This is a genomic window from Zeaxanthinibacter sp. PT1 (assembly GCF_028464225.1).
GTDB lineage: Bacteria > Bacteroidota > Bacteroidia > Flavobacteriales > Flavobacteriaceae > Zeaxanthinibacter.
The window spans coordinates 403700-461370 of record NZ_JAQPCN010000002.1 but is presented as its reverse complement, the minus strand read 5'-3'; the positions used below and the strand labels follow the sequence as shown (position 1 = coordinate 461370).

Annotated in this window: 52 protein-coding genes, 1 other RNA gene and 1 pseudogene (1 of these 54 cut by a window edge); 29 read left to right on the top strand and 25 right to left on the bottom strand. The window is 44.9% G+C overall.

The annotated features are described in order from the left end of the window. Positions 1-665 carry the 3' portion of a serine hydroxymethyltransferase gene (glyA, locus tag PP178_RS09115; protein WP_272594101.1) on the top strand. It extends 610 nt beyond the left edge of the window, so only the last 665 of its 1275 coding nucleotides appear in the window; its start codon lies beyond the left edge, outside the window; it ends in the stop codon at positions 663-665. 58 nt (positions 666-723) lie between these two features. Here the strand turns inward: glyA and PP178_RS09110 are convergent, their stop codons facing one another. From PP178_RS09110 to PP178_RS09080, 7 genes are all read right to left on the bottom strand, one after another. Continuing rightward, positions 724-1407: a hypothetical protein gene (locus PP178_RS09110; RefSeq protein ID WP_272594030.1), complete on the bottom strand. Its 684-nt coding sequence runs from the start codon at positions 1405-1407 to the stop codon at positions 724-726. 129 nt (positions 1408-1536) lie between these two features. After that, positions 1537-2211: a histidine kinase gene (locus PP178_RS09105; protein WP_272594029.1), complete on the bottom strand. Its 675-nt coding sequence runs from the start codon at positions 2209-2211 to the stop codon at positions 1537-1539. 18 nt (positions 2212-2229) lie between these two features. Further along, positions 2230-4305, bottom strand: coding sequence for a tetratricopeptide repeat-containing sensor histidine kinase (locus PP178_RS09100; RefSeq protein WP_272594028.1), 2076 nt, complete (start codon positions 4303-4305; stop codon positions 2230-2232). 120 nt (positions 4306-4425) lie between these two features. After that, positions 4426-4662, bottom strand: coding sequence for a hypothetical protein (locus tag PP178_RS09095; RefSeq protein ID WP_272594027.1), 237 nt, complete (start codon positions 4660-4662; stop codon positions 4426-4428). A gap of 137 nt (positions 4663-4799) precedes the next feature. After that, entirely contained in the window at positions 4800-5561 is a 762-nt protein-coding gene (locus tag PP178_RS09090; RefSeq protein ID WP_336298527.1) for a LytR/AlgR family response regulator transcription factor, read from the bottom strand. Positions 5562-5700: 139 nt separating this feature from the next. Then, positions 5701-6090 carry an acyl-CoA thioesterase gene (locus tag PP178_RS09085; RefSeq protein ID WP_272594026.1) on the bottom strand — a complete coding sequence of 130 codons (390 nt, stop codon included), beginning with the start codon at positions 6088-6090 and terminating at the stop codon, positions 5701-5703. Further along, entirely contained in the window at positions 6090-7133 is a 1044-nt protein-coding gene (locus PP178_RS09080; RefSeq protein WP_272594025.1) for a glutaminyl-peptide cyclotransferase, read from the bottom strand. Before PP178_RS09080 ends, PP178_RS09085 begins: the two co-directional genes overlap by 1 nt. A 145-nt stretch (positions 7134-7278) precedes the next feature. On the opposite strand from PP178_RS09080, the gene ffs reads away from it, so the two are divergent. The 3 genes from ffs to fsa all read left to right on the top strand — a co-directional run bounded on the left by ffs (position 7279) and on the right by fsa (position 9066). Next, positions 7279-7377: signal recognition particle sRNA small type (gene ffs / locus PP178_RS09075), an RNA gene on the top strand. A gap of 170 nt (positions 7378-7547) precedes the next feature. Further along, a complete protein-coding gene (locus PP178_RS09070) occupies positions 7548-8357 on the top strand; it encodes an SDR family oxidoreductase (protein WP_272594024.1) in 810 nt (269 codons plus the stop codon). A gap of 55 nt (positions 8358-8412) precedes the next feature. Further along, positions 8413-9066 (top strand): fructose-6-phosphate aldolase, encoded by a 654-nt coding sequence (fsa, locus tag PP178_RS09065; RefSeq protein ID WP_272594023.1) that lies wholly within the window; start codon positions 8413-8415, stop codon positions 9064-9066. 91 nt (positions 9067-9157) lie between these two features. Here the strand turns inward: fsa and PP178_RS09060 are convergent, their stop codons facing one another. Beyond that, positions 9158-10540, bottom strand: coding sequence for a TlpA family protein disulfide reductase (locus PP178_RS09060; protein WP_272594022.1), 1383 nt, complete (start codon positions 10538-10540; stop codon positions 9158-9160). A gap of 173 nt (positions 10541-10713) precedes the next feature. On the opposite strand from PP178_RS09060, the gene PP178_RS09055 reads away from it, so the two are divergent. Beyond that, on the top strand, positions 10714-12345 hold the full coding sequence (locus PP178_RS09055) for an ABC-F family ATP-binding cassette domain-containing protein (protein WP_272594021.1): 1632 nt from the start codon (positions 10714-10716) through the stop codon (positions 12343-12345). A 78-nt stretch (positions 12346-12423) separates the two neighbouring features. Here the strand turns inward: PP178_RS09055 and PP178_RS09050 are convergent, their stop codons facing one another. Then, positions 12424-13143, bottom strand: coding sequence for a hypothetical protein (locus PP178_RS09050; protein WP_272594020.1), 720 nt, complete (start codon positions 13141-13143; stop codon positions 12424-12426). 192 nt (positions 13144-13335) lie between these two features. Here PP178_RS09050 and PP178_RS09045 point away from each other — a divergent pair, with 192 nt between their 5' ends. After that, positions 13336-13884, top strand: coding sequence for a fasciclin domain-containing protein (locus PP178_RS09045; RefSeq protein ID WP_272594019.1), 549 nt, complete (start codon positions 13336-13338; stop codon positions 13882-13884). Here PP178_RS09045 and pheT read toward each other — a convergent pair. Beyond that, on the bottom strand, positions 13881-16304 hold the full coding sequence (gene pheT / locus PP178_RS09040; protein ID WP_272594018.1) for a phenylalanine--tRNA ligase subunit beta: 2424 nt from the start codon (positions 16302-16304) through the stop codon (positions 13881-13883). The two genes, PP178_RS09045 and pheT, sit on opposite strands and share 4 nt — an antisense overlap. Before the next feature lie 134 nt (positions 16305-16438). Here pheT and PP178_RS09035 point away from each other — a divergent pair, with 134 nt between their 5' ends. Then, the gene (locus tag PP178_RS09035; RefSeq protein WP_272594017.1) at positions 16439-17659 is read left to right on the top strand and encodes a peroxiredoxin family protein; all 1221 of its coding nucleotides are present in this window, start codon (positions 16439-16441) and stop codon (positions 17657-17659) included. A 2-nt stretch (positions 17660-17661) separates the two neighbouring features. Here PP178_RS09035 and leuB read toward each other — a convergent pair whose 3' ends face one another. Both leuB and PP178_RS09025 read right to left on the bottom strand, forming a co-directional pair. Further along, a complete protein-coding gene (gene leuB, locus PP178_RS09030) occupies positions 17662-18780 on the bottom strand; it encodes a 3-isopropylmalate dehydrogenase (protein WP_272594016.1) in 1119 nt (372 codons plus the stop codon). Further along, positions 18781-19953 (bottom strand): 2-isopropylmalate synthase, encoded by a 1173-nt coding sequence (locus PP178_RS09025; protein WP_272594015.1) that lies wholly within the window; start codon positions 19951-19953, stop codon positions 18781-18783. A 140-nt stretch (positions 19954-20093) separates the two neighbouring features. Between PP178_RS09025 and PP178_RS09020 the strand changes: the two genes are divergently transcribed. Next, positions 20094-21638 (top strand): hypothetical protein, encoded by a 1545-nt coding sequence (locus PP178_RS09020; protein WP_272594014.1) that lies wholly within the window; start codon positions 20094-20096, stop codon positions 21636-21638. On the opposite strand, the gene PP178_RS09015 is transcribed toward PP178_RS09020, so the two are convergent. Genes PP178_RS09015 through panB form a run of 3 tightly spaced genes read right to left on the bottom strand, consistent with a single transcriptional unit; the run spans position 21628 to position 23707 of the window. After that, positions 21628-22146: a DUF4252 domain-containing protein gene (locus tag PP178_RS09015; protein ID WP_272594013.1), complete on the bottom strand. Its 519-nt coding sequence runs from the start codon at positions 22144-22146 to the stop codon at positions 21628-21630. The genes PP178_RS09020 and PP178_RS09015 overlap by 11 nt on opposite strands. 41 nt (positions 22147-22187) lie before the next feature. Further along, on the bottom strand, positions 22188-22874 hold the full coding sequence (locus PP178_RS09010; protein WP_272594012.1) for an RluA family pseudouridine synthase: 687 nt from the start codon (positions 22872-22874) through the stop codon (positions 22188-22190). 14 nt (positions 22875-22888) lie between these two features. After that, complete coding sequence (gene panB, locus PP178_RS09005) at positions 22889-23707, bottom strand: 3-methyl-2-oxobutanoate hydroxymethyltransferase (protein WP_272594011.1); 819 nt, start codon at positions 23705-23707, stop codon at positions 22889-22891. 119 nt (positions 23708-23826) lie between these two features. On the opposite strand from panB, the gene PP178_RS09000 reads away from it, so the two are divergent. Beyond that, entirely contained in the window at positions 23827-24282 is a 456-nt protein-coding gene (locus tag PP178_RS09000; RefSeq protein ID WP_272594010.1) for a nuclear transport factor 2 family protein, read from the top strand. A 3-nt stretch (positions 24283-24285) separates the two neighbouring features. Here the strand turns inward: PP178_RS09000 and PP178_RS08995 are convergent, their stop codons facing one another. Beyond that, on the bottom strand, positions 24286-25710 hold the full coding sequence (locus tag PP178_RS08995; protein ID WP_272594009.1) for an L-serine ammonia-lyase: 1425 nt from the start codon (positions 25708-25710) through the stop codon (positions 24286-24288). 285 nt (positions 25711-25995) lie between these two features. On the opposite strand from PP178_RS08995, the gene dnaK reads away from it, so the two are divergent. Next, positions 25996-27906 (top strand): molecular chaperone DnaK, encoded by a 1911-nt coding sequence (dnaK, locus tag PP178_RS08990; protein ID WP_272594008.1) that lies wholly within the window; start codon positions 25996-25998, stop codon positions 27904-27906. Between the two features lie 108 nt (positions 27907-28014). Then, a complete protein-coding gene (locus tag PP178_RS08985) occupies positions 28015-28956 on the top strand; it encodes a hypothetical protein (protein WP_272594007.1) in 942 nt (313 codons plus the stop codon). Between the two features lie 4 nt (positions 28957-28960). Here PP178_RS08985 and PP178_RS08980 read toward each other — a convergent pair whose 3' ends face one another. From PP178_RS08980 to PP178_RS08960, 5 genes are all read right to left on the bottom strand, one after another. Then, positions 28961-29635 carry a hypothetical protein gene (locus PP178_RS08980; RefSeq protein ID WP_272594006.1) on the bottom strand — a complete coding sequence of 225 codons (675 nt, stop codon included), beginning with the start codon at positions 29633-29635 and terminating at the stop codon, positions 28961-28963. Positions 29636-29843: 208 nt separating this feature from the next. Next, the gene (locus PP178_RS08975) at positions 29844-30380 is read right to left on the bottom strand and encodes a hypothetical protein (protein WP_272594005.1); all 537 of its coding nucleotides are present in this window, start codon (positions 30378-30380) and stop codon (positions 29844-29846) included. A gap of 292 nt (positions 30381-30672) precedes the next feature. Continuing rightward, positions 30673-31377 (bottom strand): Crp/Fnr family transcriptional regulator, encoded by a 705-nt coding sequence (locus PP178_RS08970; protein ID WP_272594004.1) that lies wholly within the window; start codon positions 31375-31377, stop codon positions 30673-30675. Positions 31378-31687: 310 nt separating this feature from the next. Continuing rightward, the gene (locus PP178_RS08965; protein ID WP_272594003.1) at positions 31688-32224 is read right to left on the bottom strand and encodes a hypothetical protein; all 537 of its coding nucleotides are present in this window, start codon (positions 32222-32224) and stop codon (positions 31688-31690) included. 497 nt (positions 32225-32721) lie between these two features. Further along, entirely contained in the window at positions 32722-33435 is a 714-nt protein-coding gene (locus PP178_RS08960; RefSeq protein WP_272594002.1) for a Crp/Fnr family transcriptional regulator, read from the bottom strand. A 278-nt stretch (positions 33436-33713) separates the two neighbouring features. Here PP178_RS08960 and PP178_RS08955 point away from each other — a divergent pair, with 278 nt between their 5' ends. The 10 genes and pseudogenes from PP178_RS08955 (at position 33714) to PP178_RS08910 (ending at position 43997) form a co-directional block, all read left to right on the top strand. Next, positions 33714-34139: a PaaI family thioesterase gene (locus PP178_RS08955; RefSeq protein WP_272594001.1), complete on the top strand. Its 426-nt coding sequence runs from the start codon at positions 33714-33716 to the stop codon at positions 34137-34139. After that, on the top strand, positions 34140-35210 hold the full coding sequence (locus tag PP178_RS08950; protein WP_272594000.1) for a chorismate-binding protein: 1071 nt from the start codon (positions 34140-34142) through the stop codon (positions 35208-35210). It begins immediately after the preceding gene. Positions 35211-35250: 40 nt separating this feature from the next. Then, on the top strand, positions 35251-37005 hold the full coding sequence (gene menD / locus PP178_RS08945; protein ID WP_272593999.1) for a 2-succinyl-5-enolpyruvyl-6-hydroxy-3-cyclohexene-1-carboxylate synthase: 1755 nt from the start codon (positions 35251-35253) through the stop codon (positions 37003-37005). Positions 37006-37043: 38 nt separating this feature from the next. Beyond that, positions 37044-37388 carry a DUF2853 family protein gene (locus tag PP178_RS08940; RefSeq protein ID WP_272593998.1) on the top strand — a complete coding sequence of 115 codons (345 nt, stop codon included), beginning with the start codon at positions 37044-37046 and terminating at the stop codon, positions 37386-37388. Positions 37389-37471: 83 nt separating this feature from the next. Further along, positions 37472-38302 (top strand): CvfB family protein, encoded by an 831-nt coding sequence (locus tag PP178_RS08935; RefSeq protein WP_272593997.1) that lies wholly within the window; start codon positions 37472-37474, stop codon positions 38300-38302. Between the two features lie 127 nt (positions 38303-38429). Continuing rightward, positions 38430-39035, top strand: coding sequence for an SPOR domain-containing protein (locus PP178_RS08930; RefSeq protein ID WP_272593996.1), 606 nt, complete (start codon positions 38430-38432; stop codon positions 39033-39035). After that, positions 39032-39946 carry a 1,4-dihydroxy-2-naphthoate octaprenyltransferase gene (gene menA, locus PP178_RS08925; RefSeq protein ID WP_336298525.1) on the top strand — a complete coding sequence of 305 codons (915 nt, stop codon included), beginning with the start codon at positions 39032-39034 and terminating at the stop codon, positions 39944-39946. Before PP178_RS08930 ends, menA begins: the two co-directional genes overlap by 4 nt. 36 nt (positions 39947-39982) lie before the next feature. Next, positions 39983-40689, top strand: a pseudogene (locus PP178_RS08920) (LytR/AlgR family response regulator transcription factor). A gap of 645 nt (positions 40690-41334) precedes the next feature. Further along, on the top strand, positions 41335-43290 hold the full coding sequence (locus PP178_RS08915) for a histidine kinase dimerization/phosphoacceptor domain -containing protein (protein WP_272593995.1): 1956 nt from the start codon (positions 41335-41337) through the stop codon (positions 43288-43290). Between the two features lie 26 nt (positions 43291-43316). After that, the gene (locus tag PP178_RS08910) at positions 43317-43997 is read left to right on the top strand and encodes a metal-dependent hydrolase (RefSeq protein WP_272593994.1); all 681 of its coding nucleotides are present in this window, start codon (positions 43317-43319) and stop codon (positions 43995-43997) included. Here the strand turns inward: PP178_RS08910 and PP178_RS08905 are convergent, their stop codons facing one another. Further along, positions 43998-44792 (bottom strand): SDR family oxidoreductase, encoded by a 795-nt coding sequence (locus PP178_RS08905; RefSeq protein ID WP_272593993.1) that lies wholly within the window; start codon positions 44790-44792, stop codon positions 43998-44000. A 45-nt stretch (positions 44793-44837) separates the two neighbouring features. On the opposite strand from PP178_RS08905, the gene PP178_RS08900 reads away from it, so the two are divergent. From PP178_RS08900 to PP178_RS08885, 4 genes are read left to right on the top strand one after another with little or no spacing between them, the layout of a single operon-like run. Beyond that, the gene (locus PP178_RS08900) at positions 44838-45890 is read left to right on the top strand and encodes an o-succinylbenzoate synthase (protein WP_272593992.1); all 1053 of its coding nucleotides are present in this window, start codon (positions 44838-44840) and stop codon (positions 45888-45890) included. Further along, complete coding sequence (locus tag PP178_RS08895; RefSeq protein ID WP_272593991.1) at positions 45881-46813, top strand: CPBP family intramembrane glutamic endopeptidase; 933 nt, start codon at positions 45881-45883, stop codon at positions 46811-46813. The genes PP178_RS08900 and PP178_RS08895 overlap by 10 nt, the downstream gene beginning before the upstream one ends. Further along, positions 46803-47882, top strand: coding sequence for an AMP-binding protein (locus PP178_RS08890; RefSeq protein ID WP_272593990.1), 1080 nt, complete (start codon positions 46803-46805; stop codon positions 47880-47882). The genes PP178_RS08895 and PP178_RS08890 overlap by 11 nt, the downstream gene beginning before the upstream one ends. A gap of 22 nt (positions 47883-47904) precedes the next feature. After that, positions 47905-49251 (top strand): M24 family metallopeptidase, encoded by a 1347-nt coding sequence (locus PP178_RS08885; RefSeq protein WP_272593989.1) that lies wholly within the window; start codon positions 47905-47907, stop codon positions 49249-49251. 32 nt (positions 49252-49283) lie between these two features. Here the strand turns inward: PP178_RS08885 and PP178_RS08880 are convergent, their stop codons facing one another. Next, on the bottom strand, positions 49284-50912 hold the full coding sequence (locus PP178_RS08880) for an acyl-CoA carboxylase subunit beta (RefSeq protein WP_272593988.1): 1629 nt from the start codon (positions 50910-50912) through the stop codon (positions 49284-49286). 77 nt (positions 50913-50989) lie between these two features. On the opposite strand from PP178_RS08880, the gene PP178_RS08875 reads away from it, so the two are divergent. The 3 genes from PP178_RS08875 (at position 50990) to ettA (ending at position 53991) form a co-directional block, all read left to right on the top strand. Continuing rightward, positions 50990-51973 carry a Gfo/Idh/MocA family protein gene (locus PP178_RS08875; RefSeq protein WP_272593987.1) on the top strand — a complete coding sequence of 328 codons (984 nt, stop codon included), beginning with the start codon at positions 50990-50992 and terminating at the stop codon, positions 51971-51973. 68 nt (positions 51974-52041) lie between these two features. Beyond that, positions 52042-52224 (top strand): CAL67264 family membrane protein, encoded by a 183-nt coding sequence (locus PP178_RS08870; protein WP_166636677.1) that lies wholly within the window; start codon positions 52042-52044, stop codon positions 52222-52224. Between the two features lie 75 nt (positions 52225-52299). Next, positions 52300-53991: an energy-dependent translational throttle protein EttA gene (gene ettA / locus PP178_RS08865; protein ID WP_272593986.1), complete on the top strand. Its 1692-nt coding sequence runs from the start codon at positions 52300-52302 to the stop codon at positions 53989-53991. 65 nt (positions 53992-54056) lie between these two features. On the opposite strand, the gene PP178_RS08860 is transcribed toward ettA, so the two are convergent. After that, the gene (locus tag PP178_RS08860; protein WP_272593985.1) at positions 54057-54857 is read right to left on the bottom strand and encodes an MBL fold metallo-hydrolase; all 801 of its coding nucleotides are present in this window, start codon (positions 54855-54857) and stop codon (positions 54057-54059) included. Positions 54858-55195: 338 nt separating this feature from the next. Between PP178_RS08860 and PP178_RS08855 the strand changes: the two genes are divergently transcribed. Next, positions 55196-56083 (top strand): hypothetical protein, encoded by an 888-nt coding sequence (locus tag PP178_RS08855; protein ID WP_272593984.1) that lies wholly within the window; start codon positions 55196-55198, stop codon positions 56081-56083. A 74-nt stretch (positions 56084-56157) separates the two neighbouring features. On the opposite strand, the gene fumC is transcribed toward PP178_RS08855, so the two are convergent. Then, positions 56158-57573: a class II fumarate hydratase gene (gene fumC, locus PP178_RS08850; RefSeq protein WP_272593983.1), complete on the bottom strand. Its 1416-nt coding sequence runs from the start codon at positions 57571-57573 to the stop codon at positions 56158-56160. Positions 57574-57671 lie beyond the last annotated feature (98 nt).

Genomic DNA, 57671 nt, shown 5'->3' with positions numbered 1-57671 from the left:
GTATCCTCAATGATCCCTTACCCCACTGCCATATAGTGACCACGACCACCCATAAAACCCTGAGGGGTCCAAGGGGAGGATTAATCATGATGGGCAAAGATTTTGAGAATCCTTTCGGGATCAAATTAAAGAACGGGAACCTTCGTAAAATGTCCGCTCTTTTAGACCTGGCTGTTTTCCCTGGGAACCAGGGAGGTCCGTTAGAACATATCATCGCTGCAAAAGCGGTGGCCTTCGGGGAAGCGCTGTCCGATGACTTCCTCCACTATATGATACAGGTAAAAAAGAATGCCGCCGCTATGGCTAAGGCATTTGTTGAAAAGGATTATAAGATCATATCTAACGGAACAGACAACCACATGATGCTGATCGATCTTCGAAACAAGGGAATCACCGGGAAAGACGCAGAACAAGTGTTGGTTAAGGCAGATATAACCGCGAACAAGAACATGGTGCCTTTTGATGATCAATCTCCCTTCGTAACCTCGGGTATCCGTTTTGGAACTGCAGCAATCACTACGAGAGGGCTGGTTGAAAAGGATATGGAGGTGATCGTTCGCCTTATAGATACGGTGTTAAATAACCCGGAAGACGAATCACAAATAGAGGAAGTAAAGAAAGAAGTGAACCAGATGATGCAAGGATTGCCCTTATTTAAAAGCTGATCACTACTTTTCTTAAAATAGAATTAGAATTGGGGCGGGAAGAAATTCCTGCCCTTTTTTATTGATTCAGCATATAGAGGTCACCGGAGATCATGGATCGTCGCTTCAAATCGTAGATAAATGCATCTTCTTCATTTTCGGAATACATGGCCCAGTAACTTAAAAAATCCGGCATGTCATCCGTCGATCTTGGCAGGTAGAGGTCCTGTTCTATCGCTTCTTCAAATACCGGGATGTAGATTTCGTAAGGTACTTCGTTCATCTGGCTGATAATATCCAGGTAGTGATTTCCTAAGGCCTCAAGAATCAGGTCTAAATTAGACACTATACTCTGGGGATAGATACTTTTCACTACAATAGCGGTGTCGTTTAGGAAAATAGAAAATTCTTCCACATCAATAATCTCGGAGTTACAGGCATTTAAATCCTGTAGTGCCTGCCGGAAAGGGGATTGCCTACTGTTCCTGCTACCATCGGGGACTTTAGCGCCCCAGGATTCGAGATCCAGATGATACAATATATCCGCTAAATCCATGTTGCACTGCATCCCGATGACAAGGTTAAAGTCGTCAGCTTGCTGCTGGTAATTACGCACCGAAACATTTGAGAAGTAATCCTTCTCCAATTGTCTCTGGAAACCCTCTATGCCGTTTAAGCGGGGGATTTCTTTAAATCGAAGTCCTGATTTATCTGAGTTATCGTTGCGGTGCATTGGTAAGATTTCCTGATGGTTACGGATCATTCTTACTCAAAATTAATTCTATTAATTAAATGGGTATTATATAAAAACCATAGAATAATTATGGTTTTTATATATTTCGATGAAGTGCACGCAAGGGATAAAAAAGCAACTCGGGAAGCCTGGGAGTTTTCAGATAAAACCCCTTCTCCTGGATTCCGTAATCAGGGCCTGGTCATTCTGTTTGTCAATTCCGAAAAGCGATTTCAGATGCCTTTTCCGGTTTTCGATACTGGGGAGCGAGAGGGATACAAACTGGGTAATATCCTTGGTCTTTGTCCCGATAGAGAGGTAGTAGAGGATTTTACGGTCATTCTCGTCCAGGGAGATATCATTGGCCATTTTTTTACGGATCGCTGCCAATGCCTTCTGGGTGTAGTAGGGGGGATGCTCCAGTACGGTTCTTACCATGGCCTGCAGCGATTTCTGATCGATCTCTGTTTTAACCATATACCCGTCCGGATCTACTGATTGTAAAATGCTGTTGATACGGTAATTATCACTGAATGAAGACATGAACACAATCTTGGTTCCCGGGCATATTTCCCGTGCGTAGATCCCGAGATCTTCCCCGGTGCCGGCATTATCATCCATGGGACCGGACAACTGTATGTCTAATAGGAGTATATCATAAGGCCCGTATTTTACAGATTCCAGGATACGTTGCCTAGCGTCTTTAAAGCTTTTTTCTGTATCCATACGGATGGTGTACTTGTCAAAGTCAGAGTCCTCCAGGATGAACTTATACCCAAGGGTTGTCATCTCATGGTCATCAACAGCAAGTATCCTTATCGTCTTCTTATTCATAGCTATGCGGTCTTTGTATTACCCGTGCTGGGACGTCTCTTTGGCATTGGTCTTATTTTTTATCCCAGCAGTGTCTCTGGGGATATGGAGGTGTACCGTGGTACCCGTGCCCGGGCTGCTCTGTATTTCCCAACTTCCCCTTATTTTGCTCACCCTTGAAGCTATATTCCTGTGACCTATTCCTTTTTTGCCACGACCCGGGCTGAAACCTGTTCCGTTATCGGAGTGTTTTATATGTATTTCGGTAGCACTTCCCTGCAAATCCAGTTTCAGTTCGGATGCTTGTCCATGCTTGATCGCATTCTGTATACATTCCTGTAGGCATCGGTATAAATTGATCTTAATTTCTCCAGACAGGTCGTCCCAATCTACATCTTCATCATAACTGAGTTTGTACCGGATTCCGGCATCTCTGGAATTTTTCTTTAGCAACTCGTCCACGGATAAAATAAAGTTATGAAATTTATGGTAGGAGGCGTCATTCAGTTCGTGGGAGATGGTCCTCACTTCTTCCTGTAGCTCTTGTAGCCGGCTGATGGCCTTGTCCCTCATCTCCATGGAGGCCGCATCCGACTTGTTGTTCAGAGCAAGCAGAACCATGCGGATGCCATTCATTTCCCCAAGGACGGCATCGTGAAGTTCTTCGGATATTCTTTTCTGTTCTGATTGTTTCCCCTCTTCCAATTTCTGGTTCTGGGCAAGCATCAGGTTAAAAATTTCCAGGTTTGCCTCTTGTTGCTGTCTCTCAAATTTTAGTTTTTGATTCTTAACCCGTTGAGAGATAATAATGAATATGGCGAACGCTAGTAGTATAACCCCTGCGGCAATACCTATCCACAACTGTCGTTGCCTTTCCAATAGAATATTCTGAGCCCTGAATTCATCCGTCTCAAATCGTATCCTCGCAAATTTATTACGTATAGCTCTTTCTTCTAAGGCCAGGCTGTCACTAAGTTCAATATATCTCCCGGAATAAGACGAGGCGTTTTCAGGATCTAAGACGGCAAGCATTCGAATGCTTTCTAACAATCGTTTGTTGTTATCACTCTGCATGGCATTCTCTTCTGCCTGTCGAACATGATAGAGCGCTTTCTCCTTATCTCCATTTTCCTGGTAGTACCGGGCGAGGTTATAATGGCTCCTGGATAAGCCGCTCAGATCCGATAAACTGTCCTGGAGTTCTACGGCCCTCTTAAACGTGTTCATTCCCTGGTCTGTTATTCCTGTGCGTAACAGGCTGTAAGCGCGATTGGCCAGGAGGCGGGCATACTCGCTCGTAACTATCCCTGCTTCATAATTTCCCAGGACTTCGTCAAAATATTCCAAGGCTTTCTGGTCTTTACCCTGTTCCTGGTATAAGACCCCAATGTTGTTCAGGATACTTCTTTCCAGGGCTTTATTCTGCGGTAGTTGCCGGTAATATACCATCGCCTGGTTATAGTAGCCTATGGCCTGGTTATATTCTTCCAGTTCCTTGGTGATCGATCCTAAGTTATTGTAGCAGTGTCCCAGGTGTCTTATTTCATCGAGCTGCTTAAGTAGATCAATGGCTTGGAAAGTAGAGAGCTCGCTCCCCGTGTAATCTTTGACGCTGGCTTGTATGACGGCCATATTATAAAGGACCCTGGCCTCATTCCGCTGTTTCCCCATTTCATGGTACAGCTCCTTGGCTTTGTAAAAATGGTAATAGGCACTGTCCGGTACGGATTTCATATTAAAGAAGACGGCGAGATCCCAGTGCGAACCGGCCAGTGAAGCTGAATCTTTGATCTGAGCCGACATCCTCATTGCGGCTGCATTGGTCTTTCTGAACCCGAGTGAGTCATTCAGGTCAAGGAAAGCCAGTGATAGGCGCGACATCGATTGATTACTCATGGAATCAACGCCCAGTGAACTGATGGTCTGAAAGGCCTTATTAAGGACATTTTTCCTGCTGTCTGAGGACAATTCTGTATTCCTGCCTTGATCAATCCAGGTGCTTACACTGTCTTTTGAGGGTGCTGCTTTGACACTACTCTGCTTTTTTTGGTTGCAGCCAGCCTGAATAAAGAGCAATCCAAGCGATATCCAAAATAATATATACCGGCAATTCATCAGGGGTTGTTTGTTCTGCTGTAAATATAGTCCAAAAAAAAAGCCTTAAACAATTCGTCTAAGGCCATTCTATGTTGTCTGATAGGGTATCAGCACTTACTCTGCGGTGTTATGGATGGTTTAATTACCACCGGTAACATCATCATCAGTCCTTCTGTCAATGATCACAATATCACCATCGGTACCCTCTTCATCATCATCCGGGTCGTCTCTTCTGATGATCGGAACAATGTCTCCATCTGTTGCCTGTACGTTCTCGTATAATGCTGAAGTTTCCTCCATATTATTCTCTGCCGTGCAGGAGAAGAATCCCAGTGTTAATAATACCATTGCCAAAATGCTGAATACCTGTTTCATCGTATTTGTTTTTTAAATTGGTTATATGTTCATGCTTCTAAACTACAGAGCACGACCCTAAGTCTGAAAGTTTCTACCTTTCATTTAGTGAAATTGCTCTGTTTGTGAGAATTACTCTGTTTTCTGAGAGAATTCTGCTAATTAAGGGTGGTGATCGAATTTTTGGAGAGGACCTTTTTCAGGCTATCGATATTTTCTCGATAGGTTTTTGAAAAAGGCAATTGCATTTTCCCGGTTTTCAAGGTGCACAGACTTTTGCCGTAATTGATACGTGAGACATAATTCATGTTAAGGATGTAACTCTGGTGTACCCTGATAAAGTTTTTTGGCAATTGGGTTTCAAAAGTTTTAAGGGTTTTAAAAGCACTGATAGTACTGCCGTCTTTCATAAAAAAATCGGTCGAGTTATTATCAGCCTTCAGGTACAGGATCTCATCCGTATCCAGGTATTGGAAATCCTTATAGGATTTAAGGCATAAGGTGGTGCCGGCATGTTCTTTTGGTAATTGTTTCTTAAGACGTAGCAGGGTTTTGCGCATGTCAAATTCATTGAAGGGCAACAGCCAGTAGTCAAAGAAATCGTTTTTGATGGCGTCATAGGCGTGATCTTTACCGCTGGAGATACCTATCAAAACAGGGAACTCTGTCATATACAGGTGTAACTCTTTTACCATTTGGAAATACAAGGACGCCCCGTGATCCAGGTTGAGGAAAACAATATCCGGATGATGTTTCAGGATGGTGTTAAGGCCGTCTTCATGATCAGTGGCCTGGGCGACGCATTGGAAATCCCCATAATCCTCCAGGTAGTGCTGCAATTGCAAACTGGAAGTTGCGTTCTGATCAATTATGGTATAGGTATATTCCATGCCCAAGATAACTAGGTTAAAATTAGTCATGTTATTTCATTGGGGGTTATAGAAAAACCATAGAATTTCTATGGTTTCTATACCTAAAGTACTGATAATGACCTTGATCTCGGAAATTACTCGATGAATGGTGTGTTAAATTTTCTACAGGCGGAGCTATTCAGAGGAATCAGAGGAATAAATTCTGTACATCTATACCAATCCTTGCCGGCTTAAGGCTTGCCGGGTCTAGCATACACCATTTGGTCAGGGATTCCACCAATAATTCGTTCCCCTCTTCCAGGTACATTTCCACAACCCGTTCAGAGAGGGCGCCCCTGGCAGACTTGATGTAGGTTTCCATGCGGATACGATCTCCCAATTTAGCGGCACTTTTATAGGTGATGTTATGATTGACAACCACCCAGATGACTCGGTCCAGTAGGGCAGGAGGCGCTACAGAGAGCCAATGATTCTTAGAAATATCTTGTATCCACTGTACATAACGCACATTATTTACATGCTGTAGATCGTCAAGATCATCTTCAATAACCGTATGGCTTTGTGTAAATCGCTGCATCAATTCTTGGGTTTGATCTTTACCTCGAATATTTTATCCCAATATTTCCCTGTAACAAATAAGGTCTTCCTCCCGGGGTGGTAGGCAACACCGTTCAGTACATCCAGTTGTGGATGTTTACCTACTTTTTCTTTTAACCCGCCAAAATTAATGACCCCTTCAATGGCACCGGAGACCGGGTCTATAATCATCATGCTCTCTTTTTGCCAGACATTGGCATAAATCTTCCCCTCTACGTACTCTAATTCATTGGCTTTGTTAAAAACTGACTTGTTAGTCACGGTCTGTATATAATCCTTTTCGGTCAGTGTGGTGGGGTCCAGGATCCAAATCTTCTCCGTACCGTCACTTTTATAGATCTTCTGCCCATCGTTGCAGAGACCCCAACCTTCTTTGCTCTTTCCGTATTTAAAGCTACCGGTCTTTTCAAACGTATCGAGGTTGTAAGTAAAGCCAAGGCCACTTTGCCAGGTAAGCTGGTAAATAGTATTCCCCATGATAGTGATTCCTTCACCAAAATAATTTTCGTTCAGGTCTATTCGGTCTAATACCTCTCCCGAGCTGTAATCTATCTTCATCAAAGCAGAACTCCCCTTCTTCCCCGTGCCTTCGTACAGGGTATCATTATGAAATTCTAACCCCTGGGTAAACGAACTCTTCTGATGAGGGTAAGTGTTCACTATTTCGTAAGTATAAATCTTGGGAGCGTCTTTAGCCAGGAGTAGTATATTTTTATTTATTTCGGCTTCACCTCCTTCAAAGGTAACCTTAGCTACCAGCTTCCTGTTCCCTAATTTATCTGTATCCAGCCGAATCGTATTATCCGCTGCAGGGAGTACTTTGCCGTCTAAGGAATACTGAACATCCAGAATTTCCTTATCCTTCTTGTTAGCCAGCTCAACGACCACCTCTTCCTGGGTGTGAAATACGCCACGATCTTCTTTTATTTCTATTTCAAATAGGGAAGAAGGGCTATCTGTTCCTCCACAAGCGAGGAATAATAATAAAAAGCTGCTACAGCTGATCAGTTTAAAAAAACTCATGAATTTCTGGTTTAGAGGTAATTGCGGCCAGTGCTATTGAAAGCCCTGCCATCACGGCAATGTTAACATTTTACAAACTGTATGCAAAGATAAAATAAGAGGCGAAATTGATTGCCTCAAATATAAAAGATTGTATCTTTGCACGAGGCAAGTCCTACACGACCAGCTCCTGCAGAATCCCCCAGGGCGGGAACGCAGCAAGGGTATGCGGTCGTAGCGGTGCGATGTAGGTAGCTTGCCTTTTTTTTATGCCCAAAAGTCAGATACGGCGAGCTGTATTTCTCCTTCAATACCCACGGTCTGTTCAATTCACATATACACCTTACAATACTTTACTTTCACAGCATATGCCGGATACTTTTATTTGTGCAGCCCACTTGTGACAGGGGACATTAATTTGTTAATTTGCAGGCTATGAAAAATAAGGTGGTCTTGATCACAGGCGGTAGTTCCGGTATCGGCCTGGCAATTGGCACATTCCTCAGCGGGAAAGGATATACCGTTTATGGTACCAGCCGGAATCCTGAAAAAAATAAAGAATTCTCGGCCTTCAAACTTCTAAAGCTCGATGTGCGTGATCAGGCATCCATCACCGCAGCCACCGCTCAGCTTCTGGAGATGGAGGGGAGGATAGACGTCCTGATCAACAATGCAGGGGTAGGGATAACCGGCCCCATAGAAGAAACTCCGGCTGACGAAATTCGCAAAGCTTTTGACACTAATCTGCACGGTCCTTTATCCATGATAAATGCTGTACTCCCTATCATGCGTGAACAGGGTAACGGGCAGATCATCAATATTACCTCCATTGCCGGTTATATGGGACTACCATATCGCGCGTATTATTCAGCGAGCAAAGGGGCGTTAGAGTTGATGACCGAGGCATTGAGAATGGAGGTAAAGGACTTTAATATTCAATGTACTTCCCTCGCCCCGGGTGATTTTGCTACGAACATCGCAGCAGGACGATACCATGCACCCATATCAGAACGGTCGCCTTACAAAGATGCTTACTCCAATACCTTGAAGCTTATGGACCAGCATGTAGAAGCGGGTCAAAACCCCATCAAAGTGGCAGAAAAGGTATATCAGATTATGCAAACTAAGCGGCCAAAAGTGCATTACCGTGTAGGTAGTCCGTTACAAAAGTTTTCCCTGGTCCTGAAGAAGTTACTCCCTGATCAACTATACGAGAGGTTATTGATCAATCATTATAAATTGTAGCATAGTATCCCTATCTTAGGGGTCTCTTATACATTATAGATCTAAACACACACTTATGAAATTTTTTATAGACACTGCTAACCTCGATCAGATCAAAGAAGCCCAGGAATTAGGGGTTCTTGACGGGGTTACTACCAATCCTTCGCTGATGGCCAAAGAAGGCATCACGGGAAAAGACAATATACTGAAGCACTATGTTACGATCTGCGACATCGTAGACGGGGACGTCTCAGCTGAGGTGATCGCCACAGAGTTTGACCAGATCGTCAAAGAGGGTGAAGAACTGGCAGAACTGCACGATCAGATCGTGGTAAAAGTTCCCATGATCAAAGATGGTGTTAAGGCGCTTAAATATTTTTCGGATAAGGGAATCAGGACCAACTGTACACTGGTGTTTTCTGCCGGGCAGGCCTTATTGGCTGCCAAGGCAGGGGCAACCTATGTTTCTCCCTTCCTGGGCAGATTAGATGATATTTCTACAGACGGTCTTAACCTGATCTCCGAAATTCGTCTTATCTACGATAATTATGGATTTGAGACTGAGATACTGGCCGCATCAATCAGGCATACCATGCATGTGATCGATTGCGCCAAGCTTGGTGCCGATGTGATGACAGGACCACTTTCTTCCATTACAGGCTTGTTAAATCACCCGTTAACGGATATCGGACTTAAGAAATTCCTTGAAGATTATAAGAAAGGAAATTAAATTATATGTAAAAGATCATTATAAAATTAGCCTGGGTATAAAGCCCGGGCTTTTTTTGTGCCGTATGGATTTACCTGTAACTACAGGTGGATTAAAATGATGTATAGAGATTGGCAAAAGCGTCGACGATAAGGCTGTCCTTAGCGATGATCACCTTGTTCATCGGGTAGATCACCAAAGTGTTGGTCAACTCCTCGAAGTTCCTGGAACGGTACTGGTTCTCAGGGTTAAGTCCCTTACTCGCTACTAAATTCTGCCAGGTATCGTCCTCTGTATTGAAGTTAAGACCGATAAAATGATAGTCGGGATATTTTTTTTCAAGTTCCTTTACCCGGGATACCATACTGTCAAAGTGCCCTTTCTGGTTGGCCGACCAAAAATAGAAAACCACATCCTTGCCTCGGGCAATATCTTTTAGCTGAACCATATTCCCTCCTTGGTCTGCTACCATGATAGCAGGTAGCTCATTGTTGGGCTGAATATTCCTGATACCTTCATACAGGTTATTGATCTCCTTAATGTGCTTGTTGTTCCCTGAGAGTTGATGAAACTTCTCTATGAATTCCTGGTTGTTTTCTGCGTTGTCCTGTACTTTGAGCAGGTAATCTATGGCGACGTAACGGAATACATTGTCCCTTAGATCCTTCTGGGTGATCAGGCTATCTATAAGGCCTAGTTTGTGGGTGTTAAAATGCAGGTAACTCTTTACCGCGGGGTTGGCCATGTCACAATTATCCACACACTGCATATAGGTCCTGTTAGATAAATGGTAATTTATAAACTTGTAGTAAGGCCTGAAATAGGTAAGATCCTCGTTATTCAGGTCTATGTTCTCCCGGTACGCATAGAAATCCTCGGGTAGCTCAGGGACCTGGTCCATCCCTTGTCTCTTTTTATGAAAGAAGGGGTATAATTCTTTGTAGATATAGTAATCATAATCAATACTGGCCTGGGCGATCTCCCTGGTCTGATCCGAAAATTCGTGCTCCTGCAACAAACGTTCCAGGTATTCTAACTTGATGTTGCGGAGGGAATCGATCTGCTGACTGAATTCTGACGGTGACAGGGTATACAATGTATTGATGTACTCCTCTTCGTCTTCATGCGAAAGGAACATTTCTATCAGGAAATTATTGACCTTTTCCCCGGATCCTGAGAATACGAGTGATTCGTCAAAGTCTGTCGTATTGAGACGTACGGCAAGGCTATCACCCTCCTCCAGGTAGATGTATTGGTATTCCGGGTTGTGTTTAAAATTGTGAAGACCCTCACTGATCGAGTCTAAACGGAAGCTGAAGCGGTTGTTCTCATCGAGCTTTGCAGAATCTATTTCCACGTCGTTCTTAAATAGATAAACGTACTCACCGGTAGGATTAACTATCTCACCAGTAAATACGACGGAAGGGGAATGATGTTGATCATCCCTGCACGAAAAACTCAATAAAATAAAGAGACAAAATAAAATTTTGTTCATAGATGATTATCTGCCAAACTCAAACAAAGCTAATAAAACCCCTAGGTCAAGGCTGTTAATGCGCCGTTAAAATAAGGCAAAGCTTAACGTTTTGACCCCTAAATGCTCTGCTATATTCTTGCTGAAGCGGGTTTATTTTGACTATTTTTGCAAAAATTTTAAAAGCAGCATATATGTTATCGGTCTCCAATCTTTCTGTTCAATTTGGCAAAAGAGTCCTTTTTGACGAGGTCTCCGTGACTTTCGCCCAGGGTAACTGCTATGGGGTGATAGGCGCCAATGGTGCGGGTAAATCAACTTTTCTCAAGATATTAAGTGGAAAGCAGGATGCTACTTCGGGGCATGTTCACCTGGAGCCGGGAAAACGTATGTCTGTCCTGGAGCAGGATCACAACGCCTACGACGAAAACACAGTCCTGGAAACAGTGGTGATGGGGAACAAGCCCCTGTACAAGATTAAGAACGAGATCGATGCGCTTTACGCCGATTACAGCGACGAAAATGCCGACCGGATTGGGGAATTGCAAGTGGCTTTCGAAGAGATGAACGGGTGGAATGCAGACAGCGATGCGGCAGCATTGTTATCCCATTTGGGAATTCCGGCCGGCATGCATGATACTAAAATGTCTGACCTGGATTCCAAGTTAAAAGTAAGAGTGCTTCTTGCGCAAGCATTATTTGGCAGTCCGGATGTGCTGGTCATGGATGAGCCGACAAACGACCTGGATTACGAAACCATTAGTTGGTTAGAGAATTTCCTCGCCGATTATGAGAACACGGTGATCGTGGTATCGCATGACAGGCACTTCCTGGATGCCGTATGTACCCATATCGCCGATATCGATTTTGGAAAGATCAACCTGTATTCCGGAAACTATTCGTTCTGGTATGAAAGCAGCCAGCTGGCTTCAAGACAGCGCGCTCAACAGAATAAGAAAGCAGAAGAGAAAGCTAAAGAATTGCAGATGTTCATTCAGCGATTCAGCGCTAACGTCGCAAAAAGTAAGCAGGCAACTTCTCGTAAAAAGATGCTTGAAAAACTGAAGGTAGAAGATATTAAACCGTCTAGCAGGAGATACCCGGCCATTATTTTTGACCGCGAACGAGAAGCCGGGGACCAGATATTGAACGTGGAAAAATTGCAGGCCACCAGTGAGGATGGAGATCTGCTTTTCCAGAACGTCAATTTTAACCTGGCCAAGGGTGATAAAGTGGTTATACTGTCCAGGGATTCCAGGGCTAGTACAGCTTTTTACGAAATCGTAAACGGGAAACAAAAAGCTGATAAGGGCGAGTTTCAATGGGGGGTGACCACCAACCAGAGCTACCTGCCTGCAGATAATTCGGCTTACTTCGAGGAAAACATTAACCTGGTAGATTGGTTACGGCAATACGCCAAAACGGAAGAAGAGCGGGAAGAGGTATATTTAAGAGGTTTCCTTGGAAAAATGCTGTTCAGCGGGGAAGAAGCCTTAAAAAAATGTACCGTCCTTTCCGGAGGCGAGAAAGTTCGTTGTATGCTCAGCAGGATGATGTTGATGCGTGCCAATGTGCTGATGCTCGATGAGCCTACCAACCACTTGGACCTGGAAAGTATTACGGCCTTTAATAACTCTTTAAAAACCTTTAAGGGAACCGTGCTGTTGACTACCCATGATCATGAATTTGCCCAGACCGTGGCCAACAGGGTGATCGAATTAACACCGAAAGGAGTTATAGACCGTTACCTGAGCTTTGATGATTATATGTCTGATCCGTCGATCAAGGAGCAGCGAGATAAGATGTACGCCGTGCCCGTGGGATAAAGGAGCAGACGGAGAACACAATAAAAAAGGGATGATATTATATCGTCCCTTTTTTTATTATAGTCACTTAATGTATTTCTAAGCATTAAAGTATTTGCTGTTCCAGATGGCCGGGTTAAAATTCTTTCCCAGGGCAAAGCCGTAGAAGATCACTACTGCCGCGATAGATTTGAACATGAAGAAGAAGATGATCCAGAATTCTGCGGCGGTACTCGATTTTGAGAAAAGTCCCTGGGGCACCATTAAGGTAGCCAGCAGGCTGATTAGTACAACCACTGCAGAAAGATTGATGACATTCTTAAATGGCCATACCAGCATTCTTCTCAAGGGGTGCAGATCATTTCCCCAGGTATGTATCAGGTAATAATACCCATTCCCGATAGGTGCAAAGAGTAAGGGGTCGTCTTTGTCCTCCAGCTTAAAGAGTTTGGAAGGGGCCATCAATTTAAATCCCTTGAGTTCTATCCCGTGGTCTTTTTCTATGGCTTTGATTTTAGCAACGGCCTCCCGGGGTACTTCTCCTTTAAAGTACCTGATATCCAGGAATCGCAGCCTGTAATTGATACAGGTCTCCCTGATCTGGTGCAGGTGGTAAATTTTGGAGGTGTCTATCAATTCAAAATCAAAGGCATTATTCTCCGCAGCGCGATTTCCTTTAAGGTTTTCAGAGATACGCTGTTCATGCGCTTCATCCTTCCTGAGAATTTCATACACTTCTTCCAGTATCCTGGATTCGCCCTCGGATGCCTTTCTGGTATGAGCCAGGCGAGATTCGATATTGGTTTTCTTCAACTTCATTCTTTTCCATTTTTAGCAATTACTTCAAAATTAAGCAAATGGAGGATCGAATCCAATATAAGCCAAAAGAGGCTATTTGTTAATTATTTGTTAAATTATCTGCTAAGCCCCGGTCAGCTTCTTCCATGATCCGATGATAATTGTATATTGTCGATGAAATCGCACCTTTTGTCGATTAAACATCACGCCCCGATGAACACTTTGAAAGCCATACTGGCAGGCCTAAGCCTGCTCTGTACTCTACTGACGACCAACGCCCAATATGACCCGTCTACCTACGGGGAGATCGGCCCGGCTTACTCCATAATAGAAACTGCGGATAAATCTGACGAACATAAAACCTTAATGGCTGCCGTAATGGCGGCGGGTTTGACGGACCGGTTACACAGTCAAGGGCCTTACACGGTTTTTGCGCCCTCAGACCAGGCTTTTGAAACACTCAGTTCTGAGCGGCTGGAAAGGCTGTTACTTCCTGAAAACAAGCAGGAACTGAAGGCCTTGCTCACTTATCATATGATAGCAGGAAAATTTACGGCATCAGATATCCTGAAAGCCCTGTGCAGGGGAGAGGGGAGTGCTTCATTTACCACCTTGGAAGGAAACACATTAAGAGCCACCATGGACGGGATCGATATCGTCTTGACCGATTGCCTGGGCAACACGGCCAGGATCACTACAGCAGATGCTGACCAATGCAACGGTGTTATCCACGTGATAGACCGTGTGATCGCACCTCGCTAACGCAACTCGGCTCCCAGTTCAGTCTCGAACTTTGATTGTAGTTTCTTCATGATCTTATCAATCTGCTTATCGGTCAGGGTCTTTTTCTCATCGAGCAAGGTAAAACTTACCGCATAAGATTTCTTACCCTCCGGCAGGTTCTTACCGGTGTATACATCAAAGAGGTTCACCTGTTTCAGGAGTTTCTTTTCAGTGGCATAGGCCAGATCATAGACTTGCTTAAAGATAACATGTTCATCCAGCAATAGCGCAAAATCTCGTTTCACTTCCGGATATTTAGAGACTTCCTTGTATAACACTTTGTTCCTGGAGGCAAATTTGATGATCGCTTCCCAATCGAGGTCGGCGTAAAGAACTTCGTTCTTGATGTCAAAAGCCTTAGTGATATTCTTAGCTACAACACCCAGTTTAGCAATGCTGCCCTCCTTGGTGTTCAGGGAAAGACCTTCAGAATAGGTATCATCTTCTATAGGTACAGCCTCGTATGTGTTTACCCCAATACGCTGGAGAACGTGTTCTACCACTGCCTTCAGAAAGAAAAAATCAGATTTCTTTTTTTCTGCTACCCAACTGTCTTCGCTTCGGTTTCCGGTAACCCACAAGCATAAGTGTTGTTGCTCGTCATATCCTGATTCTAACTTGTGATAAGTAGAGCCGAATTCGAATAATTTCAGGTTAGGTTTCTGACGGTTGATGTTATGAGAGATAGTTTCCATTCCTGAAAAGATCATGGATCTTCGCAGCGCCGACAACTCCGTACTCAATGGGTTCATGATGGCGACGGTTCCCCTGTCATCTTGCTGTATGAGTTCCTGGTATTTTGGACTGGTAAGACTGTTGGATAGGGTCTCAAAAAATCCTTTAGAGGCCAGCAGGTCCCCTGCGATGTTTTGCAGGCGATAATCCTCAAACTTTCCGCTCGGTGCAATGGAAGCATTCAGTTTAGAATCAAACTGTATGTTATTGTAGCCATATACCCTTAATATCTCTTCGATCACATCAACCTCTCGCTCTACATCGATCCTGTAAAACGGGATCAACAGGCCGAGGCCGGATTCAGTGACGCTCTTCACCTGGATATCCAGGGAAGCCAGTATGGATTTGATAGTATCCTTTGGAATTTCCTGCCCAATCAGGTTGTTGATCTTTTCAAAGGTCAGGAATACCTGCCTGTCCTCTTTTTTCTTAGGGTAGAGGTCTACAATTTCCGAACTGATCTCACCCCCGGCCAGTTCCCTGATCAAAAGGGCTGCCCGCATAAGGCTGTATTCTACGTTGTTGATGTCTATTCCTCGCTCAAACCTGAAAGAAGCATCCGTGTTAAGACCGTGTCTTTTGGCAGTTTTCCTTACTGCGACAGGGTTAAAATATGCACTTTCCAGGAAGATGGCCCTGGTATTTTCTGTCACCCCGGTATTAATCCCGCCAAAAACTCCTGCAATGCACATGGGCTTTTCAGCATCACATATCATCAGGTCCTCTTCATGTAAGGTACGCTCTTCCCCGTCCAGGGTAACGAATTTAGTGCCCGCTTTCAGCGTCTTCACCTTGATCTTTTTCCCATAGATACGATCAGCATCAAAAGCATGTAAAGGTTGACCCAGCTCGTGCAGCACATAGTTGGTCGCATCCACAACATTATTGATGGGTTTTACGCCAATGGCCCTTAACCTGTTCTGTAGCCAGTCTGGTGAAGGCTGAACAATCAGGTTGCTCATACTGACTCCGCAATAGCGAGGCGCCATTTGAGCGTCATCAACCTCAACTTCAAATTTTAAAGATCGATTATCGATATGAAAGTTACTTACACTTGGTGTATTGAGAGGAATGTGAATCTCTTTTTGAAGAAGGCCTGCTTTCAGATCTCTTGCCACTCCGTAATGACTCATGGCATCAGCCCGGTTCGGTGTCAGGCCAATTTCGAAGACCTCATCATTTTCTATACTGAAAATTTCAGAACAGGGGGTACCCGGTTTAAGACTGCTGTCCAGGACCATGATCCCGTCATGACTCTCACCCAATCCAAGCTCATCTTCTGCGCAGATCATTCCTTGGCTTTCTTCGCCACGGATCTTTCCTTTCTTAATGGTCCATGCCTCTCCTTCGGCATCGTAGAGGGTGGTGCCTATAGTTGCCACGGGTACCTTTTGACCTTTGGCCACATTAGGGGCTCCACATACGATTTGCAGTGCGGTATCTCCACCAATATCTACCTTGGTCAGCTGCAACTTATCTGCATTGGGATGCTTCTCACACTCCAGTACATGTCCTACTACTATACCTTCCAGGCCACCTTTGACAGATTCAAATGCCGTGACGCCTTCTACTTCCAACCCGAGATCTGTTAAAAGTTCAGCAGTTTTATGGGATTCCCAGTTAATTTGAAGGAATTGTTTGAGCCAGTTATAGGAAATGTTCATCGTTGAAATTTAAACGCCCAAAGATAAGATAATGCTTGAAACGATTCAAAATGTCGGGGATTCAATTGGTTTATTTTTTATTGTGACAATTCTGACAGATATTTGATGGTTTTAATGTTCATAATTCTGCCCTCATGCGATTAATCATCGGATCAATACTCACGATTTTATTATTTGTTTCCTGTAACGATAAGACCACCCCTGAACTGCGTACAGGGCCTTGGCATGCCACCCTGGAAGTGCAGGATGGGAGAGAGCTGCCATTTTCTTTTGAACTTTTTAAGGCCGGAAAAGGGTACGGCATCAAAGTTTATAATGCCGGCGAAGAGATCGTCGCAGATGAAATTGAGACCATCGGGGATTCTATCACTATAAAAATGCCGGCTTTTGACGGCTATATTGCCGGGAAATATGAGGGTGAGCAGATCAGGGGAAATTTTATAAAAGACGAATTAGACCGGTCCCAGGCATTTATTGCCAAATATGGAGATCAACCACGATTCCGGGTAAATGAAGCCCCTGCATTTGATGTTAACGGCACCTGGGAGGCGAGCTTTGGGAATGATTCTACAGATATATACCCGGCCAAAGGGATTTTCAGCCAGGAGGGCTCTAAGGTTACCGGCACCTTCAGGACCACTACGGGAGACTACAGGTACCTGGAAGGGGTAGTGCGTGGAGACAGTCTTCTACTCTCTACATTTGACGGTGCACACGCATTCCTTTTTGCCGCACAGTTTCGCGATTCTGTGTTAGAAGGCAAGTTCTACTCCGGGAATCATTTCCAGGAACCATTCACCGCCAGGCGGAATGCCCAGTTTGAACTGGAGGACGAGGAAAGTATCACCTATTTAAAGGATGGCTATGACAAAGTAAGCTTTGCCTTCCCGGATAGTTCCGGGGATACAATTTCTTTAGAAGATACTCGATTCAAGGACAAGGTTGTCATTGTGCAATTGATGGGCAGTTGGTGCCCGAACTGCCTGGATGAGACCAAGTTCCTGGTAGATTACCTGGCCAATAACCCCACGGAAGACCTGGAAGTGGTGGCCCTTGCTTTTGAGTACGCAAAGACAGAGGAGAGAGCTTTTAACAGTATTGAAAGGCTGGAGGAAAGAGTGGGCATTACATATCCTGTTTTATTAGCCCAATACGGGACCAGCAGTAAATCTAAAGCACAGGAGAAATTACCCATGCTCAACCATGTCTGGTCTTACCCTACGACTATTTTTATCGACAAAAAGGGAGAGGTGAGAAAGATCCACACCGGTTTTAACGGCCCAGCTACCGGCGAGAAGTATACAGAATTCAAAACAGAATTTGATTCGCTTGTTCGCGAATTACAGGCAGAATAAAATCAGATAATGGTCGATTTCCCCAAACCTATGTTTTCTTTGTTCATGGTGAGGTGATCATCGGCATCTACTATATTATTAGCGATATATTCCCCCACGTGATCCGTACCGTATTTCCCCTTTGCATTCAGGTCCGGGGTTACAATATTCTGTTTCATCGATTTATAGACCGCGTTGACAATAGCCTGTGTTTCTTCCCGGAGCCCAAAATGCTCCATCATCATCGCTGCTGATAGGATAGAGGCGATAGGGTTGGCGATATTTTTTCCCTTGGCTTGTGGGTAGGACCCGTGAATGGGTTCAAACATGGCATGCTGTTCTCCTACGGATGAAGAGGGGAGTAAGCCTATAGAACCCCCGATAGCACTTCCCGCATCAGATAGAATGTCCCCGAAAAGGTTCTCGGTCAGGATCACATCAAACATACCGGGATTCAGGATCAGTTGCATGGCTGCGTTATCGATATACATGAAGTCCAGCTCAATTTCAGGATAACTTTCTCCAATCCTTTTTACCACCCGGCGCCACAACCTGGAAGTTTCCAGGACATTGGCTTTATCGACCATGGTGACCTTGTTGCGCCTCAATTTAGCTGCCTTGAAAGCCAGGTGGGCTATCCTGCTGATCTCCTTTTCAGAATATTCACAAAGATCCGAGGCGACCGTGCCGGATTCATTCAGTTTCTTTTCACCAAAATAGATACCCCCCGTCAGCTCACGATAGATCACGAAATCTGCCGTTTTTATGATGTGCTTCTTCAGTGGTGATTTTTCCAGGATAGTAGGGAAAGCTTTAACCGGCCTGATATTTCCAAACAGGCCTAAAGCTTGTCGCAATTGCAACAGGCCTTGCTCTGGCCTCACCTTGGCATCCGGGTCATTATCGTATTTAGGATCCCCTATGGCTCCAAACAGGATTGCATCAGATTCTTTGCAGATTTTAAGCGTTTCCTCCGGTAAAGGATTACCTCCCTTCTCCATGGCAATAGCACCCACGGGTGCCTTGGTATAGCTAAAACTATGACCAAATGCTTCCTCTATTGCCTGCAGGCATTTTACGGCCTGTGCTGTTACCTCGGGTCCAATCCCGTCTCCAGGTAACAATGCTATATTCAACTTCATCTACGCTAAGCTTTCTAATTTAACCTTGCAGCTGTCTATGATCTCGTGGATATCTTCGTCCAGGATTTCTTTTTTACGATCGGCATATTGCAGAAACTCCTGGTAGACCTCATCCAATTGTATTTTGGTCAATTCGTAGCCTACCTTTTTAGCCCTCCATGCCAAAGCCGCCCTTCCGCTTCGGGCGGTAAGCACTATAGAGGATTCAGTGACCCCTACTTCCGCCGGATCGATAATTTCATATGTTTCTCGTTTTTTGATCACCCCGTCCTGGTGGATTCCGGAACTGTGAGCAAAGGCGTTAGAGCCTACGATTGCCTTATTGGGCTGTACCGGCATCCCCATTTTAGCGGATACCATCTGGCTGGTCTCAAATAGCATCTCACTTTTGATTCCGGTATCCAGGTTCAGGTAAGGGTGTTGTCTCAAGATCATAACCACTTCCTCTAAGGAGGTATTTCCTGCTCTTTCACCAATACCGTTAATGGTACATTCTATCTGCCGTGCGCCGTTGATGACACCTGCAATAGAATTTGCGGTCGCCAGCCCAAGGTCGTTATGGCAATGGCAGGACAATATGGCCTTCTCTATACCTTTAACGTTTTCTTTCAGGTACTTCATCTTTGCCCCGTATTCTTCGGGAAGACAATAACCTGTGGTATCCGGGATATTAAGAACGGTAGCCCCCGCCTTAATGGCTGCTTCACAGATCCGGGCCAGGAATTCATTATCTGTACGCCCTGCATCTTCAGCATAGAATTCTACATCCTCCACAAATGTTTTTGCATAGGCTACGGCCTCGTAAGCCCGTTCCAGGATCTTATCTTGAGTAGAATTGAACTTATATTTAATATGGGATTCCGATGTTCCGATACCCGTATGAATCCTGGGTCTTACCGCGCCCCGTAACGCTTCTGCCGCAACCTCGATGTCTTTCCTGACCGCCCGGGTCAGTCCACAAACCGTGGCATGTTTTACCAACTTCGCGATCTCGTTTACCGATTGGAAATCACCCGGGCTGGAGACTGGGAAACCTGCCTCGATGACATCTACGCCCAGTTGGTCCAGCTGCCTGGCTATCACCAGTTTTTGTTTGGTGTCTAACTTGCATCCCGGCACCTGTTCACCATCCCTTAACGTAGTATCAAAAATTTGTACCTTATCTTTACTCATGATAATTCCCTAATTTTAAAGACGAAGTTATAATTAGCTTAAAGAAACAGGGGGTCGGGGAATTGTCATTTACAATGCTTAGATACTTTGAGGTTTATATAAGTTACTGGTAATCAATTAATTAAATAGTATATTTTACGATGACAAATGCCCCAAAAGATGCATTGTTCATACTGGTCAAATCCCTTTCTAAATCCGAAAAAAGACAATTTAAACTCTACGTAGGCAGACTGGGGGTAAATACTGATGCCAAGTTCCTGGCGCTTTTTAATCTCCTGGATAAGATGAAGTCTTATGATGAACAAGCTATCCTGGAGAGTGGAATTGTAAAGAAATCACAACTTTCTAACCTCAAAGCACATCTCTACAAACAAATATTGGTCAGTCTGCGCCTGAACCCCGTCAACCAGAACATCCGGGTGCAGATCAGGGAACAATTGGATTTTGCAACCATACTCTATCAAAAAGGCCTCTATAAACAGAGTTTAAAAATCCTGGATAAGGTGAAAGCCGTTGCTATTGACAACGAGGAGAAGAATATCGCTTACGAGATCGTAGAACTGGAGAAGGTCATAGAGACCCAGTACATCACCAGGAGCATCCCGGACCGGGCAGATGAACTTGCCATGCAGGCTAAGGAATTGTCTGCACATAATGTTATGACCAGCAAGCTCTCTAATCTCTCTTTACAGCTTTACGGTATGATGCTGAAAGTGGGTTACGTGAGGAGTGATGATGATTACCAGCGCGTTAAGAACTACTTTGATTCCCATTTACCGGAATACAAGCTGGAAGACCTGGGGTTCAGGGAGAAATTATGGCTGTACAAGGCGCATCTCTGGTACAGTTTCCTGGTGCAGGACTTCCTCTCCTGTTATAAGTACTCCAGCAAATGGGTAGACCTTTTTGATGAGCATAAGGAAATGATCTACCTGAACCCGGTGTTTTACCTGAAGGGGAATCATTATTTAATGGAATCTCTCTTCTATGTAAAATATAGTTCACAGTTCAGGCTGGTACTGGAAAAGCTGGAGGCGATGACACAATCATCTGATTTTCCCCAGAACGATAACATACGCTCGCTGTCTTTCCTCTATATCAACCTCAATAAACTGAACCTTCATTTTATGGAAGGGACCTTTGAAGAGGGGCTGAAATGGGTTAAACCTATAGAAGCTGGAATCGCTGAACACCGGGAGCGGATTGATGAGCACCATGTTATGATCTTCTACTATAAGATTGCCTGTTTATATTTTGGGATCGGAAAGAATAAGGAGTGTATCAACTATCTTAAAAAGATCATCAACAACAAGAATTTAAAGATGCGCGAGGACCTTATGTGTTTTGCCAGGGTACTCAGCCTGGTCGCCCATTACGAGGCAGGTATGGACTACCACCTGGAGGTACAGCTAAAAAGCACCTATAAGTTTTTGCTTAAAATGAACGACCTGCACGCCGTGCAGAAAGAGATGATCAAATTCCTGAGGGGGCTGGGGGATATATACCCCCATGACCTGAAGAACGAGTTTCGGAAATTGCATGCCGAACTGAAGAAATACGAAAATCATCCCTACGAAAAGCGAGCTTTCCTATACCTGGATATCATTTCATGGCTAGAGAGCCACCTGGAGAATAAACCGGTTGGAGAGATTATCAAGGAAAAGGCGAGCAGCCTTATTCGCTGACAGGGGTCATGGGTTTAAATTCGAGCAGCAGACTTGTGGCAAATTTGTCGAAACCACTGGTTTTAGCCATTTCACGGATTTTTTCGGGGGCAAAGTCGCCGCTGAAGTAAAGTATGGAACCGGTATTCATGTCACTGGTGTAGACCACGACTTCCTTAACACTTCTGCCATTTTCGCGTATGGAAACCACATTCTTCCCCTGGGGATCATTTCTCCTGTAAATTTCGATAAATGAACCGCTCTCAAGATTATCTACCCAATCATTAATCTCATTTTTTTCTTCCTCGCCCTGGAGCGGAAGTTTCATATAACGGATATCCTGGGCATTGCCGATAAATTCGCGCATTTCCGGTGAAGCGGTTCTAAGGAAAGACAGCATAACCTCGGGTACGCGGACGGCCATGACCTCCGGATCGTTCTTGTGGGATTTGTAGAATGAATCTATGCCGCGAGAGCCGGAGCATCCCACTACCAATACAGCGATCAAAGCTAGGAAAAGACGGTTCATAAGGTGAGCGTATTAGGCTGGTTTTAAATAAAGATAATCATTTACAGACATGCATCCCACAGGACGTCCCGGGGAGGAGGCGCAATGATCGCTATGCTTTCATTACGAACAGGGTGGATAAAAGATAGTTTATGGGCATGGAGATGGATACTGGCATCGGCGTTGCTGCGATCAAAGCCGTATTTTAAATCACCCTTAATAGGGCAACCAATTGCCGAAAGCTGCGCACGTATCTGGTGATGTCTTCCTGTCTCCAGTGTAATTTCGAGCAGGTAGTAATTATTCAGTTGTTTTAATAACTTATAATGAAGAACAGCCTTTTTGCTATTGGGCTTCTCATCATTATGGGCGTAGGATTTATTCTGTTTATGATTCCTGATCATCCAGTGGGTCAGGGTGTCCTGGGTCTTTGGGGGAGGATTCTTGACCAGGGCCCAGTAGGTTTTTTCCGTTTCTTTTTCGGCGAAAAGCTTGTTCATACGGGGCAGTGCTTTAGAGGTCTTTGCAAAAACCACGACACCAGAAGTAGGCCTGTCCAGGCGGTGGGTTACCCCCAGGTAGACATTTCCGGGTTTATCGTACTTGGTTTTAATGTAAAGTTTAACCACTTCGCTCAGGGGCATATCCCCGGTCTTATCGCCCTGTACGATATCGCCGGCTTGTTTGTTGATGGCAATCAGGTGATTGTCTTCAAAAAGTACAGCTAAGTTAGATGGGGTAGAGGCCATAGAATGCAGATGGACTAATATTGTTCATCTTCGTTTGGGAAATCCTGGTTCTTTACATCAGAGACGTACCTGGAGATGGCGTTCCCCATTTCTTCGTACAAGTTCATATAACGACGTAAGAAGCGGGGATTAAATTCGTGGGTCATTCCCAGCAGGTCGTGGATCACCAGTACCTGCCCGTCGGCATAAGGCCCGCCGCCAATACCAATGGTAGGTATGGACAATTGCTCGGAGACTCTCTTTGTAAGTTCGGCAGGAATTTTTTCAAGTACAATGGCAAAGCACCCCAGTTTTTCCAGCATTTTGGCATCTTCGATCAATTTTTCCGCTTCATCTTCTTCTTTCGCCCTGACCGAGTAAGTACCAAATTTATATATAGACTGTGGGGTTAGGCCCAGGTGTCCCATTACGGGAATCCCGGCATTCAGGATCCGCTTTACAGACTCTTTGATCTCGCAACCACCTTCTAACTTAACCGCATGCGCCCCGCTCTCCTTCATGATCCTGATGGCAGACCGCAGGGCCTCTTTGGGGTCACTCTGGTAACTCCCAAAAGGGATATCTACTACAACCAGCGCGCGGTTGACAGCCCTGATCACGGAGGTGGCGTGGTAGATCATCTGGTCTAAGGTAATCGGTAAAGTGGTCTCATGTCCGGCCATGACATTACTGGCAGAATCGCCCACCAGGATAACATCTACTTTGGCCGCATCTACGATCTTGGCCATAGAATAGTCATAAGAAGTCAGCATGGAGATCTTTTCCCCTTTCTGCTTCATATCGACCAAGGATTTTACAGTGACACGTTTGTATTCGGATTTTGCGGTGGACATAGGCTGTATTTTAGCGGGATTAAAGGTAAGGAGATTTATTGTAAACCCCTATCAGGTTAGGCCAGGCTTAATGGAAATATGAGGCTTATTACCTATCTTTCTGAACCTAAAACTTCTATATGCGTGTGTTGTTTATTACGATTAGCTGTCTGTTGTTCTCCAACGGACTTATGAGCCAGTCTGTCCCGGATGATCCCAAGACTGTGATCAGGGATTTTTTTAAGGCTTTTCACGCCAGGGATACCAGCGGCATGAGCCAGTTTATGGCAACGGGAATGCAGTTGCAGACCATGAAACCTACAGGTACTTCAGAGTTCATACTCGTAGATCAGTCTCGTCAAAAATTTCTTTCAGGTATGCACCAACTGCCGGATACCATCCTGATCGAAGAGCGGATCAAGAGTTATGAGGTGATAATGGATGGACCCATTGCCCAGGTTTGGACGCCCTACGAATTCTATGTGAACGGTCGTTTTTCCCATTGTGGGGTAAATGCTTTTCAACTGGGCAAGGTGAGGGGTAAATGGCAGATTCTCTACCTGGTTGATACCCGAAGGAAAACGGATTGCCCGTAAGGATCAGCAATCGCTTAAAAAAACTCCGACCGCAAGTCCGCCTTCAGAAGTTTCTTTATACTTGGAACTCATATCCTTTGCAGTTTCCCACATAGTATTGACCACCTTATCCAGCGGAACTTTAGTGTTCTTTGGATCGGCATCCAGCGCCAATTCTGCAGCATTGATCGCCTTGATGGCTCCCATGGAATTCCTTTCTATACACGGGATCTGTACAAGACCAGCTATAGGGTCGCAGGTTAGTCCAAGATGATGCTCCATGGCAATTTCAGCCGCAATAAGTACTTGTTCCGGGGTTCCGCCCAGCAATTCTGTCAGTGCAGCTGCAGCCATTGCCGAAGACACACCTATCTCTGCCTGGCAGCCACCCATGGCTGCAGAGATCGTGGCGCCTTTCTTAAAAATGCTGCCGACCTCTCCCGCCACTAATAAAAATCGCTTGATATGTTCAAATCCCGCATTGTGATTTTCGATAACCAGGTAGTACATAAGTACAGCAGGGATAACACCTGCGCTACCATTGGTAGGAGCGGTAACTACCCGCCCCAGTGAAGCGTTCACTTCGTTTACACTTAGTGCAAAACAGCTCACCCATTTAAGGATCTGCCGGAATTTTACTTCGGTATGTCGAATCCCTTCCAGCCACTCCTGTGGTGTTTCATAGGGTATGTCAGATTTCAGCTTCTGGTAGGTGTCAAAAGCACGTCGCCTGACATTGAGTCCACCGGGGAGATTTCCTTCTGTATGGTACCCGATATACATGCACTCTAACATGGTGTCCCAGACTCGTTTAATCTCCTTATCAATAGTCTCGTCATCCCTGAGCGAGCGTTCGTTCTCCAGTACGATGGCCGATATAGACTTCTGTTCCTGCCGGCAGTACTCCAGGAGCTCGGTGCCCTTCTGCACCGGGAATGGGAAAGATCTGAATACCTCAATTTTCTTTTTGGCATTGAGGCGCTCTTCTTTTACGACAAACCCTCCGCCTATAGAATAATAACGTTCAGTTTCGGAAGAACCGTCGTCCAGGATGGCTTCAAATTCCATCCCGTTGGCGTGCACCGGTAAGAAATCCCTTTTAAATTCGATGGCTTCTGCCGGGTTAAAAGGAACCTCTCTTTTCCAGTCGAGAATAATTTTTTTATGATCACGAATATGCTGCACCGTAGGATCGATACTTTCGATTGCTACGTATTCCGGGTCTGCACCTGTAAGTCCCATCATGATCGCGAGATCCGTGGCATGCCCTTTTCCTGTCAGGGAGAGGGAGCCGTAGATGCGTACCTTAACCTCCTGCACCCTGTCAAAGAGTTCGTCTTCCTGTAATTCTTGCAGCCACCTTTCCGCAGCACGCCATGGCCCAAGGGTATGAGAGCTAGAAGGCCCTATCCCTATCTTTAACATGTCAAAAATACTGATGCACTCCATAAAACAGCAATCCTTAGTATTCAAAGGTTTTCGTAAGTACAAAACTGTGTTATCCTGTCGCATTTTCCAAGAGAATTCAACCAAATCTTTAAACAGTCGGGGACGGGGTAGAGAAGCGGCACCTAAAATTCCACCGGAATGAAAAATGCAGAAAGATTGAAGATTGATAAATCTGTGATTTGGAATATGAAAATGACAACCTGTCATGTTTGCCCGGTTGGCATGTTGTTTGACATTCAGTAAGCGATCATAAATTTTGGATACACTAATTTAAAGTAAGATATAATGAGCAAAATTATCGGAATTGACTTGGGTACTACCAACTCCTGCGTTTCTGTAATGGAAGGAAACGAGCCGGTGGTAATTCCCAACGCAGAAGGGAAAAGAACTACTCCGTCTGTGATCGCTTTTGTTGAAGGCGGCGAGATTAAGGTCGGTGACCCGGCTAAGAGACAGGCGGTGACCAATCCCAATAAAACTATTTACTCTATCAAGCGCTTCATGGGAAATAAATTTTCCGAAGTGGATAAAGAAGTAGAGCGCGTACCTTATAAGGTCGTAAAAGGAGATAACAACACTCCTCGTGTTGATATCGATGGCAGGTTGTACACGCCACAGGAACTTTCAGCAATGATTCTTCAGAAAATGAAGAAAACTGCTGAGGACTACCTTGGGCAGACTGTGACCCAGGCTGTGATCACGGTACCGGCCTACTTTAACGATGCGCAGCGCCAGGCTACAAAAGAAGCCGGTGAGATCGCAGGATTAAAAGTTGAGCGTATCATCAACGAGCCTACAGCGGCATCGTTGGCATACGGACTTGATAAAAAAGATAAAGATCAAAAGATCGTAGTATTCGATTTCGGTGGTGGAACCCATGACGTTTCTATCCTGGAATTGGGTGACGGCGTATTTGAAGTACTCTCTACCGACGGTGATACCCACCTGGGAGGTGATGATGTTGACCAGAAGATCATCGACTGGCTGGCTGAAGAATTTAAGAAAGACGAAGATATTGATCTGCGTAAAGACGCTATGGCGTTACAGCGCTTAAGAGAAGCAGCAGAGAAAGCAAAGATCGAGCTTTCTTCATCAAACCAGACAGAAATCAACCTGCCCTATGTAACAGCTACGGCATCCGGACCTAAGCACTTGGTAAGGACATTGTCTCGTTCTAAGTTTGAGCAACTGATCAGCGACCTGGTTAAACGTACGATCGCTCCTTGCGAGGCGGCACTTAAGTCGGCCGGTCTTTCTAAAAGCGATATAGACGAGATCATCCTGGTTGGTGGATCCACAAGGATCCCGGCAGTACAGGAAGCTGTTGAGAAGTTCTTTGGCAAGAAACCATCTAAAGGGGTTAACCCTGACGAGGTAGTAGCCATCGGGGCTGCCATACAGGGTGGAGTACTTACAGGAGACGTGAAAGACGTACTGCTGTTAGATGTTACCCCGCTTTCCCTGGGAATTGAAACCATGGGTGGAGTATTGACCAAGCTGATCGAAGCCAATACGACGATCCCTACCAAGAAATCACAAGTGTTCTCAACCGCGGCTGATAACCAGCCTTCTGTGGAGATCCACGTTTTACAAGGTGAACGTCCAATGGCGAATGATAATAAAACTATCGGAAGGTTCCACCTGGACGGGATCCCACCGGCACCAAGAGGGACACCCCAGATTGAAGTGACCTTTGATATTGATGCCAACGGTATTATCAAGGTATCTGCTACAGATAAGGCTACCGGGAAATCCCAGGATATCAGGATCGAAGCTTCTTCCGGTCTGACCGAAGAAGAGATCCAGCGAATGAAGTCTGAGGCTGAAGCTAACGCGGAGGCAGATAAGCAGGCCAAGGAGAAAGCCGATAAGCTGAACGAGGCAGACAGTATGATTTTCCAGACGGAAAAGCAGCTGAGCGAGTTTGGTGATAAGCTTTCTGACGATAAGAAGAAACCTATCGAAAGCGCCCTGGAAGAGCTTAAGAAAGCATATGAAAGTAAAGATGTAGAGGTAATTACTCCTGCACTTGAAAAGATCAACGAGGCTTGGAAAGTTGCTTCTGAAGAGATGTATAAGGCGCAAGCCGAGTCACAGCAAGGTGGTGCATCTGCAGACGGGCAGCAAGCCAGTTCTGAGGGATCTGCCAAAGAAGGTGATAACGTTGAAGACGTAGATTTCGAAGAAGTGAAATAACTTTGAACAATTTATAAGTAAAAGAAAAGGGCGGATACATTCCGCCCTTTTTTTATTTCGGCATGTAAATTGTTGTTTCTAAGCATTATTATGCAGTAATTTTGCACTATGTTAAAACCCAACTACCAACTGATTACCATTTTCTCGGTACTTTGCCTGTTTACCGGGCTAAAGGCCGGTTTTGCGCAGGCTCCGGAGATATTTACCCTCAAAGATTTTGATCTCAGGGGCCCCGTACAGCAATGTATTGTCATCACGGACTACGGGCGCGAAGAATATTCATTTGATAAAAAAGGCAGGCTGGTCAAAGCAATCACCCGGTACAGCGACTCGGATTATGACGTAACCTACTATAAGTTGAGAGACACACTTTTGGTCGAGCAGCGGGATGAGGTTTACCGGGATAACGAATTTGACGAACAGACCTCCATGGCTCACTTTTACAGTCGTGATACCACCCAGGGATTGCGGATCACCGAAAAGATATTTTCATATAACAAGGAATTCAGGGAGCAGAACGAGTATGAATATGATCTGCAGCAAAGACTCACCAGGATCATTACGGCAGACCAGGAAGGAGTAGATGAAACGGTACTGAGTTACGAAAAAAGTGGGGGAGGGCAGACGGTGCTCTATACCCTGAATGACAATCTCCAGAAAACCACGAGAACCTATAAACGCCCAACGGCAAAAGGGGATACCGTAAAAGTAGTTTATACTAAAGAATACCAGGACAGTATACCCCGGCAGGCCAAGGAGGAGATTTACAACCTGAAAGGACGTAAACTGGTTGAAAATCAATTGAGCTTCAGAAGGTCAGATAGTAGCCTTGTGCCGGTCAGTAAGACCATATACCAATATGGCGATCAGGGGCTGCTCGCTGCGGTGATTACCCAGAAAAATGGCACGGAAAAGAAAGTTTCCTATATCTACCAATTAGACGGTAGTAGTCATCACAACTGGATAAAAGAGATTATAACCCCGGCTAATTCATATACCAGCAGGAAGATTACTTATTACAAATCTCCGCCTGCCACGGTTAAAAATTGAACTTCTACGGGCTTGGGGTGCAGGCTGCGAGAGAAGTGGCCGAATCCTTTTGCAATTGCTGCAATAATTCTTTATAAAAATCGAGGGTTTCCGTCACCGTTTCAGCTTTGAGTTCGTCCAGGCTCCGAGATGTTCTTTTCTTAAAAACCTCGATGGCGCTGTCACATCCGATCAGTCCCGAGATTTCCGCTATAGAACGCTGCATGGCATCCAGGCTGTTTTCGGCCTGTTCCCGGATCGCTAGTTGTTCTTTCCACTCTTCCTCTGATTTCTGAGTGTCTGCAGGAGAACTCTCCTGAATTTCCGCACTGTCCGATCCCTCATTGCTGCAATGATCAAGCGTGGTCAGTAGCTGTTCGATTTCTGCAATGGCTCTCTGGGTATAATAGCGACCCATATCCCAGTCTTTGGGATCGGAGGCTTTTAGCAGGTTTTCTATACCGTTATAAGTAGGATCTTCAGCATTAGTGCAGCCACAGGCTTTGTTCAGCTCCTGTGATTTCTTTAAGGCTTTAAGCGCGCGTTCTGCATAATAGACCTGGTGGTCAGCATTATCTGCCTTTAAGGCTCTTTTACTATGAGACATGCCATAGGTGGCGGATGCATAAACGTCTGTACACTGTGCTTGCACGAATGCGCAGGTGAAGAAACAGGCGAAACTTAGTAGGATATATTTCATGCTAAGGGATTTGGGGTTCCTTGTAAAGGGGAAAGATGTATTCTATGGACCTTACTGGCAAATTTATGTTGTAAAAGCTTGCAATGCTGTAGTGTGCCCGATGAAGTGCATAGGGTGCCGGACCGGGTAACAGAAAAAATAAAGCGGGGAACAAATTCCCCGCTTTACCTGTGTCTGATGGAGTTTTCACATTCCATACATGCCAATATCATAGCATGTTGCCCTCAGAATCACACTTCAGAACTTTTCTCTGCTTACCGTTCTTTAATTGTAATTTGTAGATCTTCTGAACTTCTTCAAGGTCTTCATAATAAGATACGATATAAGCATCTTTCGTAATAGTCCATCCCGGGTATTTTTTGTAGACCATTTCCCGGATATGTACCGGTAGTGCTACATTCTTGAATCGCTCCAGGGAGCTGGTGATTTTCCCGTCCCTGTCATAGGTAGCCACGATACCGCCGTCGGTCTGCTCAAAAATGACTTCATAGGCTTCAAAAGAACCATCAAAAATTTCGGATCTTTTAACATCGTACCGGGCTGCGGTATTTTCCAATTGTACTACTTCTTCTGGAGTGTGCGGATCCTGAACCTTGTTCAGGTAAGAGAGGTTTAACGGTGAGACCGTTACCCCTTCTAATTTCACTTCATCTGTATCCGCGTCGTTACCGTTCTGAGGTGTGGTTTGCGCGAACGCTAGGCTGGTCAGACCTAAAAGGCAAAGACCTAACATTACATTTTTCATGATGATATGGTTTTGAGATTAATAATTCTAAAAGGGCACTACACGATATGACCCCGGGAAGACCGGGCGTTCATCTTGATTAGCAATGGGAAGGAGAGAACTGGTGGGTTGCTAATGGTTCTATCTTATCTTGAAATTACAACAGGCTCTTATGTATAAATGTGACCTAGGTAGCAATTAGCGTGAAATAAAATGGAATTAACATAGTTTAACAATGGATTTTATAGGGTATAGTAAATTTATAGAGTAAATAGTTGGTATTCAGTATAATAAAGGGAGTGTCGGCAGGCTGTTAGGTATTCAGAGAAATTTTTTGCAGCAGCAGGGCCAGGTTGGTAATTTCTATTTCTCGCCGCTCCGTTCTCAGGATACCTTCTTCTTTGAATGCCTGAATATGGCGCCCGATCATAGTCCTGGTGGTACCGATCAATGCACCGAGTTCGTCATGTGTTAGTCCGCTGAGCAATTCTACATGTCTGGATGAGGGATTAACGTGGTTATACAGCAGGCGGGCGAGACGGATAGAGGTGTCCTCCATGATGAGGTTAGAGATGTAATTTTCCATCTGCCTCATTTTATCCGTGGTATATTTTAGTAAGGCCTTATAGACGTCCTGGTTTTGATGGATCCACTCGTGAAGTTTGTACATGGGGATACTGAGCACTTCAGTGTCGCAGAGGGTCTCATACCTTATGTCTCGGACCTCGCCGTTGATCAGAGTAAATACGTCAAATACGTCGTTCTGGGTGAGCAGGAATAAGGTGAGGGGCCTGTCGTGTTTGTCATCAAAGACATAGCCTTTTACCTTACCGGACAATATAATATAGAAGGTGTAAAGGGTGTGGGTGGGATCAAGGATACAGGTTTTTTTGGGCCAGTATTGAGCTGAAGAAATTTCGAGTAGTTGGTCTAAGGCGTCGTGTGATATATCACTGAATAAATCGTTATCCCTCATGAGCTCTGTATAATACCTGTATTTCTCTAGGCCTATATTCATGGTTCTGAATGATTTGCGGGGCACTTTAGAATACGACTAATAGCGTGCCATAATCATTCTTCCACAATCGATAAGCTTTGGGTTCTTAGTGAAGGAGCTCATACATCTTCACCTTTCTATAAGATAAAGAATTTTACAGCTCCTTACAAGAGAATAGACTGTTTGCTTTGATAAATGTTACATTAATTAACATTTAATTAGCTGTATTATTAAATAATATGTTAAACGATTAACATTATCCTAAATCTCTTGAACAGTTCAAAAAAAAAGCGAGACCGCCTGGTCTCGCTCTAAAATTAGGATTCAGGTATTATAGCAACTTTCCTGAGGAGTCGCACCTGATAAGCATCTTTTTATTGCCATTCTTCAATTGAAGCCGGTAGAATTTTTCAATGACAGGGGTATCCACATAATAAGTAACCAGGTATATATCCCTGGCTATACTCCAGCCCGGGTACTTATTGTAGACTGCATTCCTGATATGATAAGGCAATGCGACATTTTTGAATCGTTCCAAGGAACTGATGATCTTACCTTTTTGGTCATAAGTGGCGATGATAGAACCATTGCTTTGTTCAAACACCACCTCGTAAGCTTCAAAATCATGATTAAAAATTTCTGATTCCCGGATATTGTACCTGGCCGCTTCATTTTCTAATGCTTTTACCTGCTCAGGAGTATGATCATCCTGTACAGCATTGACATAAGTAAGGTTAAGGGGTTTAACCGTAACACCGGCTAATTCTACAGCTCCAATGGGCAATTTGTTGCTGATAGAGGGTGTTTCCTGTGCAAACATAAGGTTGGTCAGACCCAGAAGATAAAGACCATACACGGTTGTTTTCATATAGCTATGGATTTTAGATTTCAGCTGCTTTACATAATCATGGTCCCGGGGTGAGCACATGCTTATATCATTTGTGAACCAAAAATTATCCGGGGATTTTAAAAAATATCCTTTTGAGGAAGTATGGTGAAAGCGAAATTAGGAGCAGTAAATCGTTCCGTATAGTACCAGGGTCACATTTTATGATTTTAGAGAAAATATTTAACAATGTAGCTATAATCTTATAACCTTATACAGACTGCAGAAGGACTCCGGCTTTCCATATCTCACACCGGGCTTATGAAAATGTACCTCATTTGAAGCAATGGAGTAGGGACAAAAAATTCTGAACCGTTATACAACTAACGACATTCCGGATTTTCATGAATACTCATAAAGAAATATTCCGGGGAGAACTAAATTCCCTCCCCGGTTATAAGTTACCTATTGTCGCTGCAGAAAGCTTGCAGTTTGTAATAAAATGGTTATTTATGGTTTTCGCTATTACAATGACTGTCTCAGGAATTCAATTCCTTACTTAAAAATTTCTTACGAAGGGCCTCTGGAGATTTGATCACCGTTTCAAATTTGGAATGGGTTAGTATTCCTTCTTCGCGCCATTGTAGAAAATGCCTGCCAATGATGGTCCTCGTCGTGCCGATTAAAGCCCCTAGATCATCGTAGTTTAAATCGTTGAGTATTGGTACTCTCCGGGAATGCACATCCATATGGTTATGCAGGAACCTGGCAAATCTCGCCGAAGTATCGTCCATGACGAGCTCAGAAATGTAGTTTTCCAGGGCGCACATTTTTTCCGTGGTATACTTCAGCAGAGCGGTATTGATTACAGGGTTGGCCTGTATCCATTCCTTAAGTTTATGTAGGGGAATACTGAGGACTTCTGTCTGGCTTAGTGTTTCATACCTGATGTTATGAATGCGACCATGTACAAGGGTGAACACGTCAAATACATCGTCTTTGGAAAGCAGCAAAAGAGTAATGGTTCTCCCGCTGAGATCATCAAATACAAAACCTTTAATTTTCCCGGATAAAAGGATGTAAAAAGTATATAAGGTGTGAGAAGGGTCTGGTATACAGGTTTTCTTTGGCCAAATCTGGATCGATGTGCAATCCATTAATTGATGAACTGCCTCTGCCTTAACATCACGGAATAAGGAATTCCTGCTGATGATGCCTTTATAATGCGCATAGTTTTCCAGATCTGTATTCATAGATTACAACCTTATTATTGATCACTAATCATTGCAAGATCTTGCGCTATCGCTACTATAGCCGAGGTGCAAAGGTATTGCTGCGCAAAGCAGTTTTTTGCGCAATGTGAAGATACCAAAATTCAGTTTGAGCTTTGAAGGAAATAGAGAAAATACTTTGACACCTCACTCACAATTAACATGTCCTGAAAAACCGGGTTACTCTGCACATAAATTAAAAGGTATAGAAGTATAACGGTTGAGTACCCGCTAATTGTTAATTTTACAAAAAGCAATTGATGAATCAGCATAAAGAAGAAATCCTCCGGGTCTGTAACGAGAGTTCCAAAGGAACTTTAATGGAAACTCTGGCCATAGAGTACATCGATGTCGGTGAAGATTACGTGGTCGCGAAAATGCCGGTAACTTCGCGCGTACATCAACCAGACGGAGTGTTGCATGGCGGCGCTACCGTAGCGCTGGCAGAAAGTGTAGGCAGTATTGCCTCTTATATCTTTATCGATGCCAATACGTATTTTGTTAGAGGTATCGAGATTTCTGCTAACCACGTACGCAGCATAAAAGATGGCGATGTTTTTGCAAAGGCCACTGTGATTCACAAGGGACGTACCACCCAATTATGGAGTATCAGGGTTAGCGATGCGGAAGATCGATTGATCTCCCAGGTGAAATTAACCACAGTGGCCCTGGAAAAGAAGGGATAGATGGATTGGCTTTTTGAACAGCTCGAACACCGCTTACATAATAACCTGCCTTTTGCCGTCTACCGGCTTCCGGGTACGGATCAACTGGTTTATCTAAGCGGGGAGGTAAGACAGGTGAGCACCCAAGAGTTAAAATCAAGCCCGGGATTCCTGCTGGCCCCTTTTGATACCCAAAAAGATTCCTGGTTCATGTATGCCGAGGAGAGCAGGCGGGAGACCTTCCCGGCTTCAGGGTTACAATCCAACACCCCAGGAAAATTTCCTGCTGTCAATTCTTCCGCTAAGAAGCAATACGAAGAGAAGGTATCTTCCGCGGTGGCGGCTATTAACCGGGGAGATTTAAAGAAGGTAGTGTTGTCCAGGAAAGAACATGCGGCTAATACGCATTCGCTTAGTGCGGTCTTCAGGTCACTGCTCATGCTCTATCCTTCGGCCTTTTGTTACTGGTGGTACCACCCGGAAACCAAATCGTGGATGGGGGCCAGCCCGGAATTATTATTGGAAACGAATGGAACATCTTTTCATACCGTTTCCCTGGCGGGTACCCAGGAATACAGCGGGAAACTGGATGTAGAATGGGGGGATAAGGAGCGGGTAGAGCAGGAGATCGTTACGGATTATATTATGAATCAATTGGTGCCGGTGACAGAAAGTATCCACCGGGAAGAGGCATCTACAGTGCAGGCGGGTAGGTTGCTGCACCTGAAAACGCGGATTGGGGGAGAACTAATTCCAGGCAGCTGGCAGCCTGTCGTGGAGAAACTTCATCCAACACCTGCCGTTTGCGGATACCCGACGGAACAGGCCAGGAGATACTTACTGAAGCATGAAGGTTATGACCGGGAATTCTATACCGGTTACCTGGGTCCTGTAGCAATTAGTACTGCTGGTGATTCAGGGAAAGGCCTGGCTTTTTTTGTAAACCTCAGGTGTATGAAAATTGATAGGGATGCTATCACGGTTTTTGTCGGGGGTGGTGTAACCGCCGACTCGGATCCTGAAAAAGAATGGGAGGAAACTGTGGCCAAAACCGGCACCATGCTAAAGGTGCTCGCAAATTCTACCATATGATTCGCAATTATTCCACGGGCATTGTATTTTTGCACTGTTTATGAAATATTCCAGCATTCCATTGGCCCAGACCATAGTTTTATATTGCAAGGCCTGGGGCATAAAGAACATCGTAATCTCTCCAGGTTCCAGGAATGCCCCCCTGACCATAGGATTTACTGAAGACCCCTTCTTTAATTGTTTCAGCATTGTAGATGAGCGAAGTGCGGCATTCTTTGCCATGGGTTTAACCCAGGAGAAGAAGGAGGGGGTCGTTATTTTATGTACCTCCGGTAGCGCCCTGCTGAATTACTACCCTGCAGTGGCCGAAGCCTTCTATAGTGATATTCCTATGCTGGTTATATCGGCAGACAGACCGGCATATAAGATAGACATAGGTGATGGTCAGACCATAAGGCAACCAAAGGTCCTGGAAGCTCATGTAAACTACAGTGCTAACCTGAAGCAGGATGTTATCCATGCAACAGCAACCATCACACAGCTACAGCCTGCTATGATTACGGGTGATGAAATGGAACGGCAACAAGAAGAAATTCAACAGTTTAACGAAAACCGTATTCAGGAAGCTTTCCGGATCGCCCTAACCGAAAAAGCCCCTGTACATCTTAATTGTCCGTTCGAGGAGCCACTATACCAGACACAGCAGTCGCCTTCGGTTCCGCAACCTGCCGGTACATTTACTGTGCAGCGACCAGGGGTGCAGGAAGTTTTGGAAGGCTACGCAGCTACCTGGAATAGATCTGCAAAGAAAATGGTCCTGGTAGGTTCATTACCAGCCGGGGCTATCCCCCAGTTGCTCCTGGATCAGCTCGCCAATGATCCGTCTGTGATCGTATTGACAGAAACTACATCCAATTTATCGCATAACGCTTTTTTCCCCAGCATCGATAGTATCGTTGCACCCATAGAGAAGTCTGAAAATAAACAGGAATTGTTTGAAAAACTGCGCCCGGAAATATTACTCACTTTCGGGGGAATGATCGTCTCTAAGAAGATTAAAGCGTTTTTAAGGGAATACCGTCCCCTGAGCCACTGGCATTTGGACCCGAAAAAAGCTTATGATACTTTCTTTTGCCTGGATCATCATTTTCGCCAACACCCTGCTGATTTTCTATGTTCTTTCCTGCCCAGGACCACTGAGGTCCCGAGTGATTACCAACCCTATTGGACATCGGTCAAAGAACAGTACAGGGAAAGAAGATCGGTCTATTTGGAACAGATTCCCTTTTCCGATTTTAAGGCATTTAGCAGCGTGGTAGAATATATTCCTGAAAATACCAGGCTACAGCTCGCTAACAGTTCCACAATCCGTTACTCTCAATTATTTGATCTGCACCCTTCGGTCCGGGTATATTGTAACCGGGGCACTAGTGGAATTGAAGGTAGTACCAGCACGGCAGTAGGAGCAGCCTACAAGGCTGATGGTCCTGCCTTGCTCATTACCGGGGACCTCAGCTTCCTTTACGATACCAATGGCCTCTGGAATAATTACCTCAGGGATGATTTCAGGATCATAGTGATCAACAACGGGGGAGGGGGAATCTTCAGGATACTTCCCGGGGCAGAGGAGACCGAGAATTTTCAAACCTATTTTGAAACTACACAGGATCTGAACCTGGAGCATAGTTGTAAGATGTACGGATTACAGCATGACAGGGCGATGAATGAGTCAGAACTGGATTCCCTGTTACAGGACTTCTTCAAGCCTTCTGATCAACCCCGCTTATTGGAGATCTGTACACCGAGGACCATAAATAATAAAATTTTGTTAAAGTACTTCGATTTTATATCTTAGGAACATCGTTAACTTTTTAATCCTAAGTAAATAACACCATGAGTAGTAAAAGAGATGAATTAGTGCAGAAGTACGCGGCCCATGTAAAGGAAAAGTTTGGAGCTTCCCCGGACATGACTTTATTGGAAAACGTCGCCAAGGGTCTAGGACCGGCAATTTATAACCGTGATGCTTCTACGGTTTCCGGGACAGATGAAAAAGAACTGGAAACAGTTAAAAAGAATTTCCTGATGAAAAAATTGGGGATGAAAGACAGCCCTGAGCTTATGGCCGGGATTAAAAAAGTAATGGAGAAATACGGTTCATCCGAACGCACTAAATATCGTGCGGTTGTTTATTATATGCTTGCTAAGCATTTTAACAAAGAGTCTATTTACAATTAACAACCACTATTAAAAGCCTTCAAAGCTGTTTTCTCGCGGAAACAGCTTTTTTTATCAGTGTAATTTAGACGTACCTTTGTCGCATGATAGAAATAGGAAACTACAATAAATTAACGATCCTGAGGAGCACCAGTGTTGGTCTGTTCCTGGGTGATGACGACGTGGATGATCTTCTTTTACCGAACAAATATGTGCCTGAAGATTACGAGATCGGTGATGAAATAGAGGTATTCTGTTACCTGGATCATGAAGAACGCCCGGTTGCCACGACATTGAAGCCCCGTATAAAGCGAAATGATTTTGGTTTCCTCAGGGCCGAAGAAGTGAACAACATCGGCGCCTTTATGGATTGGGGTCTTGAAAAGCATTTGCTGGTCCCATTTAAACAACAACGAAGCAGGATAGAAGCGGGGCAATGGTACGTTGTATATTGTTTCCTGGACGATAAAACTTTCCGTTTAGTAGGATCCACAAAACTGGATGGATTCCTGAGTAATAACGAGCTGGCAGTAGCAGAAGGAGATGAGGTCTCGCTATTGGTCAGCAGGAAAGCGGACCTGGGATGGGATGTGATTGTGAACAAGAAACACAAGGGGCTTGTTTACAGTAGTGATGTATTTAAGCAGATCAGGGTAGGAGACGAGCTCAAAGGTTATGTGAAGACGGTAAGACAGGATAACAAGCTGGATATTTCACTGGCTCCCCTGGGCGATAAGAACAGGGAGGAATCGGCCGATAAAATCTTTCGGATTTTGCAGGAGTCTGACGGTGTATTGAAATTACATGATAAATCAGACCCGGAACAGATCAAGGCGCAATTGCAAATGAGTAAGAAGACATTTAAAAAAGCCATTGGAACCCTGTACAGGGAACGAAAAATAGAAATACGCGAGGACGGTATATATAAGGTCTGATCGATGAAATACATCTTCCGAGTGCTAAACTTGGGACAAAAGATATATATTTGTTTTAACCTTGATTATTTTGTTGAGAGTTAGCTCTTTAATAACCACATTTTGAACGCCACCAAAAGCACAACATATGCCATTCATTGAGGAAAGCGATCTGCTGGAATTGCACAAGGATATTGACAAGGCCCAGATCATCAACGAACGTTTACTGGATCAGATCAAATTTAAGAACAAAGAACTGAAGCGAAGTAAGATTCAGAGGAACATCCTGGCCGGGATTACGGGGGTTTTTCTCGTCGGTGCCCTGGCTTTCACTTCTTTTTCTGCAGGCTACAGTAGCAGTAAACAGCAGCAGGGATTTAATTCCAACAATATGGTGATGTCCCTGGATAGTCTGGATGCTGTAAAGAACAGGATAGACAACCTGAGGAGGCAGAACGAAGAGCTTAGCCTGGTGAAGGAGTTTTACCTCGCTAAGAAATTCCTTGAAAAAGATCTCATCTATTCCGTTCAGATCAAATCTTTTGTAGACAATAACGTGACCCTTGCTTCAGAAGCTCTGACCAATACCATGTTTGTTAAAACGAACCCTTTCTATTCCTATTCTCTTGGTAATTTTGAGACGCTCGGCGAGGCACAGAAATTCAGGAAACAGTTAGTAGATATGGGATTCCAGGACGCCTTTGTCGCTTCTTATAAAGATGGGAAACGCATTAAAATTGAGAATCCGTATTGATTTCAAATAAAATAAGGGCCTGGTTCTACGCTGCCAGGTTGCGAACACTGCCACTATCCCTTTCCGGCATATTGATGGGTGCCGCTCTTGCGGCATTGTACCTGGAACCGGATACCACCATACTAATTTTAGCTCTCATTACCACGGTAGGGCTGCAGGTGACCTCAAATTTTGCCAACGATTATGGAGACGGGGTCAGGGGTACCGATAATGAAGAAAGGATAGGTCCTGAAAGAGCGCTGCAGTCAGGTTTGCTGAGCAGATCAGAACTCAAGAAAGGAATCATTATCTCTGTCATTATAGACATTATCCTGATCACCGTATTATTGGCTACTGCATTTACCCCCTCAGAGTTCTGGACAATTGCCATATTCTTAGGATTGGGCCTGGCCAGTATTTGGGCAGCCATCCGTTATACAGTGGGAGCATCAGCCTACGGCTATAAAGGCCTGGGTGATCTTTTTGTCTTCCTGTTCTTCGGACTGTTGAGTGTCCTGGGAACTATGTATCTTTTTACTAAAGAGCTCAGTTTAATTTCACTGTTACCGGCAATGACCATTGGGGCTTTGAGTACAGCTGTACTTAACCTGAATAATCTGAGAGATAGTATCCCGGATAAAAAAGCCGGGAAAATTACACTTGTGGTAAACCTGGGATTTGATCGGGGAAAAATTTATCATTACATCCTGTTAGGGGCAGCATTTCTTTGCATGCTCACCTTTGCGCTGTATACCACCGGCTTATCCTGGACCAGTTTTTACCTGTTGGCATTTATCCCGATAATCGTCCACACCAGTACGGTTTATGGTATCAAAGAACCCAGGATGTTTGATCCCGAACTCAAAAAATTAGCCCTCAGCACATTTTTGCTGGCTTTTCTTTGTTTTATCGCGTTCAATTATTTTTTGTAATTTTGATATAAGGACAACCCACTAAACCTTACAAATTTGGAACAACCTATTAAGATTCTTATCGTCGAGGACAATGTGATCATTGCCGACGATATGCAGTCAATGCTAGAGGAGATCGGTTACGAGATCGTAGATAATGTGATCGTTTATGAACAGGCCGAAGAGGTGCTAAAGACCAAACAGGTATTGACCTGGGAAAACACATCCGGGAAAATTATAATATTCCTTTTATTTTCGTCACCTCCAACTCAGACAGGGCTACCGTTGAGAATGCAAAGACGGTAAAACCTAACGGTTACCTCGTAAAACCTTTCGAGCAACAAGACCTGTACACCTCCATAGAGATCGCCTTATCCAATTTCAGTTACAGCGATAAGGTAAAGGACAATGCGCCGCAGAGCGATGAGGACGAGGTGGTATCTAACTCTGTACTGAAGGATTCGATTTTTGTAAAGAAACAACACCTATACTACAGGATTCAATTTGAAGACATTCAGTTTATAAAGGCCGATAATGTGTACCTGGAGGTGAACACAATCGATAAAAAATTCCTGGTACGCTCCCCTTTGAAAGACTACCTGGAGAAATTACCAAAGCATAAGTTTTACAGGGCTCATAAGTCCTATATAGTGAACGTAGACCATATTGATGCCATCAATTCAAAGGATATTATGATCAACAATACGCTGATCCCGATATCCAAGGAATTCAAAGAGTTTATCATCTCATCGATGAATTCTTAAACGCATTCACATCACATAAAAAACGGCCCATTTTGGGTCGTTTTTTTTTGCATGACCATTTACCTAATTCAGTACACCACAACTTTCACGGACTTTACAACATTCTTTTTGCGCAACGCATACAACACTGTATTTTCGGAGGGTAATTAATCAGATAGTTATTTTCATTTTCATATAGTGTTCTCGTAAAAGAGTCTCATCCACCGGATGGGGCTTTTTTTTTGATGCCAGGTAAGTTTAACAGTTACTATGAAATGACAGCTTTTACCGGTGTACGGCAATGTTTTTTCGGGCGGGTATCATTTTACAACAACATTAGGGGAGTTGACAACAATTTCAGATTCTGCTCGTGATCTTCAGTTACCTTTGAGATGTTGTTCGCAACGTCCCAAAACTTATCCCAATAACCAAAACCTGCTTAAGGCTGTGCAATTTTTGCATAGCCTTTTTTATATGTTGCCCGATGAGTAATTGCACATAGTTCATACAACTATAAAGCAATAATACATACTGAGGCTCGGCCACAACAATACCGGCTAATAATCGTTAAGAGTTAGCAGGCAAGGAATAAAAAAAAGTTGTTTTTTTGCCTCCTGATCCAGGAAACGAATAATTCTGGTTGAATTCAATGACGTTAAGTATACCATGCTAAAGTACGCTGCTCACATAATTCTGTTTCTTTTTATTGCGCTACAGCCTGCCGTTGCACAGGAATTCAGCGGAGAGAACAATTTGCTGAAACGCTTTGAAGAAACTGAAGACCCGACGGAGAAATTCAATTTCTTTTTTGAAACTCCTAATCGTTACAATGACAATTCTGCCTATGACTGGCTTGACGTGGTCAATGCTTACCTGAACATCACAGAAAAGGTGGGGGATTCCCTCGCCTCAAAACAGTTCCGACTAATGCAGGCCCAGATCTATTACGATATGGGTGATTATGATAAGAGCATTGCCATTGCCAATGTGCTTTATGCCGGGAAAGACCACATGCCGCCGGAAACAAAAGAAATTTTGTTAGACCTGATGGATGATACTTACGCCCAGTTGCAGTTCTTTGATAAACAGATAGACATCAGGAAAGAAAAAAGAGAACTCGGTATTACCGAAAACATAGCCTTTTACGATATTTATTCTAACCTTGGGTTGCACCGTAAGGCCATGAATGATTACATCATGGAGGTAAAGAAGACCATTGCTGAAGATGATTTTTACGGGCTGGCGGCGTACCATAATAATGTAGGGAATTACCTGAGACTTGATAAATCTCCGTCTACTGCCATCACTAACCTTTCTAAAGCTAAAGGATTTATCGAGGTTTACCTGAACGATCTCAGCCGGGTTAAGACTGAGAAAGAAATTGTTAAGGGAAAGTTTTTGAGGGGCGTGATAGAAGGTAATATCGGTAAGTGTTATGTTCAGCTGGGGCAGTATAAAGAAGCTATTCCGTACCTGGAAAACAGTATTGCGATCATTGATGAGAACAGCATCGGTCAGTATTCTTCCGATGTGATAGAAAATTCACTGGCGCTTTCCGAGGCTCACCTGCAGCTAGAGAATTACGATATGGCCAAGCGGTACCTTGATAAGAATTTCCAGTTTAAGAAGGTGGAAAATATCCTTAAAAAGAATCGCTTATTGGCTGCCTACTATAACAAGATGCAGGATTTCCGGAACGAAAGCTTTTTCCTGAGGAAGAATTTCCGTTTACTCGATTCTATAGACTTCAACGAATCCTCTATTAAAAAACAGCAGTTGGTCGCCGTTGTGGCCCAGGAAGACCTGGCTAATTCCAGGCGGATGATCGATGCTCAGAAACTGGAAATGGAGCGGGCGAGGAGTGAAATGCAGGCAAAGGATGAGCGGATCAACCTGGTCTTCATCAGTCTTATCTTTACCTTATTGGGCTTTGCCGGGCTGGTCTATGCTTACTTAAAAAGTATTAAGAACCAGAGGCTTATTGCAGAACAGAAACACATTATAGAGAACTCACTAGTTGAGAAAGACTCCCTGCTGAAGGAGATTCACCACCGGGTTAAAAACAACCTGCAAATGGTTTCCAGTCTCTTAAGCCTGCAGACAAAAAATACCCGGAGTAAAGCCGCTATAGAAGCCCTGGAGGAAGGGAAAAGCCGTGTTAAGGCCATGGCTCTTATTCACCAGAAACTGTACCAGAACGACGATCTGTCTGTTATAGAGATGCAGGGCTATATAGAGAGCCTGGTGAACAGTGTGCAGTCTGTCTTTAAGAAAGGAGGCCACAGTATTAATATCACTATAGATGCAGAGGGGGTAGAACTGGATATTGATCGAGCAATTCCTTTTGGACTCATCCTGAACGAGCTCGTCTCTAATTCATTTAAATATGCTTTCCCGGAACACGTGGATAACGGTAAGATCTACATCCACCTGAGAAAGAACGGGGATCAGGGCTTTTTTGAATACACAGATAACGGGGTGGGACTATCCGAAGATTCGGACGAGCGCACAAATTCCTCTATGGGGATACGACTGATGAATCGCCTGGTGAACCAGCTACAGTCTACCCTGAATATTGATAATACTACCGAAGGTGTTCGTTTCTGGTTTAACTTTAAATAGTTAAATTAGGCAGAAAACGACAACAGATGAAAATTACTTTCCTGGGCCATGCCAGCCTACTTATACATTTGAATAGTACGACGATTTTAGTAGATCCTTTTATCACAGGGAATGATAAGGCTAAGGATCAAATTGACATCAAGGACCTGAACCCGGATTTTATCCTGCTTACTCATGCCCACCAGGATCATATACTCGATGCTGAGGCCATAGCCGAACAAAGCGGTGCTACTATTGTGAGCAATTATGAAATTGCCAGCCATTACGAAGCTAAAGGTTTTAAAACACACCCTATGAACCACGGTGGGAATTGGGAGTTTAGTTTTGGCAGCCTGAAATATGTGAATGCCATTCATACATCTTCATTTCCTGATGGCACTTACGGTGGTCAGCCCGGAGGTTTTATTTTATCGGCCGAGGGTAAGCAAGTATATATAGCGGGGGATACAGCCCTGAGCAGTGACATGAAATTGATTCCCCTCCGGTTCCAGCTAAACTTGGCCATCCTTCCCATAGGAGATAATTTTACCATGGGGATAGATGATGCAGTTATTGCCTCAGATTTTATAAAATGTGACAAGGTGATGGGCTATCATTATGACACTTTCGGCTATATAGAAATTGACCATGACCAGGCCCGTAATGCCTTTAAAAAGGCCGGGAAAGAATTACACCTCTTGGAAATTGGTGCTAGCCTGCAGCTCTGATCAAACTACCTGGCTTTTCATCACCACTTGATGCAATAATTTCGGGAACCATCTTTTGAGGTAAACTCCAAAGATCTCCTTACCACCAATATATACTTCGTATTTGGATGCACTTATGGCATTGATCATTTTTAATGCTACAGCTGCAGGCTCCAGGCCTGCTTCCGTGGCCTTATCCGTGCGGCCCTGCTTTTCTCCACGACCCGTCAGGGCATTCTTTGCAATGGAGGTTTGTACATAACCGGGACAAAGCAAAGTAACCTTAATGCCGTCGGCCTGGTGTTCCATCCTCAGTACATCAAAATATCCGTGTAAGGCATGCTTTGCGGCACAATACCCGGAACGAAGAGGTGATCCAAATTTTCCCATCAGGCTTGTGACTACTGCGATCTGTCCCGATTTTCGCTGAACCATGTGAGGAAGGAGGGCATTGGTCAGGGCAACGGTTCCCAGGTAATTGACATCCATCAATTGTTTATACACCGCAAAAGTAGTGTCACTGATCAGGGAACGCTGACTGATGCCGGCATTATTGATCAGGACATCTACATGTCCAAAAAAGGAGAGGGCTTTTTCTACTATTTCTGCTGCCTTCTCAGGCGCTGCGAGGTCCATTGGGAGGATACAGGCATTCTCGGGAAATTTACAGCGATGTCGCACCTCTTGAAGGCGCTCCGTGGTCCTGGCTGAAAGGATCAGCTTACATTGATTTTTGCTTAGTTCGAAAGCCAGGGCCTCCCCAATACCGGAAGAGGCACCGGTGACCCATACTACTTTACCGGAGATACTTGACATCGCTTTATTTTAGAAGTGAAAAATACTTAAATTTGGCCGTATTGGATGAAAGCCAGTTACCATAAATATATACTCAACTTTAAAACACCGGGAGGAACCTCCAGGGGCGTGCTCCGGCAGAAAGAGACCTGGTTTCTCATATTGGAGCAGGATTCCCGCTTGGGTATAGGCGAGTGTGGTTTGTTCAGGGGGCTAAGTGCTGACGATCTGCCGGATTATGCAGATCGGCTTCGATGGTTATGCGAGAATATAGAGAGTACCCCGGAACAAATTCGGGCCGAACTATGGCAATATCCCAGCATTCTTTTTGGCTGGGAACAAGCAATGCGGTCCCTTTCGGCTAGGCATCCATTCCATTTATTTCCTTCCGTTTTCACCGAAGAAGAAGCGCCAATTCCGATCAATGGCCTGATATGGATGGGGGATCCCGACTATATGCAGCAACAGATTCAGCAAAAGATAGACCAGGGGTTTAGATGCCTTAAAATGAAGATCGGGGCCATTGATTTTGAATCAGAAATAGCCCTGCTTCGGGGGATACGTAACGTATTCCCTTCATCTGAACTGGAGATCAGGGTAGATGCCAACGGAGCATTCTCCCCGGATGAAGCCCTGCAAAAACTGGATCAGCTGGCCCCTATTGAAATTCATTCCATTGAGCAACCTATCAGGCAGGGGCAGCCGGAATTAATGCGTAATATTTGCGCCAGTACACCCATCCCCGTTGCCCTGGACGAGGAACTTATCGGTATTCATTTAACTGCAACTAAAGAGGAGCTTCTGGCCAGGGTAAAACCCCAGTATATTATTCTTAAACCGAGCCTGGTTGGGGGGTACCGAAGCAGTGAAGAATGGATTAAGATCGCTGCAGCACAAGGCTGTGGCTGGTGGATCACCAGTGCGCTGGAGAGTAATGTAGGTCTTAATGCAATTGCCCAGTGGACCTTTACCCTGGAAAGTGATATGCCGCAAGGCCTGGGTACCGGCAGTCTTTTTACAAACAACTTTGAAAGTCCGCTTACAGTAAGCAACGGATGTTTATATTACAGTCCTGAAAAAAAATGGGACCAAACAATCATTAGCAGAATATGTACATAGAACAAGGGTATAGGGGCGATCTCGGCCTCTGGAAATACTGGGTACTTCCGGTAGGTTTCATCACATTTATGATTTTCAATTATATATCCATGCTATACTCCCCGGTAAGCGTGGATGTCATGATGGCTGATATCATTGATAAATTTGGTTCGAACACCGTATTGATCATGTTGCTGGCTCCACTGGCGGTGGGATTGTTCGTAGTCCTGGGGTGGACCAAATTGGTTCATCCCCAATCGGTTACTTCCCTGACTACTTCCAGGAAGAAGGTGGATTGGAAACGGGTTGTATTTTCATTCCTGCTCTGGGGTGGTCTGACTGCCTTGCTTACAGGCCTGGATATACTGATGTCACCGGATGATTATATTTTCAACCTGCAATGGGGCCCTTTCCTCACCTTACTGTTGATCGCCGTTTTGCTTATTCCGCTGCAGACGAGTTTTGAAGAATATATGTTTCGTGGTCACATGATGCAGGGGCTGGGAATTATGTCCGGGAACCGATGGGTGCCTTTACTGATCACTTCCGCGCTGTTTGGCCTGATGCACCTGGGAAATCCCGAGGTAGGTAAATTGGGATATGGCATACTGGTGTTTTATATAGGGACCGGCTTGTTTTTGGGTGTCATAACCCTGATGGACGAAGGCCTGGAGCTGGCCCTTGGGTTTCATGCGGCCAACAACCTGGTCACCGCCCTGATGGTCACCGCAGACTGGACCGCATTCCAGACACATTCCCTTTATAAAGATGTTTCCACACCGGGGCTGGGCTGGGATGTCTTTATTCCTGTATTTGTCGTATACCCAATCTTGCTGTTCATTATGTCTAAGAAATATGGCTGGAAGAACTGGAAAGAACGACTGACAGGGCGCGTCATGACGGAAAAGGAATTTAAACAATTAGCAGAGAAGCATGAAGCGTAGTGAGCTGCTACATCCTACTTTTAGTTTTATGGGCAGACCCTGTAATGAAGCTGTTGCCAGGGACCTGGCTTACGAGCTCATCAAAGAAGGGAGTGAAGAAGAGCGGGAGATAGGGGATTTTATGTTAGACTGGCTTTCGTCTGCCGAACACCTGGAGCTGTTCACATCGGGTTCTACCGGGAAACCAAAAAAGATCAGGGTCGCGAAAGCAAATATGGTGCAGTCTGCGTTAGCCACTGGTCGCTTCTTTGAATTACAGGTAGGTCAGAAGATATTATTATGCCTTCCCGTCGATTACATCGCGGGAAAGATGATGCTGGTCAGGGCAATGGTGCTGGGACTGGACGCCTGGTATGTGCCACCGGTTTCTGATCCGTTGAGTGATTTACAGGCTACATTTGATTTTGTGGCTATGGTGCCTAAACAATTAAAATCGTCCCTGAACGATCTACATAAGGTGCGAACGGTGATCGTGGGGGGAGCCCCGGTAAACGCAGACCTTGCTGCCGCATTGCCGTTGAAAGAAGTTCGTATTTACGAAACCTTTGGCATGACAGAGACCCTTACGCATATCGCGTTACGGCAATTAAATACTTCAAAATCGGATCCCGAACCATTTAAAGCACTTCCGGGGGTAAGCCTGGGGCAGGATAACAGGGGTTGCCTGCTGATTAAAGCACCATTTGTACATTCCGGTGAGCTCCAAACCAATGACGTGGTTGAACTTCTGGATGAGAGTACATTCTATTGGCTGGGCAGGTTTGATCATGTTATTAATTCTGGCGGAGTTAAGCTTTTCCCTGAACAAATTGAAGCTAAGATCAAAGAAGTCCTGGGACAATCTTTCTTCGTGGCCGGGTTACCGGACCCGGACCTTGGAGAACAACTGGTACTCGTAGTGGAGACCGGGCAAACAGTGCAAGCTTTACAAGCATTACTGGATAAGGTCCCCGGGTTTAAGCGCTACGAGAAACCCAAAAAAATAGTGACTGTATCACAATTTCACCGAACATCTGCCGGGAAGATCCGGAGGAAGATGATCCTTCAGGAATTATTCCCGGAAACCTAAACCGACTAAACCACTAATGATTATGAATAAAGTAGTATTACTCCTCCTTTTGTTGTGTTCCATACAGATAACTGCCCAAAACATCCTCAGTGAGGCGGATCGCGCCAGGGTACGGGATGAGATCCTCGAAGATCGCTTTACCCATCTCCTACCCGAAATTATGGATGAAACAGGTATTGATATGTGGGTAGTGATCGCCCGGGAATACAATGAGGACCCGGTGATCCGGACCATGCTGCCGGCCACCTGGCTGAATGCGAGACGGCGTACCATGTTATTGTTCTACAGGAATCAGGATAAAGACACTGTAGAAAGATTAGCGGTTGCACGTTATGATGTTGGTAAGTCTATTCGCTCTGCCTGGGATAAGGAAAAAGAACCGGATCAATGGAAAAGGCTGATGACCCTGATCACTGAACGAAACCCACAGAAGATCGGGCTTAATTTTTCTGAAGATCACAATATAGCCGACGGCTTAGTAAAAACGGACTATGAAACTTTTATGGAGTACCTACCCAAAAAGTTGCAGTCTCGCGTGGTCTCAGCAGAGGAGCTCGCAGTACGATGGATAGAGACCAGGACAGAAAGAGAGATGGTATTGTTTAGTCAATTGGTCAGTATCACCCATAATATCATCGCTGAGGCATTCTCTGAAGACGTAATAACTCCTGGGGTCACCACGACCACTGAAGTGGAATGGTGGATGCGTCAGAAAGTGACCGACCTCGGGCTTGATACCTGGTTTCATCCTACCGTCGATGTACAGCGGTCACAGGAAGAACTCGTGGGGCACTTATATTCTTTTTCCGGGAGGCCCGATGACATGGTCATCCTTCCCGGCGATCTCCTGCATTGTGATTTTGGTATCACTTACCTGGGCCTGAATACGGATTGCCAGGAATTAGCCTACGTACTCAAGCCAGGGGAAACCAGCGCCCCTTCTTATCTGGTGGAAGCCCTGGAAGACGGTAACCGGGTACAGGACGCCCTGACATCCAATATGAAAACAGGTCTTAGTGGTAACCAGATCCTGGCCAATTCGCTGAAAGTGGCCAGGGATGCAGGGCTCAGGCCGGCTATTTATACCCACCCACTCGGTACTTACGGGCACTCAGCTGGAACCACCATCGGGATGTGGGATGCCCAGGGAGGGGTAATGAAAGACGATGGGGAGAACTATCCCTTGCGACCGCGCACGGTTTATGCCATAGAGTTAAACACTACTGTGAATATCCCGGAATGGAAGCGCGATATACGAATCATGTTGGAAGAGGCCGGGTATTACGGTCCTGAGGGGTTTCGATATGTGAACGGCCGGCAAAAAGAATTGCTTTTAATCCCCAGGCCGAATCCTTCTCAAGGAAACTAAGGAGGGATCATTAAAAGAAAAGTGCTCCGGACTTATACCTGGAGCACTCCCATATTAAAAGGTTTCTCTATAGGCGCATGATCTGCAGCCTCAATTCCCATACTGATCCATTTTCGAGTATCCATCGGGTCAATGATGGCATCTGTCCAGAGGTGGGCGGCCGCATAGTATGGTGAAATCTGTTGATCGTAGCGCGCCTTGATCTTATCATACATCGCTTTTTCATTGGCTTCGGTGATTTTCTCACCTTTTTTCTTCAATGAAGCTTTTTCTATTTGCAGCAATACCTTTGCAGCCGAATTCCCGCTCATCACAGCCAATTCGGCACTCGGCCAGGCGAAGATTAGCCTGGGGTCATAAGCCTTTCCACACATGGCGTAATTCCCGGCTCCATAACTGTTGCCGATCACCACGGTGAATTTTGGTACCACGGAATTACTGACGGCGTTCACCATCTTAGCCCCGTCCTTAATGATCCCTCCGTGTTCGCTTTTGCTGCCGACCATAAACCCGGTAACATCCTGCAGGAATACCAATGGAATTTTTTTCTGGTTGCAGTTGGCAATAAAGCGGGTCGCTTTATCCGCGCTGTCAGAGTAGATCACTCCGCCGAACTGCATTTCCCCTTTCTTGGTCTTTACCACTTTCCGTTGGTTGGCAACGATCCCGACAGACCATCCCTCAATTCGTGCGTAGCCGGTAAGGATAGATTTGCCGTAGCCTTCCTTGTACTGTTCAAAATCTGAATTATCTACCAGGCGTTTAATCACCTCCAGCATATCATAAGGGTCTGTCCTGGAAGCCGGGATGATCCCATAGATGTCCTGCGGATCCAGGCTGGGCTTTTTGGCAGCTATCCTGTTAAATCCTGCACGTACCGGGTGGCCCATTTTTCCGATCAGGTTCTTTATGGTATCCAGCGCATGCTTATCGTCCTTGGCTTTATAATCAGTTACCCCGCTGATCTCGCAATGGGTAGAGGCGCCACCAAGAGTTTCGTTATCAATATTTTCACCTATGGCTGCTTTGACCAGGTAGCTTCCGGCCAGGAAAATACTCCCGGTCTTTTCCACGATCAGGGCTTCATCACTCATAATTGGCAAATAAGCTCCACCGGCCACACAACTACCCATGACCGCAGAGATCTGGGGAATCCCCATACTGCTCATCACGGCATTATTCCGGAAGATACGGCCAAAATGTTCTTTGTCCGGAAAGATCTCGTCCTGCATTGGTAAGTAAACACCGGCACTATCTACAAGGTATATGATGGGTAACCGGTTCTCAATGGCGATTTCCTGGGCCCTAAGGTTTTTCTTTGCCGTAATAGGGAACCAGGCGCCGGCTTTTACAGTGGCATCATTGGCGACAACTATACACTGTCGCTTTTGTATGTAGCCAATTTTGACTACAACCCCGGCAGAAGGGCATCCCCCGTGTTCTTCGTACATCCCATCCCCGGCAAAAGCACCGATCTCTATACTTCGCTCTTTGGGGTCCAGGAGGTAATCTATACGTTCCCGGGCCGTCATTTTGCCCTGGCCGTGATGCTTTTCAATGCGGCTTTTACCGCCACCTAATGCTATTTTTGATAGTTTATTTCTCAGCTCGGATACTTTGAGCTTGTTGTGGTCTTCGTTCTTATTGAAGTTCAAATCCATGCGTAATTTTCGGTTTGTCAAGTGTTGATAAAGATAAGGAGTTATATTGATTAACTTTGACCAAATTTAAACATAGGATGAAACAGAAAATACGCTGGGGTATTATAGGCCTGGGCAAAATTGCCCATAGTTTTGCCAAGGATCTGCAATTAGTGGAAGAGGCCGAATTATATGCGGTCGCATCACGGAGCAAGGATAAAGCGGTGGATTTCGGTGAGGCCTACGGGGTCAGGGAGACTTTTGGTAGTTACGAGGAATTGTTTAACTGCAATGAAGTAGACGTGGTATATATCGCCACCCCGCATATGGCTCATTGTGATTGGAGTATCAAAGCCATGGAGGCGGGTAAAGCCGTGCTTTGCGAAAAACCTCTCGGGGTTAATTCGCGCGAAGTGGAATCCATGATCGAAGCCTCTGGGAAAAACAATGTATTTCTCATGGAAGCCTTATGGAGCAGGTTTAATCCCAGTATCGCCAAGGTAAAAGAATTAGTGGATGCCGGGGAATTGGGCAGTGTAAAGTACCTGCATGCCGATTTTGCCTTTTATGCCCTGGACCGGAGCGAAGAAGGTCGGCTGCTGAATCCTTCTCTTGCCGGGGGCTCGCTACTGGATATAGGGATTTACCCCATATTCCTGGCCTACCTAATGTTGGGAGTCCCGGATAGGATTTTGTCTACGACCAAAAGTCATTCGACCGGGGTTGAAGTACAAGCAGCAATGATCCTGGAATACCCGGGTAGCATGGCTCTTTTGTACAGCGGTCTCACCTCTCGTTCAGAGATGAAAGCGGAGATTTCGGCAAGCAGGGGAAGTTTTTATTTGCACTCCCGATGGCATGAAAGCCAGGGATATACTATTGATCGTTCCGGTAAGCAGGAATATTTTGAATTACCGACCATTGGAAAAGGATATTCACATGAAATAATGGAAGTTCACGAATGCCTAAGATCCGGCAAGACACAGTCAGCACTCTGGTCTCACCAGAACAGCCTTGAATTGGTAGGCATACTGGACCAGGTACGACAGCAAAATGATCTTTTGTTCCCATTTGAAGCATAAAGTTGTGGCTTCAAACCTGTAAATATGGGATATTTTACGATATTTGAGCCCTTCCAAAACTAACTACTATGGGAATGAATAAAAACACAGTACTGGCCTGGGCCACCTTTATAATGATCATTGTCGGCCTATTAATGATAGGCCTGGGCGCATTCATCTATGATGAAGTGGCAGGTTGGGGATTTGCGGCTATCGGTGTGGGTTTCTTTGCCGTGGCATGGGTTTTTAACGCGCTTAAAGGCCGTGTTTAATCCGGAGCTATTTTAGGAGGTCCTCACGACCACTATATTAACTATCACTTTAAATGACACAATTTATATATCTATATGTCAGACGATAAGAAAGTAATATTTTCAATGTCCGGGGTCACTAAGACCTATAAAAACGCTAACACCCCGGTACTGAAGAACATCTATCTCAGCTTCTTTTACGGGGCTAAGATCGGTATTCTCGGACTCAACGGTTCGGGTAAGTCAACCCTGCTGCGGATCATTGCCGGGGAGGATAAAAATTTCCAGGGAGACGTAGTCTTCTCACCGGGTTACCGCGTAGGTTACCTGGCCCAGGAACCAGATTTGGACGAGTCTAAAACGGTTCTTGAAGTGGTCAAGGAAGGTGTTGCCGAGACGGTTGCCATTCTGGACGAATACAATAAGATCAACGATATGTTTGGTCTGCCCGAAGTTTACGAGGATGCTGATAAGATGCAGAAGCTAATGGACAAGCAGGCTGCACTACAAGACCAGATCGATGCAGCAAATGCCTGGGAACTGGATACGAAACTGGAAATTGCCATGGATGCCTTACGCACCCCGGAGGCAGACAAGAAGATAGCGGTATTATCCGGTGGGGAAAGACGCCGTGTAGCACTCTGCAGGTTATTATTACAAGAACCGGAGATCCTGTTGCTGGATGAGCCTACCAACCACCTTGATGCTGAATCGGTACATTGGTTAGAGCATCACCTGGCCGGGTACAAAGGAACGGTGATCGCGGTGACTCACGACCGTTATTTCCTGGATAATGTTGCGGGGTGGATCCTGGAACTGGATCGTGGAGAAGGAATACCCTGGAAAGGAAACTACAGCAGCTGGTTGGATCAGAAATCAAAACGCCTTGCACAGGAGAACAAGCAGGCATCTAAAAGACAGAAAACCCTGGAGCGAGAGCTAGAATGGGTGAGGCAGGGAGCAAAGGGACGGCAGACCAAGCAAAAAGCCCGTCTTAAGAATTATGATAAGTTATTGAGCCAGGACCAGAAACAATTAGATGAAAAATTGGAGATCTACATTCCCAACGGACCAAGGCTGGGGACCAATGTTATCGATGCCAATGGGGTGAGCAAAGCCTATGGCGACAAGCTGTTATACGAAGACCTGAATTTCACCCTGCCCCAGGCCGGGATCGTCGGGATAATAGGTCCCAACGGAGCAGGTAAAACGACCATCTTCCGTATGATCATGGGTGAAGAAACTCCGGATAAAGGAGAATTTAAGGTGGGGGAGACCGCTAAGATCGCCTATGTAGATCAAAGTCATTCCAATATTGACCCTGAGAAAACGATTTGGGAAAATTTCAGTGACGGGCAAGAACTGGTCATGATGGGGGGAAGGCAGGTGAACTCAAGGGCTTACCTGAGCCGTTTCAATTTCTCGGGCAGCGAACAGAATAAGAAGGTGAATATGTTGTCTGGTGGAGAACGCAACAGGCTGCACCTGGCGATGACGCTTAAGGAAGAAGGGAATGTACTCCTGCTGGATGAGCCTACCAACGACTTGGACGTGAATACGCTGAGAGCCCTGGAAGAAGGTCTGGAAAATTTTGCAGGCTGTGCAGCGATCATTTCTCACGACCGTTGGTTCCTGGATCGTATCTGTACCCATATCCTGGCTTTTGAAGGAAATTCGCAAGTGTATTTCTTTGAAGGATCATTCTCGGATTACGAGGAGAACAGGAAAAAAAGACTGGGCGCTGATATTATGCCAAAAAGGATCAAGTACAAGAAACTGATTCGTTGATCTATATTTGATAAATTTGAGAAGGACGGCTGTTTTGCCGTCCTTTTTTGTTTTCAGCGGTCAACTTAAAAAGGTTCTGACGGGTACCAATCCAGTTGTATCACTTCTATCCCCGAGTCCCCCTTATTTACAAGTTCCTTAAACCTGGAGACATCACTGACGTCCGGACGACCCCTGTAGTGGTAGGGATAAACCTGTTTTGGTTTAAAGTCGACAACGGCATCAGCCGCCTTTTCAACCGTCATGGTATAGGGAAGGTTCATACATATAAAGGCCTTATCTATATTTTTAAGGCTTCTCATCTCGGATATATCTTCGGTATCCCCGGAAAAGTAAACTCGCTCCCCCTTATAACTCAGGACATAACCATTGCCCCGTCCTTTAACGTGGAAGTCTTTAGCCTCTTCACGGAGGTTATACATAGGGATGGCTTCTATAGTGATGCCGTAACGATCTTTGCTCTCCCCATTGGCAAGTACATCGACCTGCGAAGTAAATGACTCCGGTAATTTCTCGGCTACTGCTGCAGGGGCAATGATTTTGGCATTGCTCGTATCTAAACCTTCTAAGGTAGCTATATCCAGGTGGTCTCCATGGATATCGGTGATGAGGATCAGGTCAGCCGCTTGAAAATCCTTGTAGGCTTCGGCTCCGCCAACCGGGTCCAGGTAAATGGTATGATCTCCCCAGTTAAACACGGCCGAGGCATGGGATACCGGGTTGATCTCGAAAGATGATCCCGGTTCTTTCTCAACGACTTCTGTTTCCCGTTGCGCTTCCATCGCTTTGGTATCCGTTTCTTTTTTTTCTTCCTTACAGCCTATAAAAAATAGGCAACTCATGGTAATAGGAATTAGAATTTTCATATTCAGTTGTTTTTTTTAAGACTGATTAATTTTTTTTTCAATCCTCAATTGGACTTTCAGCCACTTAGTGATTTTTATTTATGTAAAGAATAAGAACATCCCGGAATCCCAGTAAAATAGGCCATCTTCAATGGTATATCACTTTTCTTGCTCCCCGGGTGCCCCTTAAAGTTACTATAATAAAGGGACAGGGGGCTTTGCGTTTGTATAAATTATGACCCCTTGAATTGAAAAATTTTATCGGAAAAAATCTAAAAAGATAGTTAACACGTATATAGACTGATACAAACAAATACTTTTCTCTGAAAAGGTAAATACTAAAGTTAATTTTTTACACTATGACTGAAACTAAAAGTAACAACGGATTAAAAGTGATAGCAGGTCTGCTTGGGGTGGTCTTATTAGGAACCATCATCTATACAGTTACCCTGTATCAGGACAAGAAAAAGACTACCGAGATTCTTACTCAAGAAAAGGAATTGGTAGTTGATGACCTGACCAGCTTGAAGTCTGAATATGACAAAGCTATCCTGGAAAGCAATGCCACTAATGAAGAGTTGGTTGCTGCCAGGGACAGGATCGCTAAGTACATCGATTCTGTACAAACCATGAAAGCTGATATTTCTGCACTTTCTCGTTACAGGAGACAAGTTAATGTGCTGAAAGAAGAGCGCGAGGAGTTATTGCGCCAGGTAGACTCTTTAAAGCAGTCTAACACCCTGATCGCTATGCAAAGAGACAGCACTTACGTAGAACTGGAAAAACAAACTGTATTTAACGATTCTTTAGTCGTTCAGAACACCCAGTTGGCTGATGCTGTTGAAAGAGGATCTGCACTTAACCTGAACAAGTTTAATGTAGATGCTGTTAAGGAAAGAAACAACGGTAAGTTGGTATCTACTTCCAGGGCTAACAGGACAGATAAGTTCAAGGTATGTTTTACTGTAGCTGATAACGTGATCGCCGAAGCCGGTGACCGTGAGTTCCTGATCGAGGTACTGGATCCTCAAGGTAATGTACTTGGAGGTGCCCAGACTAAAAACAACGAAGAAGGAAATACTGTGACCTACAGCAAGAGCACTAACTTCTACTATGAGAACAAGAACCTGGATGTATGTGATTACATCAATAAGCCTTCAGGAGACTTCAAAGAAGGTAACTATATGGTAAACGTTTATGACGATAACCTGAAATTACTGGGAACTTCTAAGTTCACCTTGAAGTAAGCCATAGTTGACCAAACATAAGAAAAGGGATAATCGTCAGATTATCCCTTTTTTCATTTATAGTTGTACATCAATTAATTGGAAGATTTTTCCGTTGGCATACTCCCTACCATATCTTCCGGGCGTACCCATGCATCGTATTCCTCTTCCGTTACATAGCCTAAGCGTACTGCCTCTTCTCTTAAGGTGGTACCGTTCTTATGAGCTGTATTTGCAATTTCTGCTGCCTTGTAATACCCGATCTTGGTATTCAGTGCGGTGACCAGCATCAGCGAATTGTTCAGGAGCTGCTTAATTACTTTTTCGTTAGGCTCAATACCGCTGGCACAATGTGTATCAAAACTGATACAGGCATCGCCCAGCAGTTGTGCAGACTGCAGGAGGCTAGCTGCCATCATGGGCTTAAAGACATTGAGCTCATAATGACCCTGTGTTCCGCCAATAGTGATCCCCACATCGTTACCCATTACCTGGGCACAAACCATGGTCAGTGCTTCGCATTGTGTAGGATTCACCTTGCCGGGCATAATAGAACTACCCGGTTCATTGGCAGGTATGATAATTTCCCCGATACCGGATCTTGGTCCTGAGGCCATCATCCGGATATCATTGGCGATCTTATTCAGGGAAACGGCCAGCTGTTTTAATGCACCATGGGTTTCTACAAATGCATCATGGGCCGCCAGGGCCTCAAATTTATTTTCTGCGGTCCTGAAAGGAAGACCTGTGAATTCTGCAATATACTTGGCCACCAGCACGTCATATCCTTTTGGGGTATTTAGCCCGGTCCCAACGGCAGTACCACCCAGGGCAAGTTCTGCCAGGTGATCCAAGGTATTCTTCAAAGCCTTTATTCCATGATCTAACTGGGATACATAACCGGAGAATTCCTGCCCAAGGGTGAGGGGAGTGGCGTCCATCAGGTGGGTACGGCCGATCTTTACACAGTTTGCAAATTCGGTCGATTTGTCCTTCAAAGTATTGCGGAGCTTAATTAAACCCGGCAAGGTCACCTCCATGATTTTTTTATAGGCAGCGATATGCATACCGGTCGGAAAGGTGTCGTTAGAAGACTGGGATTTGTTAACGTCGTCGTTAGGCTGAATGGCTTTATCGCCTTCCCCGATCTTTTTGCCGGCTAATTCCTGCGCTCGGTTCGCGATCACCTCGTTGACATTCATATTGCTCTGTGTCCCTGAGCCGGTCTGCCAGATCACCAGTGGAAACTGGTCATCGTGTTGGCCATTGAGGATCTCATCACAGACTTTGGCGATCAGGTCACGTTTTTCTTCGGATAATACACCGAGTTCGCAGTTAGTAAAAGCAGCTGCTTTCTTAAGGTACGCGAAGCCGTAAATGATGTCCAGGGGCATAGAACCCGACGGACCGATTTTAAAATTATTCCTGGAGCGCTCTGTCTGTGCCCCCCAGTATTTGTCAGACGGGACTTTTACCTCGCCCATGGTATCTTTCTCTATTCGAAAACTCATAATTCAGGCTGTTTTGTGTACTTACAAATGTAGCGCTTTGGGGCCATAAATTCCAGTACAGGCGGATTCAAAATGACAGGCCTGCATTTTTTTCGCTT

Excerpts from the sequence above, each read along its gene's own strand:
- PP178_RS09110 (WP_272594030.1), bottom strand. The coding sequence starts at position 1,407 with ATGATCCGTAACCATCAGGAAATCTTACCAATGCACCGCAACGATAAC.
- PP178_RS09105 (WP_272594029.1), bottom strand. The coding sequence starts at position 2,211 with ATGAATAAGAAGACGATAAGGATACTTGCTGTTGATGACCATGAGATG.
- PP178_RS09100 (WP_272594028.1), bottom strand. The coding sequence starts at position 4,305 with ATGAATTGCCGGTATATATTATTTTGGATATCGCTTGGATTGCTCTTT.
- PP178_RS09095 (WP_272594027.1), bottom strand. The coding sequence starts at position 4,662 with ATGAAACAGGTATTCAGCATTTTGGCAATGGTATTATTAACACTGGGA.
- PP178_RS09090 (WP_336298527.1), bottom strand. The coding sequence starts at position 5,561 with ATGACTAATTTTAACCTAGTTATCTTGGGCATGGAATATACCTATACC.
- PP178_RS09085 (WP_272594026.1), bottom strand. The coding sequence starts at position 6,090 with ATGCAGCGATTTACACAAAGCCATACGGTTATTGAAGATGATCTTGAC.
- PP178_RS09080 (WP_272594025.1), bottom strand. The coding sequence starts at position 7,133 with ATGAGTTTTTTTAAACTGATCAGCTGTAGCAGCTTTTTATTATTATTC.
- PP178_RS09070 (WP_272594024.1), top strand. The coding sequence starts at position 7,548 with ATGAAAAATAAGGTGGTCTTGATCACAGGCGGTAGTTCCGGTATCGGC.
- fsa (WP_272594023.1), top strand. The coding sequence starts at position 8,413 with ATGAAATTTTTTATAGACACTGCTAACCTCGATCAGATCAAAGAAGCC.
- PP178_RS09060 (WP_272594022.1), bottom strand. The coding sequence starts at position 10,540 with ATGAACAAAATTTTATTTTGTCTCTTTATTTTATTGAGTTTTTCGTGC.
- PP178_RS09055 (WP_272594021.1), top strand. The coding sequence starts at position 10,714 with ATGTTATCGGTCTCCAATCTTTCTGTTCAATTTGGCAAAAGAGTCCTT.
- PP178_RS09050 (WP_272594020.1), bottom strand. The coding sequence starts at position 13,143 with ATGAAGTTGAAGAAAACCAATATCGAATCTCGCCTGGCTCATACCAGA.
- PP178_RS09045 (WP_272594019.1), top strand. The coding sequence starts at position 13,336 with ATGAACACTTTGAAAGCCATACTGGCAGGCCTAAGCCTGCTCTGTACT.
- pheT (WP_272594018.1), bottom strand. The coding sequence starts at position 16,304 with ATGAACATTTCCTATAACTGGCTCAAACAATTCCTTCAAATTAACTGG.
- PP178_RS09035 (WP_272594017.1), top strand. The coding sequence starts at position 16,439 with ATGCGATTAATCATCGGATCAATACTCACGATTTTATTATTTGTTTCC.
- leuB (WP_272594016.1), bottom strand. The coding sequence starts at position 18,780 with ATGAAGTTGAATATAGCATTGTTACCTGGAGACGGGATTGGACCCGAG.
- PP178_RS09025 (WP_272594015.1), bottom strand. The coding sequence starts at position 19,953 with ATGAGTAAAGATAAGGTACAAATTTTTGATACTACGTTAAGGGATGGT.
- PP178_RS09020 (WP_272594014.1), top strand. The coding sequence starts at position 20,094 with ATGACAAATGCCCCAAAAGATGCATTGTTCATACTGGTCAAATCCCTT.
- PP178_RS09015 (WP_272594013.1), bottom strand. The coding sequence starts at position 22,146 with ATGAACCGTCTTTTCCTAGCTTTGATCGCTGTATTGGTAGTGGGATGC.
- PP178_RS09010 (WP_272594012.1), bottom strand. The coding sequence starts at position 22,874 with ATGGCCTCTACCCCATCTAACTTAGCTGTACTTTTTGAAGACAATCAC.
- panB (WP_272594011.1), bottom strand. The coding sequence starts at position 23,707 with ATGTCCACCGCAAAATCCGAATACAAACGTGTCACTGTAAAATCCTTG.
- PP178_RS09000 (WP_272594010.1), top strand. The coding sequence starts at position 23,827 with ATGCGTGTGTTGTTTATTACGATTAGCTGTCTGTTGTTCTCCAACGGA.
- PP178_RS08995 (WP_272594009.1), bottom strand. The coding sequence starts at position 25,710 with ATGGAGTGCATCAGTATTTTTGACATGTTAAAGATAGGGATAGGGCCT.
- dnaK (WP_272594008.1), top strand. The coding sequence starts at position 25,996 with ATGAGCAAAATTATCGGAATTGACTTGGGTACTACCAACTCCTGCGTT.
- PP178_RS08985 (WP_272594007.1), top strand. The coding sequence starts at position 28,015 with ATGTTAAAACCCAACTACCAACTGATTACCATTTTCTCGGTACTTTGC.
- PP178_RS08980 (WP_272594006.1), bottom strand. The coding sequence starts at position 29,635 with ATGAAATATATCCTACTAAGTTTCGCCTGTTTCTTCACCTGCGCATTC.
- PP178_RS08975 (WP_272594005.1), bottom strand. The coding sequence starts at position 30,380 with ATGAAAAATGTAATGTTAGGTCTTTGCCTTTTAGGTCTGACCAGCCTA.
- PP178_RS08970 (WP_272594004.1), bottom strand. The coding sequence starts at position 31,377 with ATGAATATAGGCCTAGAGAAATACAGGTATTATACAGAGCTCATGAGG.
- PP178_RS08965 (WP_272594003.1), bottom strand. The coding sequence starts at position 32,224 with ATGAAAACAACCGTGTATGGTCTTTATCTTCTGGGTCTGACCAACCTT.
- PP178_RS08960 (WP_272594002.1), bottom strand. The coding sequence starts at position 33,435 with ATGAATACAGATCTGGAAAACTATGCGCATTATAAAGGCATCATCAGC.
- PP178_RS08955 (WP_272594001.1), top strand. The coding sequence starts at position 33,714 with ATGAATCAGCATAAAGAAGAAATCCTCCGGGTCTGTAACGAGAGTTCC.
- PP178_RS08950 (WP_272594000.1), top strand. The coding sequence starts at position 34,140 with ATGGATTGGCTTTTTGAACAGCTCGAACACCGCTTACATAATAACCTG.
- menD (WP_272593999.1), top strand. The coding sequence starts at position 35,251 with ATGAAATATTCCAGCATTCCATTGGCCCAGACCATAGTTTTATATTGC.
- PP178_RS08940 (WP_272593998.1), top strand. The coding sequence starts at position 37,044 with ATGAGTAGTAAAAGAGATGAATTAGTGCAGAAGTACGCGGCCCATGTA.
- PP178_RS08935 (WP_272593997.1), top strand. The coding sequence starts at position 37,472 with ATGATAGAAATAGGAAACTACAATAAATTAACGATCCTGAGGAGCACC.
- PP178_RS08930 (WP_272593996.1), top strand. The coding sequence starts at position 38,430 with ATGCCATTCATTGAGGAAAGCGATCTGCTGGAATTGCACAAGGATATT.
- PP178_RS08915 (WP_272593995.1), top strand. The coding sequence starts at position 41,335 with ATGCTAAAGTACGCTGCTCACATAATTCTGTTTCTTTTTATTGCGCTA.
- PP178_RS08910 (WP_272593994.1), top strand. The coding sequence starts at position 43,317 with ATGAAAATTACTTTCCTGGGCCATGCCAGCCTACTTATACATTTGAAT.
- PP178_RS08905 (WP_272593993.1), bottom strand. The coding sequence starts at position 44,792 with ATGTCAAGTATCTCCGGTAAAGTAGTATGGGTCACCGGTGCCTCTTCC.
- PP178_RS08900 (WP_272593992.1), top strand. The coding sequence starts at position 44,838 with ATGAAAGCCAGTTACCATAAATATATACTCAACTTTAAAACACCGGGA.
- PP178_RS08895 (WP_272593991.1), top strand. The coding sequence starts at position 45,881 with ATGTACATAGAACAAGGGTATAGGGGCGATCTCGGCCTCTGGAAATAC.
- PP178_RS08890 (WP_272593990.1), top strand. The coding sequence starts at position 46,803 with ATGAAGCGTAGTGAGCTGCTACATCCTACTTTTAGTTTTATGGGCAGA.
- PP178_RS08885 (WP_272593989.1), top strand. The coding sequence starts at position 47,905 with ATGAATAAAGTAGTATTACTCCTCCTTTTGTTGTGTTCCATACAGATA.
- PP178_RS08880 (WP_272593988.1), bottom strand. The coding sequence starts at position 50,912 with ATGGATTTGAACTTCAATAAGAACGAAGACCACAACAAGCTCAAAGTA.
- PP178_RS08875 (WP_272593987.1), top strand. The coding sequence starts at position 50,990 with ATGAAACAGAAAATACGCTGGGGTATTATAGGCCTGGGCAAAATTGCC.
- PP178_RS08870 (WP_166636677.1), top strand. The coding sequence starts at position 52,042 with ATGGGAATGAATAAAAACACAGTACTGGCCTGGGCCACCTTTATAATG.
- ettA (WP_272593986.1), top strand. The coding sequence starts at position 52,300 with ATGTCAGACGATAAGAAAGTAATATTTTCAATGTCCGGGGTCACTAAG.
- PP178_RS08860 (WP_272593985.1), bottom strand. The coding sequence starts at position 54,857 with ATGAAAATTCTAATTCCTATTACCATGAGTTGCCTATTTTTTATAGGC.
- PP178_RS08855 (WP_272593984.1), top strand. The coding sequence starts at position 55,196 with ATGACTGAAACTAAAAGTAACAACGGATTAAAAGTGATAGCAGGTCTG.
- fumC (WP_272593983.1), bottom strand. The coding sequence starts at position 57,573 with ATGAGTTTTCGAATAGAGAAAGATACCATGGGCGAGGTAAAAGTCCCG.